At 60.3% G+C, this 44,257-nt stretch carries 42 protein-coding genes; 12 read left to right on the top strand and 30 right to left on the bottom strand.

Translation table 11 applies throughout. The features are described 5' to 3' along the window. Nucleotides 1-109: 109 nt before the first annotated feature. From V7773_RS26760 to V7773_RS26745, 4 genes are all read right to left on the bottom strand, one after another. Nucleotides 110-1,027, bottom strand: coding sequence for an SdiA-regulated domain-containing protein (locus V7773_RS26760; RefSeq protein WP_336076125.1), 918 nt, complete (start codon nt 1,025-1,027; stop codon nt 110-112). Nucleotides 1,028-1,148: 121 nt separating this feature from the next. After that, on the bottom strand, nt 1,149-2,081 hold the full coding sequence (locus tag V7773_RS26755; protein ID WP_336076124.1) for an SdiA-regulated domain-containing protein: 933 nt from the start codon (nt 2,079-2,081) through the stop codon (nt 1,149-1,151). Nucleotides 2,082-2,310: 229 nt separating this feature from the next. Beyond that, a complete protein-coding gene (locus V7773_RS26750; RefSeq protein ID WP_063323441.1) occupies nt 2,311-2,976 on the bottom strand; it encodes a fumarylacetoacetate hydrolase family protein in 666 nt (221 codons plus the stop codon). Between the two features lie 42 nt (nt 2,977-3,018). Next, nucleotides 3,019-4,413: an FAD-binding oxidoreductase gene (locus tag V7773_RS26745; RefSeq protein WP_063323440.1), complete on the bottom strand. Its 1,395-nt coding sequence runs from the start codon at nt 4,411-4,413 to the stop codon at nt 3,019-3,021. A gap of 205 nt (nt 4,414-4,618) precedes the next feature. Between V7773_RS26745 and serA the strand changes: the two genes are divergently transcribed. After that, nucleotides 4,619-5,848, top strand: a complete 1,230-nt coding sequence (gene serA / locus V7773_RS26740) for a phosphoglycerate dehydrogenase (protein ID WP_003186856.1) — start codon at nt 4,619-4,621, stop codon at nt 5,846-5,848. An 80-nt stretch (nt 5,849-5,928) separates the two neighbouring features. On the opposite strand, the gene V7773_RS26735 is transcribed toward serA, so the two are convergent. Next, a complete protein-coding gene (locus V7773_RS26735) occupies nt 5,929-6,354 on the bottom strand; it encodes a DUF4399 domain-containing protein (protein WP_336076123.1) in 426 nt (141 codons plus the stop codon). Nucleotides 6,355-6,487: 133 nt separating this feature from the next. Between V7773_RS26735 and V7773_RS26730 the strand changes: the two genes are divergently transcribed. Further along, a complete protein-coding gene (locus V7773_RS26730) occupies nt 6,488-7,066 on the top strand; it encodes a transporter substrate-binding domain-containing protein (protein WP_092146591.1) in 579 nt (192 codons plus the stop codon). A gap of 214 nt (nt 7,067-7,280) precedes the next feature. On the opposite strand, the gene V7773_RS26725 is transcribed toward V7773_RS26730, so the two are convergent. From V7773_RS26725 to V7773_RS26670, 12 genes are all read right to left on the bottom strand, one after another. Then, nucleotides 7,281-7,907 carry a class I SAM-dependent methyltransferase gene (locus V7773_RS26725; protein WP_336076122.1) on the bottom strand — a complete coding sequence of 209 codons (627 nt, stop codon included), beginning with the start codon at nt 7,905-7,907 and terminating at the stop codon, nt 7,281-7,283. A 63-nt stretch (nt 7,908-7,970) separates the two neighbouring features. Further along, complete coding sequence (locus tag V7773_RS26720) at nt 7,971-8,615, bottom strand: methionine ABC transporter permease (protein WP_336076121.1); 645 nt, start codon at nt 8,613-8,615, stop codon at nt 7,971-7,973. Next, complete coding sequence (locus tag V7773_RS26715) at nt 8,605-9,729, bottom strand: methionine ABC transporter ATP-binding protein (RefSeq protein ID WP_336076120.1); 1,125 nt, start codon at nt 9,727-9,729, stop codon at nt 8,605-8,607. Before V7773_RS26715 ends, V7773_RS26720 begins: the two co-directional genes overlap by 11 nt. A gap of 1 nt (nt 9,730) precedes the next feature. Further along, nucleotides 9,731-10,540, bottom strand: coding sequence for a MetQ/NlpA family ABC transporter substrate-binding protein (locus V7773_RS26710; RefSeq protein WP_063323436.1), 810 nt, complete (start codon nt 10,538-10,540; stop codon nt 9,731-9,733). A 173-nt stretch (nt 10,541-10,713) separates the two neighbouring features. Beyond that, on the bottom strand, nt 10,714-12,072 hold the full coding sequence (locus V7773_RS26705) for an LLM class flavin-dependent oxidoreductase (RefSeq protein WP_336076119.1): 1,359 nt from the start codon (nt 12,070-12,072) through the stop codon (nt 10,714-10,716). Next, nucleotides 12,072-13,265, bottom strand: coding sequence for an SfnB family sulfur acquisition oxidoreductase (locus tag V7773_RS26700; RefSeq protein ID WP_336076118.1), 1,194 nt, complete (start codon nt 13,263-13,265; stop codon nt 12,072-12,074). Before V7773_RS26700 ends, V7773_RS26705 begins: the two co-directional genes overlap by 1 nt. 23 nt (nt 13,266-13,288) lie before the next feature. Continuing rightward, entirely contained in the window at nt 13,289-14,530 is a 1,242-nt protein-coding gene (locus tag V7773_RS26695) for an SfnB family sulfur acquisition oxidoreductase (RefSeq protein ID WP_336076117.1), read from the bottom strand. A 337-nt stretch (nt 14,531-14,867) separates the two neighbouring features. Then, a complete protein-coding gene (locus tag V7773_RS26690; protein ID WP_092146578.1) occupies nt 14,868-15,638 on the bottom strand; it encodes a hypothetical protein in 771 nt (256 codons plus the stop codon). Between the two features lie 515 nt (nt 15,639-16,153). Then, nucleotides 16,154-16,915, bottom strand: a complete 762-nt coding sequence (gene tcyN / locus V7773_RS26685) for an L-cystine ABC transporter ATP-binding protein TcyN (RefSeq protein ID WP_063323431.1) — start codon at nt 16,913-16,915, stop codon at nt 16,154-16,156. 3 nt (nt 16,916-16,918) lie between these two features. Further along, a complete protein-coding gene (gene tcyL, locus V7773_RS26680) occupies nt 16,919-17,584 on the bottom strand; it encodes a cystine ABC transporter permease (protein WP_063323430.1) in 666 nt (221 codons plus the stop codon). Then, complete coding sequence (gene tcyJ / locus V7773_RS26675) at nt 17,584-18,384, bottom strand: cystine ABC transporter substrate-binding protein (protein WP_336076116.1); 801 nt, start codon at nt 18,382-18,384, stop codon at nt 17,584-17,586. Before tcyJ ends, tcyL begins: the two co-directional genes overlap by 1 nt. 307 nt (nt 18,385-18,691) lie before the next feature. Next, on the bottom strand, nt 18,692-19,684 hold the full coding sequence (locus tag V7773_RS26670) for a D-cysteine desulfhydrase (protein ID WP_092345397.1): 993 nt from the start codon (nt 19,682-19,684) through the stop codon (nt 18,692-18,694). A 444-nt stretch (nt 19,685-20,128) separates the two neighbouring features. On the opposite strand from V7773_RS26670, the gene betT reads away from it, so the two are divergent. Beyond that, the gene (gene betT, locus V7773_RS26665; RefSeq protein ID WP_336076126.1) at nt 20,129-22,090 is read left to right on the top strand and encodes a choline transporter BetT; all 1,962 of its coding nucleotides are present in this window, start codon (nt 20,129-20,131) and stop codon (nt 22,088-22,090) included. Nucleotides 22,091-22,102: 12 nt separating this feature from the next. On the opposite strand, the gene V7773_RS26660 is transcribed toward betT, so the two are convergent. Then, nucleotides 22,103-22,843, bottom strand: a complete 741-nt coding sequence (locus V7773_RS26660) for an SDR family oxidoreductase (protein ID WP_072342672.1) — start codon at nt 22,841-22,843, stop codon at nt 22,103-22,105. 132 nt (nt 22,844-22,975) lie between these two features. On the opposite strand from V7773_RS26660, the gene V7773_RS26655 reads away from it, so the two are divergent. The 4 genes from V7773_RS26655 (at nt 22,976) to mgrA (ending at nt 25,768) form a co-directional block, all read left to right on the top strand. Continuing rightward, nucleotides 22,976-23,866 (top strand): LysR family transcriptional regulator, encoded by an 891-nt coding sequence (locus tag V7773_RS26655; protein ID WP_336076115.1) that lies wholly within the window; start codon nt 22,976-22,978, stop codon nt 23,864-23,866. 127 nt (nt 23,867-23,993) lie between these two features. Beyond that, entirely contained in the window at nt 23,994-24,176 is a 183-nt protein-coding gene (locus V7773_RS26650; protein WP_063323425.1) for a type II toxin-antitoxin system HicA family toxin, read from the top strand. A 92-nt stretch (nt 24,177-24,268) separates the two neighbouring features. Next, nucleotides 24,269-24,670, top strand: a complete 402-nt coding sequence (locus V7773_RS26645) for a type II toxin-antitoxin system HicB family antitoxin (protein ID WP_063325186.1) — start codon at nt 24,269-24,271, stop codon at nt 24,668-24,670. Nucleotides 24,671-24,730: 60 nt separating this feature from the next. Further along, nucleotides 24,731-25,768, top strand: a complete 1,038-nt coding sequence (mgrA, locus tag V7773_RS26640) for an L-glyceraldehyde 3-phosphate reductase (RefSeq protein ID WP_336076114.1) — start codon at nt 24,731-24,733, stop codon at nt 25,766-25,768. A 71-nt stretch (nt 25,769-25,839) separates the two neighbouring features. Here mgrA and V7773_RS26635 read toward each other — a convergent pair whose 3' ends face one another. The 9 genes from V7773_RS26635 to V7773_RS26595 form a co-directional block, all read right to left on the bottom strand. Further along, nucleotides 25,840-27,048, bottom strand: a complete 1,209-nt coding sequence (locus tag V7773_RS26635; RefSeq protein WP_072342682.1) for a helix-turn-helix domain-containing protein — start codon at nt 27,046-27,048, stop codon at nt 25,840-25,842. A gap of 3 nt (nt 27,049-27,051) precedes the next feature. Beyond that, nucleotides 27,052-27,729 (bottom strand): hypothetical protein, encoded by a 678-nt coding sequence (locus V7773_RS26630; protein ID WP_072342685.1) that lies wholly within the window; start codon nt 27,727-27,729, stop codon nt 27,052-27,054. Between the two features lie 131 nt (nt 27,730-27,860). Next, nucleotides 27,861-28,703 carry a taurine dioxygenase gene (tauD, locus tag V7773_RS26625; RefSeq protein WP_336076113.1) on the bottom strand — a complete coding sequence of 281 codons (843 nt, stop codon included), beginning with the start codon at nt 28,701-28,703 and terminating at the stop codon, nt 27,861-27,863. A gap of 49 nt (nt 28,704-28,752) precedes the next feature. Next, on the bottom strand, nt 28,753-29,592 hold the full coding sequence (tauC, locus tag V7773_RS26620; RefSeq protein WP_336076112.1) for a taurine ABC transporter permease TauC: 840 nt from the start codon (nt 29,590-29,592) through the stop codon (nt 28,753-28,755). Next, entirely contained in the window at nt 29,589-30,383 is a 795-nt protein-coding gene (gene tauB / locus V7773_RS26615; RefSeq protein WP_336076111.1) for a taurine ABC transporter ATP-binding subunit, read from the bottom strand. The genes tauC and tauB overlap by 4 nt, the downstream gene beginning before the upstream one ends. Before the next feature lie 21 nt (nt 30,384-30,404). Next, complete coding sequence (gene tauA, locus V7773_RS26610) at nt 30,405-31,382, bottom strand: taurine ABC transporter substrate-binding protein (RefSeq protein ID WP_336076110.1); 978 nt, start codon at nt 31,380-31,382, stop codon at nt 30,405-30,407. Between the two features lie 250 nt (nt 31,383-31,632). Beyond that, entirely contained in the window at nt 31,633-33,216 is a 1,584-nt protein-coding gene (gene gshA, locus V7773_RS26605; protein WP_336076109.1) for a glutamate--cysteine ligase, read from the bottom strand. A gap of 270 nt (nt 33,217-33,486) precedes the next feature. Next, nucleotides 33,487-33,870 (bottom strand): PaaI family thioesterase, encoded by a 384-nt coding sequence (locus V7773_RS26600; protein ID WP_014336033.1) that lies wholly within the window; start codon nt 33,868-33,870, stop codon nt 33,487-33,489. Continuing rightward, nucleotides 33,870-36,194: a Tex family protein gene (locus V7773_RS26595; protein ID WP_336076108.1), complete on the bottom strand. Its 2,325-nt coding sequence runs from the start codon at nt 36,192-36,194 to the stop codon at nt 33,870-33,872. The genes V7773_RS26600 and V7773_RS26595 overlap by 1 nt, the downstream gene beginning before the upstream one ends. A 355-nt stretch (nt 36,195-36,549) precedes the next feature. Between V7773_RS26595 and ompR the strand changes: the two genes are divergently transcribed. Both ompR and V7773_RS26585 read left to right on the top strand, forming a co-directional pair. Then, entirely contained in the window at nt 36,550-37,290 is a 741-nt protein-coding gene (ompR, locus tag V7773_RS26590; RefSeq protein WP_003196691.1) for an osmolarity response regulator transcription factor OmpR, read from the top strand. 114 nt (nt 37,291-37,404) lie between these two features. After that, nucleotides 37,405-38,718 carry an ATP-binding protein gene (locus V7773_RS26585; protein WP_063323417.1) on the top strand — a complete coding sequence of 438 codons (1,314 nt, stop codon included), beginning with the start codon at nt 37,405-37,407 and terminating at the stop codon, nt 38,716-38,718. A gap of 70 nt (nt 38,719-38,788) precedes the next feature. Here the strand turns inward: V7773_RS26585 and rimK are convergent, their stop codons facing one another. Both rimK and rimB read right to left on the bottom strand, forming a co-directional pair. Continuing rightward, nucleotides 38,789-39,694, bottom strand: a complete 906-nt coding sequence (gene rimK / locus V7773_RS26580) for a 30S ribosomal protein S6--L-glutamate ligase (RefSeq protein ID WP_003196697.1) — start codon at nt 39,692-39,694, stop codon at nt 38,789-38,791. Beyond that, a complete protein-coding gene (rimB, locus tag V7773_RS26575; protein ID WP_003196699.1) occupies nt 39,691-40,173 on the bottom strand; it encodes a retropepsin-like aspartic endopeptidase RimB in 483 nt (160 codons plus the stop codon). The genes rimK and rimB overlap by 4 nt, the downstream gene beginning before the upstream one ends. Before the next feature lie 236 nt (nt 40,174-40,409). Between rimB and V7773_RS26570 the strand changes: the two genes are divergently transcribed. The 3 genes from V7773_RS26570 (at nt 40,410) to V7773_RS26560 (ending at nt 43,676) form a co-directional block, all read left to right on the top strand. Next, on the top strand, nt 40,410-40,814 hold the full coding sequence (locus V7773_RS26570) for an RNA-binding S4 domain-containing protein (protein WP_072342873.1): 405 nt from the start codon (nt 40,410-40,412) through the stop codon (nt 40,812-40,814). Between the two features lie 236 nt (nt 40,815-41,050). Continuing rightward, entirely contained in the window at nt 41,051-41,953 is a 903-nt protein-coding gene (gene hslO / locus V7773_RS26565) for an Hsp33 family molecular chaperone HslO (RefSeq protein WP_336076107.1), read from the top strand. Nucleotides 41,954-42,131: 178 nt separating this feature from the next. Beyond that, on the top strand, nt 42,132-43,676 hold the full coding sequence (locus V7773_RS26560) for a phosphoenolpyruvate carboxykinase (protein WP_092463061.1): 1,545 nt from the start codon (nt 42,132-42,134) through the stop codon (nt 43,674-43,676). Nucleotides 43,677-43,743: 67 nt separating this feature from the next. Here the strand turns inward: V7773_RS26560 and V7773_RS26555 are convergent, their stop codons facing one another. Further along, nucleotides 43,744-44,097 carry a DUF1493 family protein gene (locus V7773_RS26555; protein ID WP_336076106.1) on the bottom strand — a complete coding sequence of 118 codons (354 nt, stop codon included), beginning with the start codon at nt 44,095-44,097 and terminating at the stop codon, nt 43,744-43,746. Nucleotides 44,098-44,257: the final 160 nt, after the last annotated feature.

Below are 44,257 nucleotides of genomic sequence, written 5' to 3'. Positions count from 1 at the left end.
AAAGCGGTGAGCGCTTCGCACTCAAGCGGGAGCAAGCTCCCTCGCCACAATGATTCAGGTCGGTCTTGAGTGATCGGGTGGGCTTGCCGCGGGATCTTTTCCTATCTGTTCAATCAGGCTGCGGCTTCTTGAATACGTAGAACAGATTCGGCTCGCTCACCAGGTACAGGTTGCCATCGTCGTCCATGGCGAGGCCTTCGGCCTGGGGCACGGTTTTTTGCAAGCCGTGGCGGCCCTTGCTCAACGACAGCGTGCTCAGCGGCCGGCCGTCAATATCCAATTCGATAATCAGCCGCGACTCCTCGGACAGCGCCAGTAAGTGGCCGCTGCGTTCGTCGTATTGCAGGCTTGAGAGGTCGCGTACGAACAGCCCGGCATCGCGTTTGGGGTTGTTGATCACATGGACGGCATAGGACTTTTCCGGATTGTGATGGGGAAACCCATGCACTTCATAAATCAGCATCGGGTCGCGTTCCTTCGCCACGAACAGGCGTTTGCCTACCGAATCGTAGGCCAGCCCTTCGAACCCCTTGTTGCCGCTCATGTGTACGCCCAGGGTTATCTGTTCGGCTTCGGCGGCGTCGATGAATTGGGTGTCCTCTTCCAGGTGAATCTTGATCAGGCGCTGCTGACGCTCGTCGGTGATGACGTAGATGTCTTCGCTGATGAACTCCACCGCCTCCGGATCGCCAAAGCCGATCAGGGCGATGCGCCGCAAAATCTTGCCGTCCAGCGATAACTCGACCAGCTCGGCATTTTTATTGGTGACGGTGAACAGGCTCTTGCGGATCGGATCGAACGTCAGCGCTGAAACGTCATCGTCCAAGCCGTCGATCGCCTGCGCCTCGAGCGTGACTCGGTATTGGTCCAGGGCGATGGCCTGTTCGCTGGGGGTTCGCCAGAGGGTGTTGAGGTTGAACCAGGCTCGTTCGAACAGGCGCAGATGCTGGCCGGCGGTGATCAGGAAGATCAGCACCAGCGTCAGCAGTATCAGGATCAAAGGTTTGGGGCGGGCGAGTCGACGCATGTTGGGGTGGGCTCGGATAAGAACAGGTGCCTGGAAATACCACGGTTGCCTGAACTGAAGCTTAATGGCTGTGTGCCACACCCTACAACAATGGAGGATTTATCCTACAGAGTTAGTGCTGTCAGCGCTGTTTTTCGAAACGATAGAACAGATTCGGTTCGCTGACCATGTACAGATTGCCGGCCTCATCGACGGTGATGCCTTCGGCACGAGGGATTGTGTCTTTCAGGCCGTTGAAGCCGCCCAGCAAGGCCATGAAGCTGACCTGCTCGCCTGTTTCGTCCAGTTCCAGCAGCAGATGGGAGTCGGCCGAAAGCACCAGCATGTGACCGGTGCGCGGATCGATCGCCAGTGCCGAGAGGTTGCGCAGGTCCAGTTCATTGCTGACATGGATTTGCTTGTTGCCCTTGAGCAATTGGCTACCATCGCTTTTCCAGGTGAACAGCGCCGGTGGGCGTTCCTCCCCGAGTACCAGTTGCTGGTTGCGCGGGGCCCAGGCGATCGCTTCGAACCCTTTGTTCTTGTTCTTGGATGGGCCTAGATCGTAGTGGGGGAAATCGGCCTTGTTCAATTCGCGGGTGTCGGGACCAACGTGGACGATGGTCAACGTGTGACGTCGTTCGTCGGCGATAGCCAGCAGGCCGTTTTCCATATAAGTCACGCCCTCGGGGTTGCTCCAGCCCACCAACGGCATCTTGCGCAGCACATCGCCTTGCAGGGTCAGCTCCACCAGGAACGGGTTCTTGCCCATGACGGCGAACAGTGTCTTGGTCTGCGGGTTGTAGGTCACATCGGACGCCTCGTCCTTCTCCATGCCGGGTAGCGGCTTGGCGTCGATCACGGCGTGGTAGTCCGGCAACCAGATACTCGCCTGGCGCTCGGCTGGGCTCTGGAAGTGTTCCGATAGCCAAAGCAGGCCGCGGTCGTCCCAGTGCATCGCAAACGCCAGGCCATAGGCTGCGGCCGCTGCCAGCAGCGACCAGGCATACCAGGGCAGGGCGAAGCGGGAGCGGCGGGCGGGTTTGGCGGCAAACAGTGCTTGGGTTTTGGCCATCGGGGAATGCGTTCCAGAAAATTCGGCTAGGGGAGTGGCTGGCTCAGATGCCGCATTCCCCGGAATTATCCGGATGGCATGTGAAAAAAACGGTAAATGATCGCAAATGCGTCATGTCTACCCTGTGGGAGCGAGCTTGCTCGCGATAGCGGTGTGTCAGCCGACATCGATGTTGGATGATGGCCTCATCGCGAGCAAGCTCGCTCACAGGGGAGCACGGGTTTAGCCGTTAGCGAACGCTGCTTTCGAAGCGGCTCGCTCCCGGCAACTCCAGTACCAGTTCATCGCCTGCATTCAGCGGCCCGACGCCTGCCGGGGTGCCGGTGAGGATCACGTCGCCGGCCTGCAACGAGAAGCAGCCGGCCATGTATTGGATCATCGGCACAATGGGATTGAGCATCAGGCTGCTATTACCGTCCTGGCGCACTTCACCGTTGATGGTCAGGCGAACGGGGATGTCGGTCAGGTCGGCAAAGGTGCCGTTCGACACGAACGGTGCGAGCACCGCCGCGCCGTCGAAGGACTTGGCCACTTCCCATGGCAGGCCCTTGGCCTTGAGCTCGGCCTGCTTGTCCCGCAGAGTCAGGTCCAGGGCCGGGGCGAAGCCGGAGATCGCGTCCAGTACTTCTTCAGCGCTGGGCTTGGTGGACAGCGGCTTGCCGATCAGCACGGCGATTTCCGCCTCGTAGTGCACCGAGCCACGGTCGGCAGGAATGCTGAAACCACCTTCCAGCGGCACTACGCAACTGCCCGGCTTGATGAACAGCAAGGGTTCGGTGGGTACCGGGTTATCCAGTTCCTTTGCATGTTCGGCGTAGTTGCGGCCAATGCACACCACTTTCCCTACCGGAAAATGAATACGTGTACCGTCGACATACTGGTGCTGATAGCTCATTACCGGCTCCTGCTTCTGGGATTCATCAGGTGTTTTTAGGCGTCAAATCGCGAAAATCTTGCCCGGGTTCATGATGCCGTTCGGGTCGAATACCGCCTTCACCGCTTTCATGTACTCGATTTCCACAGGTGAACGACTATAGGTCAGGTAGTCGCGCTTGGTCATGCCCACGCCGTGTTCGGCGGAAATCGAGCCGTTGTACTTCTCGACGGTCTCAAAGACCCATTTGTTCACGGTCGCGCACTTGGCGAAGAACTCATCCTTGCTCAGGTTTTCCGGCTTGAGGATGTTCAGGTGCAGGTTGCCGTCGCCGATGTGGCCAAACCAGACGATTTCGAAGTCCGGGTAGTGTTCGCCGACGATCGCGTCGATTTCCCGCAAGAAACCCGGAACCTTGGAGACGGTCACCGAGATGTCGTTCTTGTACGGCGTCCAGTGGGAGATGGTTTCGGAAATGTATTCGCGCAGCTTCCACAGGTTCTGCAGTTGGGTTTCGCTCTGGCTCATCACGCCGTCCAGCACCCAGCCTTGCTCCACGCAATGCTCGAAGGTTTCCAGGGCGTGATTGGCGACTTCTTCAGTGGTGGCTTCGAATTCCAGCAGGGCGTAGAACGGGCACTCGGTTTCGAACGGTGCTGGCACGTCGCCGCGAGCGAGGACCTTGGCCAGGGCCTTGTCGGAGAAAAATTCGAAGGCGGTCAGGTCCAGCTTGCCCTGGAAGGCGTGCAGCACCGGCATGATCGAATCGAAGTCCGGCGTGCCGAGCACCATGGCGGTGAGGTTTTTCGGCGCACGGTCCAGGCGCATGGTGGCCTCGACCACGAAGCCCAGGGTGCCTTCGGCGCCGATGAACAGCTGCCGCAAGTCATAGCCGGTGGCGTTCTTGATCAGGTCCTTGTTCAGCTCCAGCAGGTCACCCTTGCCGGTGACGACCTTCATGCCCGCCACCCAGTTGCGGGTCATGCCGTAGCGAATGACCTTGATCCCGCCGGCATTGGTGCCGATGTTGCCGCCAATCTGGCTGGAACCGGCCGAAGCGAAGTCTACCGGATAGTACAGGCCATGTTCTTCGGCCTTGTTCTGCAGTTGTTCGGTGACCACGCCAGGCTGGCAGACCGCGGTGCGGTCGGTGAGGTTCACGTCGAGCACCTGGTTCATGTAGTCGAATGACACGACCACTTCGCCGTTGGCCGCCACGGCGGCGGCGGAAAGCCCGGTACGCCCGCCCGACGGCACCAGCGCGACCTTGTGTTCATTGGCCCAGCGCACAATGGCCTGGACCTGCTCGGTGGTCTTGGGAAAGACGATGGCCGTGGGCGCCGGGGCGAAATGCTTGGTCCAATCCTTGCCGTAAGCGTTCAGGGAGTCGGCATCGGTCAGGACCTTGCCAGGCTCAACCAGGGTCTTCAGCTCATCTATCAGGGCAGGATTGGTCATCGACAGAACTCTCGAACAATTCATGGTCATCCTGAGAACGCTTCACGTCGCAGGAATGAGTGTTTAGCGGGGTGCATATGCTAGCATACCGACCCCGCAGCGTAGTGCCCAACGGCTGTTCTGCGGCGACGGCTGTCACGCCGGTCGGGCCAGCATGCGCTGTCCGATTCCCTGCCATTTTTCTCCGGGACACAGGTTTACGCAGATGAGCAAGACTTCTCTCGATAAGAGCAAGATCAAGTTCCTTCTTCTCGAAGGCGTCCACCAATCGGCTGTCGACGTCCTCAAGTCGGCGGGCTACACCAGCATCGAGTACATCACCAGTTCTCTGCCGGAAGCCCAGCTCAAGGAAAAGATCGCCGATGCTCACTTCATCGGCATTCGCTCCCGTACTCAATTGACCGAAGAGATCTTCGACCACGCCAAGAAACTGGTGGCGGTCGGCTGCTTCTGCATCGGCACCAACCAGGTTGACCTCAATGCGGCGCGCGAGCGCGGCATCGCGGTGTTCAACGCGCCGTACTCCAACACCCGTTCCGTTGCCGAACTGGTGTTGGCCGAAGCGATCCTGCTGCTGCGCGGCATCCCTGAGAAGAACGCTTCCTGCCACCGTGGCGGCTGGATCAAGAGCGCGGCCAACTCCTTCGAAATCCGCGGCAAGAAGCTGGGTATCGTCGGTTACGGCTCGATTGGCACCCAGTTGTCGGTACTGGCTGAAGGCCTTGGCATGCAGGTGTTCTTCTACGACACCGTGACCAAACTGCCCCTGGGCAACGCTACCCAGGTCAACAACCTGCACGAGTTGCTGGGCATGTCCGACATCGTGACCCTGCACGTGCCGGAAACCGCTGCCACCCAGTGGATGATCGGCGAGAAGGAAATCCGTGCCATCAAGAAGGGCGGGATCCTGATCAACGCCGCTCGCGGCACCGTGGTCAAGCTCGACGCCCTGGCCGACGCGATCAAGGACAAGCACCTGATCGGCGCCGCCATCGACGTGTTCCCGGTGGAGCCGCGCTCCAACGACGACATCTTCGAAAGCCCGCTGCGTGGCCTGGACAACGTGATCCTGACCCCACACATCGGCGGTTCCACCGCTGAAGCCCAGGCCAACATCGGTCTGGAAGTGGCGGAAAAGCTGGTCAAGTACAGCGACAACGGTACGTCGGTATCGTCCGTGAACTTCCCGGAAGTGGCTCTGCCGGCACACCCTGGCAAGCATCGCCTGTTGCACATCCACGAGAACATCCCGGGTGTGATGAGCGAGATCAACAAGGTCTTCGCCGAAAACGGCATCAACATTTCCGGTCAGTTCCTGCAGACCAACGAGAAAGTCGGCTACGTCGTGATCGACGTCGACGCCGAATACTCGGACCTGGCGCAAGAGAAGCTGCAGCACATCAACGGCACCATTCGTTGCCGGGTGTTGTTCTAAGAAGGTTGGACGGCAAGTTGAGGTTTGGCTTGCAATAAAAAACGGGAGCTTCGTAAGGGGCTCCCGTTTTTTTGCCTGCGTTACTTCACGGTGACGGTGATCTTCTTGGACACGATCGTCGGATGGAACGGCATATGGCCGCTGTCACCCAATATCAGCTGCAAGGTATGTTTGCCCGGGGCCAGTTTGATGGTGGCCTCGGTTTGTGCCTTGCCGAAGTGCATGTGGTTGGCGTCGGTCGGAATCGGTGCGCCTTCAGCGGGCAGTTTGTCGACATCGATCAGCAGATGATGATGCCCGGTGTTTTTGGTCACATCACCCGCCGGAGCCAGGGCGATGTCCTTGACGCCGAACTTGACCTTGAATTCCTGGGCAACGGTGGCGCCGTCTTCCGGGGAAACGATGAATACCTCTGCGCCTTTGGGAGCGGGGGTTGCGGCAGTCGCCAGCATCGAAGTACTCAGCAACAGGCCGGCCAACGCGGCACGAGACATAAAGCTTTTCATTTTTTTCTCCAATTTTTCCATGAAATCCGCCTGGCCATGACAACTTCATGACCAATCGTTGTCGAAGCCTGCAACAACCATAGCAAAGCGAGCCTGAAACGAGCGTCGCTTGTATAAATACAAAGGAGTGACCATGCGCTTTCTGCCTGGCCTGATCTGCCTGCTACCCCTTTTGAGTCCCCTGGCTCATGCCGAACTGATCGATGACATCAATGACCGTGGCGAACTGCGCATTGCCCTTGAGGCCAACGCCGCGCCCTTCAACTTCAAGGAAGACGGCAAACTCACTGGTTTCGAAGTGGAGCTGGGCGAAATGCTTGCCAGTGAGCTCGATGTACGCCCCGACTTCGTGGTCACTGATGCCGGGGACCTGATGAGCGGGGTGGAGAGCGGCAAGTACGACGTCGCCATCAACCACATAGCAATGACCCCGGAACTGGTGGAACGTTTCGACACCAGCGCTGTTTACAGTCAGCCGGATGCACAATTGCTGGCGAGCAAGGAGCAGACGCCACGCCCGCTGGTCATGGCGCAGTCGTTCCAGCCCGAAAAAAAGAGCGACCCGGCGCCGAGCCTGGTGATTCCGTTCCAGAAGGGCAACCCGGCGTTCAAGGCCAGCCTGGACAACGCCCTGACACGTATCAAGGAGGATGGAAGGCTGGAGCGGTTGTCGCAGAAGTGGTTGGAAAAACAGCCAGCGGAAAACAATTGAGGCTTGGATTCAACGCGACACTTTGTGGCGAGGGAGCTTGCTCCCGCTGGGCTGCGAAGCAGCCCCAATCGGGATAACGCAAGACTCCAGGCAGACCGTGTCATCCGGTTTTACGACGGCTGCGCCGCCGAGCGGGAGCAAGCTCCCTCGCCACAGGGTTCTGTTTGGACCGGGGGACATGGTTACCGCTCACCCTGGCCAAACAGGCCTGTCCTCAAGACTTGCGCCAGACACTCGCCAACCAAGGCTGTTGCTCGCGCGGCAGCCCAGCCGGTCGGTAGTAATGCTCCAGTTCCACGAAGCCTGCGTCGCCAAGCAGCGTGCGCCAGGCCGCGAGGTCGTGATAAGCGCCGAAGCGCTGGCCGTTCCAGCCCTCCTGGTTTTCGCCCCGTGGGTTGGAGCTGAACAGCACGCCGCTGGGCTTGAGCGTCGCATGCAGTTGTTTCAGCACCCGAGGCAGTTCCTGGACCGGGATATGAAACAGCACGGCGTTGGCAAAGATCCCGTCGAAGCGTTCAGCCGGCAGGTCGAGTTTCAAAAAGTCCTGTTGCCACACTTCGCACCCGCTGTCCTGGCGCGCCATCCGGGCAAATTCCGCTGAGCCATCGAGGCCCACCGCCACATGGCCCATGGCGGTGAACGTGCGCAGGTCTCGTCCGGGGCCGCAGCCGAAGTCCAGGATGTGCAACGGTGCCTGGGCCTGAATGTGTCGCAGCAACGCGTCGATGTTCTGGCTGACGTCGTGATCGCGAGTGCCTTCGCGGAAGCTGTCGGCGACCGCGTTGTAATGGCCCAGGGTCGTGGCGGTGATGGTTTGCAGGTCGTCGGGGGTGTGTTTCATGGTCGCTGGCTTGGAATGGGGGAGCGTGAGCCGACTATACCGCAAGATCATTGATCGCTCAGGTCAGCGCTTGTTCAAGCCCCGCGCCAACCGATCCCCACCGAGTTGAATCAACGCCACCAATGCCACCAGCAACACGATCACCGTGAGCATGATCTGGCTGTCGAAACGCTGGTAACCATAGCGGTAGGCGATGTCCCCCAGGCCGCCAGCGCCGATTGCCCCGGCCATCGCCGAGGAGTTGATCATGGTCACCAGTGTGATGGTAAAACCGCCGACGATGCCCGGCCGTGCTTCGGGCAGCAGCACATGCCAGACAATGTGCCAGCGTCGGCACCCCATGGCCTGGGCCGCTTCGATCAGGCCATGGTCGACCTCCCGCAAACTGACTTCAGCGATGCGGGCGAAGAACGGGGTGGCGGCGATGGTCAGGGGAACCACCGCGGCCCAAACGCCGTACGTGGTGCCGACAACCAGTCGCGTGAACGGAATCAGCGCCACCATCAGGATCAGGAACGGTATCGAGCGGAACAGGTTCACGAACGCGCCCAGGACGCGGTTCAGGGCGGGCGCTTCATAGATCCCACCCTTGTCACTGGTGACCAGAATCACCGCCAACGGAATGCCCGCCAGCAACGCGATCAACGACGACACGCCGACCATCAGGAAGGTGTCGATGAAACCCTGCAATAACCGATCAAACCACATAACCCAGCACCTCCACCCGTTGCGCCCAATTGCCCGCACGTTGGCGCAGTTCCTCGGCGCCCCATGACGAACCGCTCACGGCCAGCAGTAATTGCCCCAGCCCGTGACCCTGAATCCGTTCGATGCCGCCGTGCAGCAAGCGCACCCGACCACCGAGGGCGCTGAACAAGGCGGCAAGATCCGGTTCCTCGCGATCTGTACCGGTGAATTGCAGGCGCAGCACGGTAGCGGCATCCGCCGATGCTGGCAGGGCCTGCAAGCGGCTTTGCAGTTCTTCAGGTATGGCGTGTTGCAGGGGGGCCAGCAGTGTTCGACTGACGTCGTGTTGCGGGTTACCGAACACTTCCCAGATCGGACCCTGCTCGACGATCCGACCTTGCTCGAGGACCACCACGCGGTCACACACCTCGCGAATCACCGCCATTTCATGGGTGATCAACACGATGGTCAGGCCCAGTCGCTGATTGATCTCTCGCAGCAAACCGAGGATCGATTGAGTGGTTTCCGGGTCCAGGGCCGAGGTAGCCTCGTCGCAGAGCAGGATCTGCGGATCATGGACCAGCGCCCGGGCGATCCCGACGCGCTGCTTCTGTCCGCCCGAGAGTTGCGCCGGGTAGGCCTTGTGCTTGCCCTGCAAACCCACCAGCTCCAACAGCTCACGAACTTTCTGCTGGCGCTCCTCCTTGGGCACGCCGGCGACTTTCAGCGGCAGCTCGACGTTCTGCCACACGGTCTTGGCCGACATCAGGTTGAAGTGCTGGAAGATCATGCCGATGCGCCGACGCAGGTCCACCAGGCGGTCTTCATCGAACTCGCCGATGTCTATCTGATCGATCAGCACCCGGCCACTGGTGGGTTGTTCGAGGCGGTTGATGGTGCGGATCAGTGACGATTTGCCAGCGCCGCTGCGGCCGATGATGCCGAACACTTCGCCGCGCTGGATCGCCAGGTCGATGCCTTGCAGCGCGGCCACCGGCCCCTGGGCGCCGTTGTAGGTCTTGCCCAGGCCGATAAAGCGCACGTGGGCACGGTTGAGCTCTGGATGCAGTTCGGTGTGTTTGGCGCTTCTGGGCGGGGGGGCTTCTTGTCGAAGTCGAGCATTGACGGCGTTCATGTCAGCTTTCCCAGCCGGGTTGGTAGAGCTTGCCGTGGGCCTTGTCCAGGGCCGCTCGCACGGCAGGCGAGTGCTGATAGATGTCGACGAACTTGATCAGCCGTGGATCGTTCTTGCTCTTGGGCTGGATCACGAACTGAATCACGTATTCCTTGTGATCGAGGCCGTCGAACAGCAAGGCAGAGCTGGCATCGAAAGTCTTGGCCAGGCGGATGTAGGCGGGATAACCCTGCACCAGGTCGGCGTCTTCATAAGCACGCACCAGTTGCACGGCTTCGACCTGCAGGATCTTGAGTTTCTTCGGGTTGGCGACGATATCGTCTTCGGTGGCCTTGTAGCCGACGCCCGGCTTGAGGCTGATCAGCCCGGCCTTGGCCAACAGTTGCAGGCCGCGACCGCTGTTGATCGGGTCGTTGGCAATGGCGACGCTGGCGCCTTCCGGGAGCTCGTCGAAGCTTTTGTATTTTTTCGAATAGAGGCCGACGTTGTTGATGATCCCCGGTGCAAAGGGCACCAGATCGAACCCGGCGGCGGCCTTGGCGTTTTCCAGGAACGGGATGTGCTGGAAGTAATTCACGTCGATGTCGCCGGAGGCCAGGCTGACGTTGGGCGCTATCCAGTCGCTGAACTCCACCAGTTCGACCTTCAGGCCTTGCTTGCTGGCCTCTTCCACGGCGGCCTCCAGGGGAATGGCGAACGCGGCGGTGGTGCCGATTTTCAACGGTGCGTCGGCGGCAAACAGTGCCGAGCTGAACAGGCCGAGGGCCAGGGCCAGTGCTTTGACTGGCAGGGTCAGGAGTTGCTGGGTCATGTCGGATATTCCAGTCATTGATTAATTGAGCCATGTGCTTGTGTGGCGAGGGAGCTTGCTCCCGCTGGGCCGCGAAGCGGCCCCAAACCAGTCCGCTCGGTCTGTCGGTTGAAACCTCGCCGGCAGGGCGCCTGCTTCGCAGTCGGGCGGGAGCAAGCTCCCTCGCCACAGGGTCAGTGTCGGTAGGTTGAGCCGGTGTGTTGTTCAGGTAGATGAGCCCCCGCGCGAAACAGCTTTTCCCGCAAGGTCCCGTTGTCGTATTCGGTCTTGTACGCGCCGCGCCGCTGCAGTTCGGGAATCACCAGGTCGATGAAGTCCACGTAGCTTTGCGGCGTGACGATGCGGGTCAGGTTGAAACCATCGAGGCCGGTTTCAGCGATCCAGGATTCCAGTTCGTCGGCCACCTGTTCGGGCGAGCCGACCACCGTGATGTAGCGACCGCCCAAGGCGTGTTGTTCGAGCAATTTGCGCCGGGTCCAGTCGTTGTTCTGCAAGGTCTTGGTGGCTGACTGGATGGCGTTGCTCTTGACGTACTGGATCGGTTCGTCCAGTTCGTACTGGGAAAAATCGATGCCCGTCGACGCGGAAAAATGCGCCACGCCGGCCTCGGCGCTGGCATAGCTCAGGTACTCGGCATGCTTGGCCCAGGCAGCCGCTTCGGTCTCGCCGACGATCACGTTCAGGCCCATGAACACCTTGATGTCCCCGGGGTTGCGCCCGGCCTCGACAGCGCTGGCGCGGACCTTGTCCACCTGGGTCTTGGTCGCCGGTTTGTTCTGGCCGCTGATGAACACGCACTCGGCATGCCGTCCGGCGAACAGCAGGCCGCGCTCGGAACTGCCGGCTTGGAACAGCACCGGCGTGCGCTGGGGCGAGGGTTCGCACAGGTGATAACCCTCGACCTGATAGAACTCGCCCTGATGCCGGACCTTGTGCACTTTCTCCGGCTGCGCATAGATCCGCCGCTGGCGATCGTTGAGTACCGCGTCGTTTTCCCAGCTGCCTTCCCAGAGTTTGTAGAGCACTTGCAGGTACTCGTCGGCCTGGTCGTAGCGGCGGTCATGCTCGACCTGCGCGGTCAGGCCCATGGCCTTGGCGGCGCTGTCCAGGTAGCCGGTGACGATGTTCCAGCCGACCCGGCCGCGGCTCAGGTGGTCGAGGGTGCTCATGCGTCGGGCAAACAGGTACGGCGGTTCGTAGGTGAGGTTGGCGGTGAGGCCGAAGCCGAGGTTCTTCGTGACGGCGGCCATTGCCGAGACCAGCAGCAACGGGTCGTTGACCGGCAGCTGGATCGACTCCTTGAGCGTGACGTCCACCGACTGTTGGTACACGTCATAGACCCCGACGATGTCGGCGATGAACAGCCCGTCGAACAATCCGCGTTCGAGCAATTGCGCCAGGGCGGTCCAGTATTCGATCGTGTTGAACTGGGTCGACGTGTCCTGGGGATGAGTCCACAGGCCGTGATTGATGTGCCCGATGCAGTTCATGTTGAACGCGTTGAGCAGGATCTTTTTCTTGCCGGGAGCCATCAGATAGTCCCCCGCAGCGGCGGTTTTTCATCGTTGAGGTAGAAGTTGCCCACCGCATGGTATTTCCAGCGCACCGGGTCATGCAGGGTGTGCACCCGGGCGTTGCGCCAGTGGCGGTCGAGGCCATGTTCGGCCAGGGTCGCCTGGCTGCCGGCCAATTCGAACAGCGTGCTGCTGGCGGCCAGGGATATTTCGGTGCTGATGGCACGGGCCTCGGCCACGGCAATCGAGGCGGCGGCGACCGTGTCGGCCCGGGTGTCGGCCTGGGCCCGGTCGAGGAATTCACCGGCGCGTTCCAACAGGGCTTCGGCGGCATGCAGGCGGATGCTCAGTTGGCCGAAACTCTTGAGGGTGTGCGGGTCTTCGGTGGCGACGTCGCTGGTGGCGTCGATCCAGGGGCGGGTTTTATTGCGGACAAAATGCAGGGCGTCTTCGTAGGCGGCGCGGGCGATGCCGGTGTCGATAGCGGCGTGAAGAATCTGCGCCAGCGGCCCTACCGGTGTGGGACGTTCGAAGGCGCTCTGGAAGGGTACGATGTCGGCGGCGGCGACATAAACGTCTTCGAACACCACCGAACCACTGCCCGTGGTGCGCTGGCCAAAACCGCTCCAGTCGTCGATCACCGTCAGGCCTTGGCTGCTGCGAGGGACGAACGCCAGTTGTTGCACACCGTTTTCGTCCACCACTGACGTGGGGATGCGCTGGGCGTAGATCGCGCCCGTAGCGTAGAACTTGCGACCGTTGATGCGATAGCCCTCGCCGTCGCGGCGCAGTTGGGTGATGCGATCATGGGCAGTCTTGGTGCCAAGTTCGGCCAGGGCGTTACCAAAGCGCTGGCCGGCGAGCACTTCGGCGTAGAGGCGTTGTTTTTGCGCTTCAGTGCCGTTTACCCGTAGCACTTCCAGGGCATAGAAATGATTTTGCGGAATCTGCCCCAGCGAGCTGTCGGCCTGGGAAATCAGCGCAATGACTTTGGCCAGGGTGACGTTGGACACACCGGCACCGCCATAGGCCGTGGGCACGCTGATACCCCACAGGCCCGAGCGGGAGAAGGCCTCCAGTTCCGGGTACGGCAAACGGCGCTCGCGGTCGCGCAGGGCGCTGTCGCGCTTGAGGTCATCGGCCAGGTCGCTGGCCACGATCAGGGCTTGTTCATCGCTGGTGATCACCGCGACGTGTTGAGAAAGCGTCATGTGCTGCTCCAGAGGTCGGGTCGTCAGATCCAGGAATGGCGGGCCGGCAAGGTGCCGTTCAGGTGGTAGGCGCCTACCGCGTGATACTTCCAGCGCACCGGGTCGTGCAGGGTGTGGACCCGTGCGTTGCGCCAGTGGCGATCGAGGTTGAATTCGGCGAGGGTGGCGCGGCTGCCGGCCAGTTCGAAGAGTTTTTCGCTGGCGTGCAGGGCGATTTCGGTGGTGAGCACTTTGGCCTCGGCCACGGCAATCGAGGCGCGGGCGGCAGATTGCGCCGTGATGGGGGCGGCACTGACCTGGTCCAGCACCTGTCCGGCCTTGCGCAGCAAGGCTTCGGCGGCGTGCAGTTCGATTTTCAGTTTGCCAATGTCGGCGATCACGTAGAGATCGTCACTGGCTCGGTCGACCTTGGCGTCGATCCAGGGACGAGCCCGTTCACGCACAAAAGCGATGGCATCATCGATGGCGCCACGGGCGATACCCGCATCGATGGCGGCCTGGATCAGTTGGGAAATCGCACCTTGCACGCCGGGTGTTTCGTTGATGCGCCAGTTATCCAGGACCAACTCGGCATCCACCCGCACATTGTTCAGCAGCACGGTGCCGCTGGCGGTGGTGCGCTGGCCGAATCCTGACCAGTCGTCGACGATCCGCAGGCCCGGGGTGCCGCGCCGTACGAATGCCAGCACCTGGCGGCCCTCGTCATTCAACGCCTTGACCGCGACCCAATGGGCAAACAGCGCGCCGGTGGAATAGAACTTCTGACCATTGATGACAAACCCGTCACCGTCAGTGGTGATCCGAGCCTTGAGCTCAAGGGTATTGCGAGTACCGCGTTCCGGCCCGGCGTTGCCGATGCGCCAGCCTTCGAGCACGCTCTGCAAGAGGATTTTTTTCTGCCGTTCGGTGCCGGTGCCGAGAATCAGCTGGAGCACGCCGAACTGGTTCTGCGGGATCTGCCCAAGGGCCGGGTCAGCGGCGGAAATGATCGCGAACACGTCGGCCAGGGTGACGAACGAAACCTGCGGACCGCCGTATGCCCGGGGAATGGCAATGCTGCCCAGTCCGCTGCGGGTGAATTGCTCGATTTCTGCCCAGGGCAGCTTGCGTTGCTGGTCACGACGCGCGGCCTGCTGACGGGCGACCTGCGCCAGTTCATGGGCGGCTTTGATGGCCTCGGCATCGTTGCGCAACACCTGTGCGGGCAACAACAGTGGTGCGATGTCCAGGTCGCTCTGGACTTTTGCTTGCGCCAGATCCGACATTACAGCCACTCCGTGGCTGCAGGCAGTGCCTTGGCGTATTGCACTGGGGTGATTGTGTTCCGTTCCATACCCACCTCACATCTTTTCGGAAAACGCCGCGATAAATGCGGCGAGTCAAAATCAAGAATGTCCGGTGGTCCGGTGTATATACCCTAAGCGTGTATAAATTATTTTTGAACTAACTTTTAGGAATATGTATAGGTTGGATTCAATTGGAAGGAGTCCTCTGTGGCGAGGGAGCTTGCTCCCGCTGGGTTGCGCAGCAACCCTTCTTTTACCGATGGGCGCTGCGCCCCCAAGCGGGAGCACGCTCCCTCGCCACCAAAAGCGCTCTGTATCAAGGCGCTCGATGTCGCGGTTCGGCGGCCATGAGGGCCTCTTTCGAGGGCTTCTTCAGATAGGGATTGGCGCAACCGATCTTCAGCGTTCGCGGCGGTGCCCAGAGGGAATTGTTGCCTACGCGATCGATGATGCAGTAGGTCACTTCCAGGCGCAGGTCTTCGCCTGCCTCCAGGATGATCTGCGGCGGAACCCAGATATTGATTGGCTGGCCGACCTCGCTGGCGGTGACGGCAGGCAGGTCCATGCGCACATCGCCCCAGCGCAGGGTCACGGCATCGCCGGCGGCCATGTTCAGGTAGGGTTCGATGGTCAGCGGTACGCCGCGCTTGATCTGGTTGGGGTTCACCCCTTGGCGTCGGATAGTACCGGGAATGCGCACGGGCGCCAGGCCCTGGTTTTCATCGCCGCTCAGGGCCGACGGCTGCCCGCCGGGGCAATCGAGCTTCACGTGTACCCGTTGTCTGGCGGATAGCGCCGGCCCACGCCCGACCTGCATCACCCGATAGTGAATGCGCGAGGTGCCATCGACGATGAAACTCTCCGGGACTCGCAGGGTGACGCTGTCTTGCACATCGGCCTGCGACAGCAAGCGCGAGCCGACGTAGCAGTTGTCCCAGAACAGTTCGATCAGGTCACCTGCGTCCATACCAGGGTAGGGCGCAATGGCAACCTCCAGGTGAGCGGCGTTGGCGATGTTGATGCCGGTAGGGTGGGCGTTGGCCAGGGTGGGGGCGGCCAGTTCAGGACTCTTCGACTTACATGTCATGGTGTTCTCCTTGATGCTTGAAAACTAAGTCCGTTTCGGGAAGATCAACGGCGATGACTAATCGCGACATATTTTATGTGTGCAGCCATATAGGCTAGGCTGCGCCTAGTCACTGTGCAGAAAATAAATAATGTGCATCGCTTGTTGGTCACTAGATAAAGGCTCAATAGTTTCAGTGTCAATAGAGGCACTTGCTTAATAATTCATTGTGAAGGGCTTCAGAAATGTCCTACGCACCCATGTTAATAATGCGCGGCATCACAAGCCCTTTTCCCAGGCTCGCAGGTTTCTGGAAAATGCTTGAAAGAGCGTCTTGAGACTAGAAAGGAGGAGTGCTTGGGCTGAGGGGAAGTGTTACGAGAGGTAGATCCATGCCGCACATAAAACGGTCGAGGATGTTGAGTAGGGCGCAAGTTGCAAGTTGTTTCTTTATGGCAAAGTTATGGCGCTAGTATCTTGAAGAGTGTTGCAAGTGCCTCACTTCCATCCCTGGAAGTGATGACGCTGCCGATAACTTACTGAGCGCCGTGACCGGCGGAGAGGAACTTGCTGAGGAACTGTCGCGTGCGTTCTTCCTTGGGAGCTGCAAACAAGGCCTTGGCTTCGCCTTGTTCGACGATCACGCCTTTGTCGAAAAACACCACGCGGTTGGCCACGTCCCGGGCGAAGCCCATTTCGTGGGTCACGATGACCATGGTGCGTTTTTCTTCGGCCAAGTCGCGAATGGTTGCCAGCACCTCGCCCACCAGTTCCGGATCCAGGGCCGAGGTCGGCTCGTCGAACAGGATCACCGCCGGCTCCATCGCCAACGCCCGGGCAATCGCCACGCGCTGTTGCTGGCCGCCGGAAAGGCGCCGTGGGTAGGCGTCCTCCTTGCCGGCCAGCCCGACCTTGGCCAACAGCTTGCGCCCCAGGGCTTCGGCTTCGGTGCGAGGAATCTTCTTCACCACCTGCGGGCCTTCAGTGACATTTTCCAATGCGGTGCGATGGGGAAACAGGTTGAAGTTCTGGAACACGAAGCCCACCTGCTGGCGCAACCGGCGCACCAGGCCCTGTTGCTGGTTCAGCGGGCGACTGCCATCGATTTCGATGTCGCCGACCTTGATCCGGCCACTGCTGGGTTCTTCGAGGAAGTTCAGGCAGCGCAGGAAGGTGGTCTTGCCCGAGCCGCTGGGGCCGATGATCGCAACCACTTCGCCTTCTTCGATCTTCAAGTCGATGCCGTTGAGCACCACCTGACCCTTGAACTGCTTTGTCAGTTTTTCCACGACAATCATGGGTCAGGACTCCTGGTCATGCCGATTGACCCGTGCTTCCAGGACGTTCTGCAGGTGCGAGAGCACGGTAGCAAGAACCCAATAGATCAGCGCGGCGGCAAGGTACATGGTGAAGATTTCGAAGGTTCGCGCGGTGATCAACTGCGCCTGGCGGAACAGCTCAGGCACCTGGATGGTCGCCGCCAGCGCGGTGTCCTTGACCAGGGAAATGAAGCTGTTGCCCAACGGTGGCAGGGCCGTGCGTGCCGCTTGCGGCAGGATGGCCCGGCGCAGGGTCTGGGCGCGGGTCATGCCGATACTCGCCGCCGCTTCCCACTGGCCGCGCTCGATGGAACTGATGGCGGCCCGCAGGATTTCACACGCATAGGCAGCCATGTTCAGCGAGAAACCGATCAGGGCCGCGGGCAGCGGATCCAGCTCGATGCCCAGTTGCGGCAACCCGTAATAGATCACGAACAACTGCACCAGCAACGGCGTACCGCGAAAGAACGACACGTAGATGCGGGCGATCCAGTTCACCAGCTTGAAGCGCGACAGGCGCATCAGCGCCAGGCCGAACCCCAGCAGCAAGCCGAAAAACATACCGCCCAGGCTGAGGAAGACCGTGTAATACGCGCCCTTGAGCAGGAAGGGCGCGGAGTCCAGTGCGAGTTGAAGAGCTGCTTCCATTATTGGGTAACGTCAGCGCTGAAGTATTTCTCCGAAAGTTTTTTCAACGTACCTTCGGCGCGAAGTTTTTCGATGGCCTTGTTCACGGCTGCCAACAGCTCAGGCTCGCCTTTGCGCAGGGCAATACCGGACTCCTGGCGAGAAAAGGCTTCGCTGGTGACGGTGGTGTCCTTGGCTTTCTTGGCGTATTCCAATGCGGCCAGGCGGTCGATCAGGATGGTGTCGATACGACCGACGCGCAGGTCCTGGAACTTGGTGGGGTCGTCATCGTAGGTTTTGACTTGGGCGCCCGGTACTTCTGCCTTGACCCACTGTTCGTAGTTGGTGCCCAGGCCCACGCCGACTTTTTTACCGTCCAGGTCGGCGGCCTTCTTGATGTTCAGCTCGTCGGCTTTCTTGGTCAGTACCAGCGCTTGAATCCCGGAAACGGTGTACGGCTCGGAGAAATCGTACTTTTTCTTACGTTCCTCGGAGATGGTCACCTGGTTGACCACTGCGTCCAGGCGCTTGGATTCCAGGGCCGCGAGAATGCCGGCCCATGGAGTCGTCTGCAGCTTGACCTTCACACCCAGTTCCTTGGCCAGGGCTTCGGAGAACTCCACTTCGAAGCCGGTCAGTTTGCCGCTGTCATCAACGAAACTGAACGGTGGATAAGTGCCTTCCAGGCCGATCTTGATTTCGCCGGCATCCTTGATTTTCTGCAGCTGCTCACCGGCAACCGCTTGCCCCAGCAGCCCGGCGCTCAATGCCAGGCCCAGCGAACCTACCAACAGGTTGCGACGTAATGCGGAAAAATTCATGACAAGCCCCTGTGTTTTCTTATGAAGAGGTTATTTGGCTGAGATAAGGCGTAGCCGCGATCCGAAAAGATTGCCACATCCTGCCTTAAAGCGGTTTGGGCGTCTCGCGGCAAATGCGCCTGCGGCGAGACTATAGGATGGCTTTTATAGATTGGAAAATAATATTAAATCAACTCTATATGCCTGTTTTGAATTTTTCCCTGTGGGAGCGAGCTTGCTCGCGATAGCAGTGGATCAGCCCAATTCCAATCAACTGACACACCCTCATCGCGAGCAAGCTCGCTCCCACATTAAGGCTTTTCTATCTTCAGAAGACTGCGTTATAGGCAAACAACGCCGGTGCGCCACCAGTGTGGAGGAAGATGATCGGGCCTTCGTCGAAACGGTCGCGACCCATGCCGTCGAGCAGGCCGGCCATGGCCTTGCCGGTGTAGACCGGATCGAGCAGCAGCCCTTCCTGGCTGGCCAGCAGCTTGACCGCCGCCAGTGTCCCGGCGTTGGGTTCGCCGTAGCGGGGGGCGAAATATTCGTCCCACAGGATCACTTTGAACGCTTCCGGAAGGTCGACCTCGAGCAACGCTGCCGTACGTTCGGCCAGGCCCTGGACCTTCGGAAACTGATCCTCCTCGCTGCGGGAAACGGTGACGCCAATGACCGGTAGTGCCGGCAGGCTTTCGCTCAACGCCAGTGCCAGGCCGCTGTGGGTGCCGGCACTGCCCGAGGCCAGTACCACGGCGGCGAATTCAATCCCGGTGTCCTTGATCTGCTCGGCCAGTTCCAGGCCGGCGCGCACATACCCCAGCGCGCCCAAGGCGTTCGAACCGCCAATCGGCACCAGATAGGGCTTTTTTCCGTTGCTGCGCAGGCGCCCGGCGAGGGCCTGTAGCTGCTCATCGGCGTTGTCCAGGTTGTCCACCAGCTCGACCTTGGCGTCGAACAATTCCAGCAGCAGTCGGTTGCCGTTGCCCAGGTAATTGCTGTCTTCGGTGCCGATGGGGTTTTCCAGCAAGGCCACGCAGCCCAGGCCCAGTTTCGCGGCCAGGGCGGCGGTCTGGCGTACATGGTTGGACTGGATCGCCCCGGCGGTGATGAGGGTATCGGCGCCTTGGGCGATGGCATCGGCGGCCAGGTATTCGAGCTTGCGCAGTTTGTTGCCGCCCATGGCCAGGGGCGTCAGGTCGTCACGCTTGATATAGATGTCCCGCCCGAGCCAGGTGGAGAGGCGGTCGAGTTTTTCCAGCGGTGTCGGATGGCCGAGCAGGTCGAGACGGTTAAAGCGAGACAGCTGTTCTTTGATCATGGGTCCGTACTGGTTGTAGGAGATGTCTGGACTATAGGCACGCGGATATTCAGGGGCAACCGGCAATCATTTGTTTGGAAGTAAACCGGCGACGGACAGGGAGTGACACATGATTTATGAACACCCCAAACCCTGTGGGAGCGAGCCTGCTCGCTCCCACAGGGTTTGTGTGTGGTCTGTTGAACACTGAACGAATACACACCAAGCAGCGTCTATCCTCCCACTGGCCTGCGTAGGAAACGCGCCGTTGAGCCCTGCGATTAGTCCTTAGCTGCCTATTCATGTTTAACTTGAACGTTCATTCAAGTTAAACCGTCGGTTTGCTGCCCGCTCACAATAAGGAGGCTTGCTTTTGCCGAGTCCGTTTTCGACCCTCGCTGTTTCTCTGCCCGGGGGCCCTCGCCCATGAGTGCTTCGTCCCTGCCACCCAGCGGCCTGGTCCGCATGAACCCGCCGGTCTTTTACTTCGCCGCGACCTTCATCCTGCTGTTCGGCCTGGTGGTGATTACCATGCCCGCACAGGCCGGCGCCTGGCTGCTGGCCGCGCAGAACTGGGCGGCCAATACGGTCGGCTGGTACTACATGCTCGCGATGACGCTGTATCTGGTCTTCGTGGTGGTCACCGCCTTGTCCGGCTACGGCAAGATCAAGCTCGGTGCCGATCACGACGAGCCCGAATTCAGTTATCTGTCCTGGGCCGGCATGCTGTTCGCCGCCGGCATCAGCATCACGCTGTTTTTCTTCTGCGTGTCCGAGCCGCTGACCCACATGGTGCAGCCGCCCCAGGGCGAGGCTGGTACCACCGAGGCGGCGCGCCAGGCCATGCAGATCCTGTTCTTGCACTGGGGCCTGCACGGCTGGGGCGTTTTCGCGTTCGTCGGCATGGCCCTGGCGTATTTCGCCTACCGGCACAATTTGCCGCTGGCCCTGCGCTCGGCGTTGTATCCGCTGATTGGCAAGCGCATCAACGGCCCCATCGGCTATGCGGTGGACGGCTTTGGCATCATCGCGACCGTGTTCGGCCTCGGTGCGGACATGGGTTTTGGTGTGTTGCACCTCAACTCCGGGCTCGATTACCTGTTCGGCGTTGCCCATACCCAATGGATCCAGGTCGGCCTGATCGTGCTGATGATGGGCGCAGCGATCATCGTCGCCGTGGCCGGTGTCGACAAAGGCGTGCGAGTCATGTCCGACATCAACATGCTGCTGGCCTGTGCCTTGTTGCTGTTCGTTCTGTTCGCCGGGCCCACCCAGCATTTGCTCAACACGCTGATCCAGAACATCGGCGATTACCTCGGCGCCTTGCCGATGAAAAGTTTCGACCTGTACGCCTATGACAAACCCAGCGACTGGCTGGGCGGCTGGACGGTGTTCTACTGGGCCTGGTGGATCGCGTGGTCGCCGTTCGTGGGGCTGTTCATCGCACGGATTTCCCGTGGCCGCACCATCCGCGAATTCGTGTTTGGCGTGCTGCTGATTCCCCTGGGTTTCACCCTGGCGTGGATGTCGATCTTCGGCAACAGCGCCATCGACCAGGTGCTGAACCATGGCATGAGTGCCCTGGGCATGTCCGCCCTGGAAAACCCATCGATGAGCCTTTACCTGCTGCTGGAAACCTATCCCTGGAGCAAGACCGTCATCGCGGTCACGGTGTTCATCAGCTTCGTGTTCTTCGTCACGTCCGCCGACTCGGGCACCGTGGTGCTGTCGACGTTGTCGGCCAAGGGCGGCAACCCCGACGAGGACGGGCCGAAGTGGTTGCGGGTGTTCTGGGGCGCGATGACTGCCCTGGTGACCAGTGCGTTGTTGTTCTCCGGCAGCATCGACGCCTTGAAGTCGGCGGTGGTGCTGACGTCCTTGCCGTTCTCGTTGATTCTGCTGCTGATGATGTGGGGCCTGCACAAGGCGTTCTACCTGGAGTCCCAGAAGCAGATCGCGCAATTGCATTCCCTGGCGCCGGTGTCGGGCTCGCGCCGGGGTACGGGCGGCTGGCGCCAGCGCTTGAGCCAGGCGGTGCATTTTCCGTCCCGTGATGAGGTGTACCGTTTCCTCGACACCACGGTGCGCCCGGCCATTGAAGAAGTGACCGCAGTGTTCGTCGAAAAGGGCCTGACGGTGGTGACCCAGCCCGATCCGGTCAATGACAACGTCAGCCTGGAGATCGGCCACGGCGAGCAGCATCCGTTCATCTACCAGGTGCAGATGCGCGGCTACTTCACGCCGTCCTTCGCCCGCGGCGGCATGGGGTCGAAGGAGCTCAACAACCGTCGTTACTACCGTGCCGAAGTGCACTTGAGCGAAGGCAGCCAGGATTACGACCTGGTGGGCTACACCAAGGAGCAAGTCATCAACGACATCCTCGACCAGTACGAGCGGCACCTGCAGTTCCTGCATTTGGTGCGCTGATCGGCCTGAGCCTCAGACGAGCCCGCCGTTGGCCCGCAGGATCTGCCCGTTCACCCACCCGGCGTCCGGGCCCACCAGGAAGGTGATGATGCGGGCGATGTCGTGCGGCTGGCCGAGGCGTTCCAAGGGCGGCATCTTGGCGTAGTGCTGCACCTGTTCCTCACTCTTGCCGTGCATGAACAGCTCGGTGGCGACCGGGCCGGGAGCCACGGCATTGACCGTGATTTGCCGACCGCGCAATTCCTTGGCGAACACCTGGGTCAGGGATTCCACTGCGGCCTTGCTGGCAATGTACACCGAGTAGCCGGGCAGGTTCAGGCCCACGGTGCTGCTGGAAAAATTCACGATCCGGCCACCGTCATTCAAACGGGTCGCGGCCTCGCGCAGGGTATTGAAGGTGCCACGGGTGTTGATGGCGAACGTCTGCTCGAACAGCTCGTCGCTGTGCTGCGCCAGGGGCATGACCTGGAGGATGCCGGCGTTGTTGATCAACACATCGACCTTGCCCAGCTGCGCTTCGGTTTCATCGAACATCCGCCGGACATCGGCGGCAGACGACACGTCCGCCTTGATCGCTATGGCCTGATGGCCAGCCTGACGCAATTGCACCACCAGTTTCGAGGCTTCGGTGGCGCTGTTGGCGTAGTTGATGGCGACGGCGAAACCTTCGCTGGCCAGTTGCTTGGCAATCTCTGCGCCGATGCCGCGAGAGGCGCCGGTCACGATGGCCACTTTCGAATTTTGAACAGTCATGTGAAGGGTTCCTTTGCTGTTGAGGCGTTGTGATTCGTTGGAGCCAGATTCACATGTTTACTCTTGGCGATAAATACACGAGAGTTGCCTTGACTATTCAATATCTTCCAACAATCGGCGGGCAGGATTCAGATGGACCAGGTCAAGGCGATGAGAGTGTTTGTCCGCATATACGAGCGCAGCAGCTTTACCCTGGCCGCTGAAGACTTGAATATGCCCCGGGCCACGCTGACCCATACGCTCAATCAATTCGAAGCCTGGCTGGGTGTTCGTTTGTTGGAGCGCAGCACCCGCAAGGTGCGCCCGACCCTCGACGGCGAAGCCTACTACCCGCGCTGCGTGCAATTGCTGGCTGAACTTGAAGAGGCCGAACTGGCGTTTCGCGGTGTGGCGCCCAAAGGCAAGCTGAGGGTGGACTTGCATGGCACCCAGGCCCGGTACTTCGTGATTCCGGCGTTACCACAGTTCATGGCTCGCTACCCTGAAATAGAACTGTTCATCAGCGAGGCGGATCGTTTCGTCGACCTGATTGCCGAGGGCGTCGATTGCGTGCTGCGCTCCGGTACGCTGGCGGATTCGTCATTGATCGGCCGACGTGTCGCCAATCTCCGGCAGATCACCTGTGCCAGCCCCGGTTACCTGCGCCAGTACGGCGAGCCGAAGAGTCTCGATGACTTGAAGCATCACCGGGCGGTGAATTACGTCTCGCGGACAACCGCCAAACTCTATCCGTTCGAATTCATGGTAGATGGTGAACTGAAGGAGGTCCCGATCGGGGGCACGTTGTCGGTGTCCGGTGCCGAAATCTACGCCGCCTCGGCCATCGCCGGCATGGGCTTGATCCAATGTCCGCATTACCGAATGGAAGAGCCGATTCGGCAGGGCCTGATCCAGGAAGTCCTCACCGCCAACCCACCACCGTCCATGCCGGTGTCGGTGCTCTATCCCCACAACCGACACATGTCGCCACGGGTCCGCGTGTTCGTGGATTGGGTGGCGGAGGTGTTTGCGCAGGCGCGATGACCGAGTGGTGAGGGCGGTGCATGGGTTGGAGAGTTGAACTAATATTTTTCTGGGTGTGTATTGTGTGTATCTGGGGTCTTTTTCGCAGCTAGAGTTTTCCGGCAGAGTTGTGAATAAGGCAAAGGTGATGCGAAGTCGGGAAATGATCAGGAAGATCGAAGAGGACGGTTGGTATCGGGTGGCAGTCAAGGGTAGCCATCATCCGTACAAGCATTCCATCAAGGCTGGAAGGGTGACGATCAAGCCCCCTGACGCCGATCTGCCCAGAGGCACGATCAATAGCATATTGAAACAGGCGGGCCTGAAATGAAGCCCATGACCGATTACGAAATCCCCGATGGGGATGCATTGTTATCAGACCGGTTGCTGCGGTTGCCGGATCTGAAGGAAGGATTCGTCCACATGAAATTTCCGGTCGTTCTGCACAAGGATGCCGATTCCGACTACGGAGTGACGGTCCCGGATGTACCGGGTTGTTTCTCCGCAGGAAGTACTGTGAGCCAGGCATTCGAAAATGTGAAAGAAGCGCTCTCGTTGCACTATGAAGGCTTGATAGCCGACGGCGAACCGCTGCCGCAGATCCATGAAATCGACGATCATCTCGACGATCCGCAATACGCCGGGGGGATATGGGGGGTGGTTGAGTTTGATGTCACGCCCTATTTCGGAAAGTCAGTGCGGTTCAACGCCACGCTGCCCGAGCAATTGCTTGAGCGCATCGACCAAACCGTGCGACGGGACCAGCGTTATAGCTCGCGTTCGGGTTTTCTGGCGGCGGCGGCCTTGCGCGAACTTTCAGCCTGACCGAGGCGTCTGTGAAATGTTAGCGTCTGTCACCCGCCGTCCGAACAGAGAGCCTTTTCGATGACCTACACCGCTGCGCAAAACCGCTACGAGTCCATTCCTTACCGCCGCGTCGGTCGCAGCGGGCTGGTGCTGCCGGCGTTGTCGCTGGGGTTGTGGCACAACTTTGGCGACAGCACGCCCATCGATACCCAGCGCGCCTTGTTGCGTACGGCGTTCGACCTGGGCATCAACCACTTCGACCTGGCCAACAACTACGGTCCGCCCTACGGCAGCGCCGAGATCAATTTCGGCCGGTTGCTGCGCGAAGATTTCCAGCAGTACCGCGATGAGTTGATCATCTCCAGCAAGGCCGGTTGGGACATGTGGCCGGGCCCATACGGCCAGGGCGGTGGCTCGCGCAAATACGTGCTCGCCAGCCTCGACCAGAGCCTGCAACGCCTGGGGCTGGACTATGTGGACATCTTCTATTCCCACCGTTTCGACCCCGACACCCCACTGGAAGAAACCGCCAGCGCATTGGCCACTGCCGTACAGCAGGGCAAGGCGTTGTACATTGGCATTTCCTCGTATTCCGGGGTGAAGACCCGGGAAATGGCGGCGTTGCTCAAGGAATGGAAAGTCCCGCTGCTGATCCACCAGCCGGCCTACAACCTGCTCAACCGCTGGGTGGAAAAAGACCTGCTGGACGCCACGGAGGAACTGGGCACCGGTGTGATCGCCTTCACTCCGCTGGCCCAAGGGCTGCTGACTGACAAATACCTGAAGGGCATTCCAGCGGACGCACGGGTCAATCGTCCGGGTGGTGGCTCGTTGCAGGCTGCGCATTTATCGGAGGAGAACATCGCCCACGTGCGCGCCCTCAATGAAATCGCCCAGCGACGCGGCCAAAGCCTGGCGCAAATGGCCCTGGCCTGGACCTTGCGCGATCCCCGGGTCACTTCCGCCCTGATTGGCGCCAGCCGGCCGGAGCAGATCGTCGAGAACGTCGGGGCGTTGAAGAACCTGACCTTTAGCGCTGAAGAGCTGGCGCAAATCGACCGGTTTGCCCAGGAAGGTGGCATCAATCTTTGGGAGAAACCTTCGTCGGCTGAGTGAGTTTTCTCGTAAGGTCTAGACTGAATCACGGATAAGTTGTCTTCCTGGCGGAGGTGTTTATCCGTGATGATTTAAGGTGTTTTTTTGCTGGGAAAGCCAAGTATTTCTGCCGTTTCGCTGAAAAACGTATCCCGTCCAGATCTTTTCCTAAGATGCATCTCAATGACTTGCGATTGATCAGGTAGGGTGAAATATCCTTTGTCCAAGCTACAAAGACTTTCAAGAGTCGGCAGGGGCAGTCCTAATAGCTGTCTGACTTGGGATCGGGAAAGAACCTTGTTTTCTACGAGAATTTTCACTCCCCGCGCAATTAACTGAGGTCTTTCAAAATCGAAATCAGCATCCATGGGCTCACCTTTGACCCATCCTCTAGCTGACCTTGCTTTCCACAATCTTGTGGTGGTGGTGTCATTGATAATCTCTAGATCTAGGCATCTACGAATCATCGCTGCCACGGAGACCTTCCAACGTGGCTTTAGAGCTAGCAAGGTATCCAATGTAGGCCAGCGAATCTCCCTAACGAAGCTTTCTGCAGGCATCAGGAATGAGCTGGCAAATCGGTGTGCCTGTGACTCAAGCAACGTGTAGTTCGACTCGTACTGCTCCTTGGAAATATACCGATGGAGAACGATATGCCCAAGTTCATGAGCCGCGTCGAATCGATTTCGTATACCGTTCGCTTTGTCCGCAACAAGAAGTATGTAAGGCCGCTGATCCAGCTCGTACCAATTTGACACGCCGTCCATTTTCAGGTGGCCCAATGTGGTTCGAGCGCAGATGATGCCGGCGTTTTCGAGCACTTGAACGACATTGGGTATGGGGGCAACTCCCAATCCCCATGCTTGACGACATTCGCTAGCCATCCGCTCGATTTCCTGATCGGAAATCAACAGGCAATTGCTTTCTTCCAAATGTGGAACGTTAACGGCGACAAACTCAAGGCTTTCCTGAAGCTTATAGGAGATGTCTTGAAGCCACTCCAGACGTACTTCTGCTATCTCTCTTGCGTTAGCGGTGGCGCTTACCTGCGATCGGAAGAAAAACGGAGTGCTTTCACTCGTTACGATTTGCTTTTCGAGTAACCAGTTCTCACTGACGCCAAAGACTTCGCATAACCGTTGGAATGCATCGGCCTCAGGAACCTGTAGCCCATTCTCCCATTTAGAAATATTTCCAGGTGCGCGTCCCACCATTTCGGCCAAGGCGGTCTGGGTGATGCCGAACGTGAGCCGTAACTGCTTGAGACGTTCGGACTGGAAGCCCGCGACTCCAGTTCTCATGGTTCACTCCTTGGAATTTTGCTCATGGTTAGCTCGGTCTTCGATTTCTTCAGCGCGGCGCATCTTATCTCGCAATTTCACCAGTTCAATCGGTTTTCGAGCTATTGCTTGATTATCAGAATAGCCTTGAAGTAGCTCTTCGAACGTGCAATCCATATGGAAGCCTTTGCCGTTAAAATAAGGTACAGCCATCATGATGGCTCGAGGCTCTGATTGATCCGTTGAGCGTGGAGGTGGTGCATGGACTACGACAAGCGCATGGATCAATTGTTCGGAAACGGTGTGCTTCAGCCCGTCAATCCAATCCATCTGAGTAGAAGCTAACGATTCGTTCAAGGTTTTCAATTCGTTACGGTGTTTCGCGGTGCGAATCTCCTTTTGCCAAGGTAGGACGACAGACGTGATGCGTAAGTTTCCCAGCTCCAAAAGGACATAATTATGTCCTTTAGGATCGGTTGTTTTGATTATCGGGTTCCACCGCTTCATCCCCGCCAAAGCTTCCTGAACGAGTGAATGACGCAGGTGACCTCGCAGGTCTTCAGGAGGAGTATGGATTAGTAGATCCTGCACCTCCTTTGAAGCTTTTTGAAAGGTCTGAGGAATCAAAATCCCAAGCTCATCAAAAAACTCTCTATCGACTTGCGCACGGATGAAGCCTTGGATTTCCTCTTTTGTGACCATGCTTTTCACCACTCACTGTTCGGTAAGCGGATTTTTACTTTATTTTTATTCGTTATGGAAGTGGGTACTGGTTTTTCGTACAGCTAAAGGATGAGCTGTGCCCAAAGGCTTGGATAGCGTTCCGGGGATAGTTATTGAAAAAACGGCACATCCCCCAACACCGTCGCCCGGTGCATCACTCGGCGGGCGGGGCGGTAGTCATCCACGGCGAAGTGTTGGGTGACGCGGTTGTCCCAGAACGCCACGTCGTTGACCTGCCAGCGCCAGCGCAGGGTGAACGCCGGGCGGGTGGCGTGGGCGAAGAGCAGTTTCAGGATCACCTCGCTTTCGGTTTCCGACAGCTCGTTGATCCGTGTTGTGAAGCCTTCATTGACGAACAGCGACCGTCGCCCGCTCACCGGATGAGTGCGGATCACCGGATGGGACAGCGGTGGGTTTTTTCGCCGTCCCTCTTCCCAGCGCGCCAGGTCTTCGGTGGTGCTGCCAAACCGTTCCAATGGAAAGGACCGGGTGAAATCGTGGGTCGCTGTCAGGCCTTCCAGCAAGCGCCTCAACGGCGCCGACAAGGCTTCGTAAGCCGCGATGCCACTGGCCCACAATGTATCGCCGCCAAATGCCGGCAGCAGTTTGGCGCTGAGCACCGCGCCCATGGCCGGCGTCGGGAGAAAGGTCACGTCGGTGTGCCACACGGCGTTGTCGCGCACATCGGTGACGGCGGTGTCGAGCACCAATACTTCGGGCTGCTCCGGTACGTTGGGGTAGATCGGGTGAATGTGCAGGTCGCCAAAATACGCGGCGAAACGCGCTTGTTGCGTTGGGTCGATCGGCTGGTCGCGAAAGAACAACACCTGATGCGTGAGCAGGGCCTGCTCAATGGTCGTGCGATGTTCCTGGCTCAGCGGCTGGCTGATATCGATCCCACTGATCTGAGCGCCGAGGGCAGTGCTCAATGGCGTAATGGTTGGGCGGTTCATCGCAATGTTCTCGGTCTGGGCGCCGAAGGGTCGGCGTGGTCATTGGGTGTCAATGGGTCTGGCCGTGCCACGGCACCAGTTTGCGTTGCAGGGCGCGCAGGCCCATTTCCATGGCGAAGGCAATCAGCGCGATCACCAGGATCCCCAGCACCACCACATCGGTGACCAGGAATTGCGCCGCTGACTGCACCATGAACCCCAGGCCGCTGGTGGCGGCGATCAGTTCGGCGGCCACCAGCGTCGACCAACCCACGCCCAGGCCAATGCGAATGCCGGTGAGGATGTCCGGCAAGGCACTGGGCACGATCACGTGGCGAATCAACTGGGCCCGCGTGGCGCCCAACGATTGCGCAGCGCGTAGCTTGGCCCGGTCGACAGTGCGCACACCGGTGGCGGTGGCGATGGCAATCGGGGCGAAGATCGCCAGGTAGATCAGCAGGACCTTCGACAACTCGCCGATGCCGCACCAGATCACGATCAACGGCAAATACGCCAAGGGCGGAATTGGCCGGTAGAACTCGATCAACGGGTCGAGCACGCCGCGAGCGATGCGGTTGGCGCCAATGGCAATGCCCACCGGCACTGCCGTCAGCACCGCGAACAACAGGCCCAGGCCGATGCGTTCAAGGCTGGCGGCCAGGTGCTGCCAGAGGGTCGAGTCCATGTAGCCGCTGGTCGCCAGCAGCCAACCTTTTTGCAGCACGGCAGACGGCGAGGGCAGGAACAGCGGTTCGATCAGGCCGCTGGCGGTGACGGCCCACCAGACCGCCAGCAGTGCGATCAGGGTCAAGCCGCTGATCCAGCGCGTACTCAGGTGGGGTCTCAAACCGCTGGCCTTGGGCTGGGTCGTCGTTTCACGGACCGTGGCTGGAATTTCGTAGCTGCTCATGCGCGCTCCTGGGGTCGAGTGGCGCTGCGTTGGGAGAACACCTTGGCAAGCACATGCTCGCGGGTTTCGATAAAGCGCGGGTCGGACTTGATCGACCGCGCCGATTCCCCGGCGCCGTAGCGCTGGCCGAAATCCAGGCTCAGACGCTCGACGATCTGCCCCGGGTTCGGTGCCAACAGAATCAAGTCAGTGGCGAGGAACACGGCTTCTTCAATGTCATGGGTGATCAAGAACACCGGCTTGGCGGTGCGCTGCCAGACCTGCAGCAACAGTTCCTGCATCTGCTCGCGGGTGAAGGCGTCCAGCGCGCCGAACGGTTCGTCCATTAGCAGCACGCGAGGGTCAGCCGCCAATGCCCGGGCCAGGCCGACGCGTTGCTTCTGGCCGCCGGAGAGCTGCCAGACACGGCGGTGCTCGAAACCGGCCAGGTCCACCAGGGCAAGCATTTCCCGGGCGCGAGCCTCGCGTTCTTCCTTGGGGATGCCGGCCAGTTCCAGGCCGAACCCAACGTTTGCCAGCACGTCCTGCCACGGCAGCAGCGCATCGTCCTGGAACACCACGCCGCGTTCGGCGCTCGGGCCCTTGACCGGCCTGCCATCGAGGGTGATCTGCCCGGCGCTGGGCTCGACGAACCCGGCAATCAGGTTCAACAGCGATGTCTTGCCACTGCCGGACGGGCCGAGGGCAACCAGCAATTGCTGGGGCCCCAGGGTCAGTGAAATATCCGCCAGCACAGGTTCCGCCGCGCCGGGGTACTGTGCGCTGATGCGCTCCAGCTGTAGCAAGGCCATTGCGTGTCTCCCTTTTTTCGCTCAACGAGCAATGTATTTGGCGCTGACGTAAGGCGCGTAGTCCGGCAGCACGGCGTCGACCTTGCCTTGCTCCTTGAGGAACGCTGCGGTGTCGGTGATGGCTTGGGTGGTCGGTGCGCCGAGGCTCACGACCTGATCGGCCGCCAGGGGAAAGACGTTGCCTTGCAGCAACAGCGGGATATCGCTGGCCTTGGCGCCGGAGAGCTTCACCAGTTTGTCGACATTGGATGCATCGGCCAGCCAGGCTTGTGGGTCCTTGCGGTATTGGGCGTAGGCATCCAGGGTCACTTTGGCGAAGGCTGTGACAATTTCAGGGTGCTTCTGGGCGAAGTCCTTGCGCACAATCCAGGCGTCGAAGGTCGGGGCGCCGAACTTGGCCAGTTCCGCCGAGGTGATCAGGACCTTGCCATTTTCCTTGGCTACGCCCAGGGCCGGGTCCCAGACGTAGGTGGCGTCGATGTCACCGCGCTTCCAGGCGGCGATGATGGCCGGTGGCGCCAGGTTGAGTACGGTGACTTTCGACGGGTCGATGTTCCAGTGCTTCAACGCGGCGAGCAGGCTGTAGTGCCCGGTGGACACGAATGGCACGGCGATTTTCTTGCCGATCAGGTCTTGTGGGGAATTGATGCCCGAACCGTCACGAACCACCAAGGCTTCGGCGGCACCGATCTGGGTGGCGATGAGGAAGGTTTCCACCGGGACCTTGCGGGTGATGGCCGCCGTCAACGGGCTGGAACCGAGGTAGCCGATCTGCACGTCGCCCGAGGCGATGGCGGTGATGACATCGGCGCCGTTATCGAACTTGCGCCAGTCGATCCTGGCTTGGGTGGCTTTTTCATAGGCGCCATCGGCCTGGGCGACCTTGGCCGGGTCGACGGTGGTCTGGTAGGCGACGGTCAGGTCGGCTGCCTGGACAAAAAAGCTGGTGACGGCCAGGGAGGCGGCCGCGAGAAGGCGAAGGGGGAAACGCAAAGACATGGGAAAGCTCCTCAACAGGCCGCCGGATGTTCGGCGTTGAAGGAGACTAAATGATCTAAGAATTGGAAAATAAATAACTTTTTCGAATGAGCTTATTTTCGAAAAAATCTATTGAAGATGGCTAAGCCCCCCGTGGCGAGGGAGCTTGCTCCCGCTGGGCTGCGCAGCAGGCCCCATTTTTACGACTGCTGCGCAGCCGAGCGGGAGCAAGCTCCCTCGCCACAAGAGCATCCCCGTCAAAGAAGGATGATCAGTTACTGATCGCCAAAATGCTCGCCTGATACGAACCCACGAACACATCGAAATCGCCGACCTCGTTCTGTTCCAGCTCAGCTTGCTGGACCAGCGACTCGCGCGCGGCGTCTTCGAAGGCCGCCTGCTCCTGGGCGGGCAACGGCTCGGCGCGGAAGAACTCGGCGTGGGCCTTGCTTTGGCGCAGGGAGAACTGGGCAAAGCTTTCCTGATGTTCGGCCATGGCGGCCAGCACCTGGGCGGAGGGCGTCAGGGACGGGTCGCGGACTTTCGCCAGTTGTGCGTCCAGCGCCTGGCGGTGGGCATCGCCACCTTGGCTCTGGTCGAGCAGCGAGGCCAACGGTGCGATTTTTTCCAGCAATTCGACGGCCCAGGCCTGCATGTCCACCGCTTGACCCTGGCGCTGCAATTGCAGGCCAGGCTTGCGGCCTTCCTTGACCACGGTCAGGAAGTTGCTCGTGGCGTTGCCGCATTCGTTGTTTTCCAGCTGCGGGCTGTCATTGAGGCCGCAATACAGCAGGAACGCATCGAGGAATCGCGACTCGGTGAGGTCGATGCCCATCGGCAGGAACGGGTTGATGTCCAGGCAACGCACTTCGACGTACTGGATACCCCGGGCCATCAAGGCCTGGATCGGCCGCTCGCCGGTGTAGGTCACGCGTTTGGGGCGGATGTTGGAGTAGTACTCGTTTTCGATCTGCAGGATGTTGGTATTGAGCTGCACCCACTCGCCGTTCTGGTGAGTGCCGACTTCGACGTACGGCGCATAAGGCGTCGCCACCGCTTTGCGCAGGCTGTCGGTGTAGCTGGGCAGGTCGTTGTAGCAAGGCGTGAGGCCGGCCTGGGCGTTGCTCTGGTAACCCAGGTCGCTCATGCGCAGGCTGGTGGCGTAGGGCAGGTACAGGGTGTCCGGGTCCAGTTGCTCCAACTGGTGCGGGCGACCCCGCAGGAAACCGGCGTCCAGGGCCGGCGAGGCACCGAACAGGTACATCAGCAACCAGCTGTAGCGGCGGAAATTGCGGATCAGCGCGATGTAGGCCGACGACTGGAAATCACGGTCGCTGGCCTCGACGCCTTCGGCCTGCCGGAGCAGGGGCCAGAGCTTTTCAGGCAGAGAAAAGTTGTAGTGGATCCCGGCAATGCATTGCATGGTCTTGCCGTAGCGCAGGGCCAGGCCCTTGCGATAGACGTACTTGAGACGACCGATGTTCGAGGTGCCGTAATACGCGATCGGGATGTCCTCTTCCGCCGGCAGTGGGCACGGCATCGAAGGGCTCCACAGGTACTCGTCGCCGAGCTTGCTGTAGGCAAACCGATGGATCTTGTCGAGGCTGCGCAGGGTATCGGCGGGTTTGGTCAGGGCTGGCGTGATGAACTCCAGCAGCGACTCGGAATAGTCGGTAGTGATCTGTTCGTTGGTCAACGCCGAGCCCAGGGCCTTGGGGTGCGGGGTCTGCGCCAAATGCCCATCGCCAGTGACGCGCAGGCATTCGCGCTCGATGCCGTGCAGGCACTGTTCGAGCAGGGAGAGGTTGGCGCGCTCGCCGAGCAGGGCCAGGCGGCGGTTTAAAAGGTCGCTCAAGTTGAATTCCTTCACGCGTCAGTCGCCCCAATATGGGGGTGGGCAAGACGGTCTACAAGGGTGAAGTTGAAACTGGCGTTTTCGCCTGGTTTTCGTGCCAAAAGCTAGCCACCGCAACCCCACTGTGGGAGCGAGCTTGCTCGCGATGGCGGTGGATCAGCAACGTTGATCTTGCCTGACCCTGCGCTATCGCGAGCAAGCCCGCTCCCACAGGAAAGCCCGACACCGCATTTCGTGGCGTCGAAATTAACTCAAATCGATGACCGGGAGCTATAGGACAGCGAACGTGCCTTGCGCTTTTGCGACCAGTTTGTCGCCTTGCATCACCTCGGCTTCGACCACCAGCGTGCGCCGGCCGGGGTGGATGACCCGGGCGGTGCACAACACGTCGCCGTCGGACACGGCGCGGATGTAGTTGATCTTGCATTCGATGGTCGCGCTCTGCTGGTCAAAGCCGTGGACACTGGAACAGGCCAGCCCCATGGCGATGTCCACCAGGCTGAACAGCGCGCCGCCGTGCAGCTTGCCGCCGCGATTGCGCAGCGGCGGCTCAAGGCTCAGGGCGACTTGCGCCACCCCGTCCCCAAGGCTGTGCAGACGGCAGCCGAGCAGCTTGAAAAAAGCGCTCTCCACCAACCCGGCTGGCACGTCCATCAGCGTTTCTTCAACTGCTTGGCGTTGGCGAACAACGAAGCCATGGCGTTGTTCGTCGGTGCTGCGGTGGCGCTTTCCTTGCGCGGCGCGGTGTTTTGCGTCTGGCGTGGCGTCGAGCCAGGACGCGCACCACGGGCACCGTCGACTTTCTCGCCCGGCGTGTCGCTCATGCGCATCGACAGGCCAACGCGTTTGCGCGGGATGTCGACTTCCATCACCTTCACTTTCACCACATCACCGGCCTTCACCGCTTCGCGCGGGTCCTTGATGAACTTCTCCGACAGCGCCGAGATGTGTACCAGGCCGTCCTGGTGCACGCCGATGTCGACGAAGGCACCGAAGTTGGTGACGTTGGTCACCACGCCTTCGAGGATCATGCCCGGTTGCAGATCCTTGAGGTCTTCGACGCCGTCCTGGAACTCGGCGGTCTTGAACTCGGGGCGCGGGTCGCGGCCCGGTTTTTCCAGTTCCTGGAGGATGTCGGTGACGGTGGGCAGGCCGAAGGTTTCGTCGGTGAATTTCTTCGGGTCCAGGCGCTTGAGGAACGCGGCGTCGCCGATCAGCGAACGGATGTCGCGGTCGGTCTGGGCGGCGATGCGTTGCACCAGCGGGTAGGCTTCAGGGTGGACAGCGGAGGAGTCCAGCGGGTTATCGCCGTTCATCACCCGCAGGAAGCCGGCGGCCTGTTCGAAGGTCTTTTCACCCAGGCGCGGCACTTTCTTCAACGCGGCGCGGGTCTTGAACGCGCCGTGTTCGTCACGGTGGGTGACGATGTTCTGCGCCAGCGTGGCGTTCAGGCCGGAGATCCGCGCCAGCAGCGCCACCGAAGCGGTGTTCACGTCCACGCCCACGGCGTTCACGCAATCTTCCACCACCGCATCCAGGCCGCGCGCCAGTTTCAGTTGAGAAACGTCGTGCTGGTACTGGCCGACACCGATGGATTTGGGGTCGATCTTTACCAACTCCGCCAATGGGTCTTGCAGGCGACGGGCGATGGACACCGCGCCACGGATCGACACGTCCAGGTCCGGGAACTCCTTGGAGGCCAGTTCCGACGCCGAATAAACCGAAGCGCCGGCTTCGGAAACCATCACCTTGGTCATTTTCATGGCCGGGTATTTCTTGATCAGCTCGGCGGCCAGCTTGTCGGTCTCGCGGCTGGCGGTGCCGTTGCCGATGGCGATCAGGTCCACCGAATGCTTGGCACACAGGGCGGCGAGCACGGCGAGGGTCTGATCCCATTTGTTGTGCGGCACGTGCGGGTAGACTGTGGCGTGGTCCAGCAGCTTGCCGGTGGAGTCCACCACCGCGACCTTGCAGCCGGTGCGCAGGCCCGGGTCCAGGCCCAGGGTGGCGCGGGGACCGGCCGGTGCGGCCAGCAGCAGGTCATGCAGGTTGTGGGCGAACACGTTGATCGCCTCGGTCTCGGCGTTATCGCGCAACTCGCCCAGCAGGTCGGTTTCCAGGTGGGTGTAGAGCTTGACCTTCCAGGTCCAGCGCACCACCTCGGCCAGCCATTTGTCAGCGGGGCGGTTCTGGTTCTGGATGCCGAACTGCTGGCCGATCATGCCTTCGCACGGGTGCATGGTGCCTGGCAATTCTTCACCGACCTTCAGCGCGGAGCTGAGGATGCCTTCGTTGCGACCACGGAAAATCGCCAGGGCGCGGTGGGACGGCATGCTCTTGAGCGGTTCGTCGTGTTCGAAGTAGTCGCGGAACTTCGCGCCTTCCTCTTCCTTGCCGGCGATCACCCGGGCGCTGAGGGTGGCTTCCTGCTTGAGGTAGTTACGCAGTTTTTCCAGCAGGTTGGCGTCTTCGGCGAAACGTTCCATGAGGATGTACTTGGCGCCTTCCAGCGCCGCTTTCACGTCCGCCACGCCTTTTTCGGCATCGACGAAGCGCGCGGCTTCGGTTTCCGGGGCCAGGGTCGGGTCGTTGAACAGGCCGTCGGCCAGCTCGCCGAGGCCGGCTTCCAGGGCGATCTGGCCCTTGGTGCGGCGCTTTTGCTTGTAGGGCAGGTACAAGTCTTCGAGGCGGGTCTTGGTGTCGGCCAGCTTGATGTCGCGCTCGAGTTGCGGGGTCAGCTTGCCCTGCTCCTGGATGCTGGCCAGGATGCTGATGCGCCGTTCGTCGAGTTCTCGCAGGTAGCGCAGGCGTTCTTCCAGATGCCGCAATTGGGTGTCATCGAGGCTGCCGGTCACTTCTTTCCGGTAACGGGCGATGAAAGGCACCGTGGAGCCTTCATCGAGTAGCGCGACGGCCGCTTCGACCTGTTGTGGGCGTACACCGAGTTCCTCGGCGATGCGGCTGTTGATGCTGTCCATATAACCACCTGACAAATTGTGAAATCAGGCTCGCCACCGCAGAAGCAGGGCTCGGCGAGACTGGTTGAGCGGCCTGGCATGCGCCGCTGCCTGGGTCAAAAGGCTGCCTGTTGACCCGCGAAATTCAAAAAGTTGCCTTGCCAAGGCTGAAAAAATGGCACGCCGGGTCACGATCCGACATTCCCTGGCACAAAAGGCCGCGCATTATAACCAGCGTTCTGTCCTGAGGGGGGGACATGGTCTGTAGGCTTGATACCCGGATTTGTGGTGATAGAGGAAAAATCTGCTAACAATGCACACGGTGCGTATAACGGCAGCTAGGCCATAATGCGCGCCGAGATCAAAGGAGCTTCCTATGAGCAGCACTGCACAAACTGCTGAAGGCGAAAAAATTCTTATTGTTGACGACGATCCGGGGCTGAGCAGCTTGCTGGAACGCTTTTTCGTCAGCAAGGGCTACCGCGCCCGCACCGTACCGAATACCGAGCAAATGGATCGGTTGCTGGCCCGTGAAGTGTTCAACCTGGTCGTACTCGACCTGATGCTGCCCGGTGAAGACGGCCTGACCGCCTGCCGCCGCTTGCGCGGCGCCAACAACCAGATCCCGATCATCATGCTCACCGCCAAGGGCGACGAGCTTAGCCGTATCAAGGGCCTTGAACTGGGCGCCGACGATTACCTGGCCAAGCCGTTCAACCCCGACGAGCTGATGGCCCGCGTCAAGGCGGTGCTGCGTCGCCAGTCGGCGCCGGTGCCTGGCGCGCCGGGCAGCGAAGACGAAAGCGTGACTTTCGGCGACTACGAACTGTCCCTGGCCACCCGTGAGCTCAAGCGCGGCGATGAGGTCCACATGCTCACCACCGGCGAGTTCGCCGTGCTCAAGGCCCTGGTGATGAACGCCCGCCAGCCGCTGACCCGCGACAAACTGATGAACCTGGCCCGTGGTCGTGAATGGGATGCGCTGGAGCGCTCCATTGACGTGCAGATTTCCCGTCTGCGCCGGATGATCGAACCCGATCCTTCCAAGCCGCGGTACATCCAGACCGTCTGGGGCGTGGGTTACGTGTTCGTACCGGATGGCGCCGCCAGCAAGTGATCGGCGATTTGTAGGAGCGGGTGGCCTGGCCGGTTGAAATGTCTTCTTCCAGGCGACTCGCGGTCTGTCATTGTGCGAGCATCGCTCGCTCCTGCAAGTGTGTAGCGGTTATTCATGAAAACCCCCGTTTGGTTCCCCCAGAGTTTCTTCTCCCGCACCCTCTGGCTGGTGCTGATCGTCGTGCTCTTCTCCAAGGCACTGACGCTGGTGTACCTGCTGATGAACGAAGACGTGCTCGTGGACCGGCAGTACAGCCACGGCGTTGCCTTGACCTTGCGGGCCTATTGGGCTGCCGACGAAACCAATCGAGCGAAAATCGCCGAAGCCGCGACCCTGATCCGCGTCGTCGGTGCCGGCGTGCCGGAGGGCGAGCAGCATTGGCCCTACAGCGAGATCTATCAACGCCAGATGCAGGCCGAACTGGGCGCCGATACCGAGGTGCGCTTGCGTATGCATTCGCCGCCAGCGCTGTGGGTGCGGGCCCCGAGCCTGGGGGATGGCTGGCTGAAAGTGCCGTTGTACCCGCATCCGCTGCGCGGCCAGAAAATCTGGAACGTGCTCGGCTGGTTCCTGGCCATCGGCCTGCTGTCGACGGCATCGGCGTGGATCTTCGTCAGCCAGCTCAACCAACCCTTGAAACGCCTGGTCTACGCCGCCCGCCAACTAGGCCAGGGGCGTAGCGTGCGGCTGCCCATCAGCGATACGCCCAGCGAGATGACCGAGGTCTACCGTGCCTTCAACCAGATGGCCGAGGATGTCGAACAGGCCGGGCGCGAGCGTGAGTTGATGCTCGCGGGTGTCTCCCATGACTTGCGTACGCCGCTGACCCGGCTGCGGTTGTCGCTGGAGTTGATGGGCGAGCACACCGACTTGACTGACGAGATGGTCCGCGACATCGAGGACATGGACGCGATTCTCGACCAGTTCCTGGCGTTCATTCGCGACGGTCGTGACGAGTCTGTGGAAGAAGTGGACCTCAGTGAATTGGTGCGGGAGGTGGCTGCGCCCTATAACCAGAATGACGAAAAAGTGCACCTGCGCCTGGAGCCGATCCAGCCTTTCCCCCTGCGCCGGGTGTCGATGAAGCGCTTGTTGAACAACCTGATTGGCAATGCGCTGAACCACGCTGGCACCGGCGTCGAGGTCGCGGCCTATGTCTCCGGTGACACCAGCGCGCCTTACGTGGTGCTGAGCGTCATGGACCGAGGCGCCGGCATCGATCCCTCTGAGCTGGAAGCCATTTTCAACCCGTTCACTCGCGGCGATCGCGCCCGGGGCGGGAAGGGTACTGGGCTGGGCCTGGCCATCGTCAAGCGCATCGCCTCGATGCACGGCGGCAACGTCGAACTGCGCAATCGCGCGGGCGGTGGGCTGGAAGCGCGGGTGCGGTTACCGTTGGGGCTGATGCTGCCAAGGGATGCGGTATAGGGGCAGCTGCAAGCCGCGAGCTTCAAGCTGCAAGTTGAACCGGCTTGGCTTGAAGCTTGAAGCTGCTCTTCTAGCCCTTTCCTTTGGTCCGGGTCATGTTCGGCCCGCCATTCTTTTCCAGGTGTTCGATGATGATCCCTGCCACGTTCTTGCTTGTAGTGGTCTCGATTCCTTCCAGGCCTGGCGAGGAGTTGACCTCCATCACCAGCGGCCCGTGATTGGAGCGCAGGATGTCCACGCCGGCCACGGCTAGGCCCATGACTTTCGCGGCTCGCAGGGCGGTCATGCGTTCTTCCGGGGTAATCTTGATCAGGCTGGCACTGCCGCCGCGATGCAGGTTGGAGCGGAACTCTCCGGGTTTGGCCTGGCGTTTCATCGAGGCAATCACTTTATCGCCGACGACGAAGCAGCGAATGTCTGCGCCACCGGCTTCCTTGATGTACTCCTGGACCATGATGTTCTGCTTCAGGCCCATGAACGCCTCGATCACCGACTCCGCCGCCGTCGCGGTTTCACACAAGACCACGCCGATGCCCTGGGTGCCTTCCAGCACCTTGATCACCAGCGGTGCGCCGTTGACCATGGCAATCAGGTCGGGAATGTCGTCGGGGGAGTGGGCAAAACCGGTGACCGGCAGGCCTATCCCGCGCCGTGACAGCAGTTGCAGCGAGCGCAGCTTGTCCCGGGAGCGGGCGATGGCCACCGACTCGTTGAGGGGAAACACCCCCATCATTTCGAACTGGCGCAACACGGCGCAGCCATAGAACGTCACCGATGCGCCGATGCGCGGGATCACCGCGTCGAACCCTTCCAGCGGCTTGCCACGGTAGTGGATCTGAGGCTTGTGGCTGGCGATGTTCATGTAGGCGCGCAGGGTGTCGATCACCACCATTTCATGGCCTCGTTCGGTCCCGGCTTCAACCAGGCGACGAGTGGAATACAGACGCGGATTACGCGACAGCACAGCGATCTTCATGCAACACCTGTGGCAGAGGTAGTGGACACCGGGAATGCCGGCTTGTCTTGAACGTATTTGATACCCGGATTGACCACCAGTTGGCCGTCGATCAAGGCTTTGGAACCCAGTAACAGGCGGTATCGCATGGACTTGCGGCAGGCAAGGGTGAACTCGACCCGCCAGATCCGATCACCCAGTGCCAACGTGGTGCTGATCACGTAGCGGACCTGAGCGTGGCCGTTGGAGCTTTTTATTGTCTTGCGGGCCACCAGCGGGGCTTCGCAGCGGCGATGGCGCAATTGCACGACCGTACCGAGGTGGGCAGTGAAGCGCACCCACTTTTCGCCATCGCGCTCGAATGGCTCGATGTCTGTGGCATGCAGGCTGGAGGTGCTGGCGCCGGTGTCGATTTTTGCCCGCAGGCCCACGACTCCCAGATCCGGGAGCGCCACCCACTCGCGCAGACCGACAACGGTCAAATGGTCAAAAGTCTTCAATAAAAAAACCTGCGATCAGTACATCGGATCGTGGACTCCGCGAATCGCGGTATTCACGCAGAATAATCACAAAATGGCGACAGTTATCTACGCGCTTGTTTGTGCTTGTAACCGATTTCTAGCCAAGCCATGCATGTGGAGGCGATTTGGCGGGCATTCTATCCGTCGGCCCGGATTCGTGCGCTCGACAAAAACGGTAGTACAGTTCCGGCAATTGGCAGAAAAGAGGAATGGCAGTGGCACAAAAAAAGGAAGAGGACGACAAGGTCCGTCTCGATAAATGGTTGTGGGCGGCGCGATTCTACAAGACGCGGGCCCTGGCCAAGACCGCCATCGAGAGCGGCAAGGTTCATCACCGCGGAGAACGTTGCAAGCCGGGCAAGGAGCCACGCGTTGGCGATGAATTTGTCATTCGCACCGGCTTCGATGAAAAGACCGTGGTGGTCGAAGCTTTGTCGATCGTGCGTCGCGGCGCACCTGAAGCGCAGGCGCTGTATCGTGAGACCGAAGCCAGCATCGCCAAGCGCGAAGCCGCCGCCGCGCAACGCAAGGCCGGCGCCCTGGGGGTCAGCACCGATGGCAAGCCGAGCAAGAAGCAGCGCCGGGACCTGTTCAAATTTCATGGCAGCAATAACGAATAAAAAGGCTGGCGCAAGGCCCGTGGCGAGGGAGCTTGCTCCCGCTGGGCTGCGTAGCGGCCCCAAAATCTGACGGTCGCTGCGCAACCGAGCGGGAGCAAGCTCCCTCGCCACAATGACAATTCGGATTGAGTCATCGGTCTCTTCCCGTCAGGCAAACCCAAGCCTTGCTTGGAACCCACCGGCAATGCCCATAAAATGCCCGCCATCATTTGTCATCACCTCAGATACCAGACCCTATGACTGATTTACCGGATACCGACTACACCCAACGTTTCATCTTCGATGACAGCGACGCCCGTGGCGAGCTGGTGGCGTTGGAGCGTAGCTACGCCGAAGTCCTCGCCAAGCACCCCTATCCGGAGCCGGTCGCACAACTGCTCGGCGAGCTGATGGCGGCTGCGGCGTTGCTGGTGGGCACCTTGAAGTTCGATGGCTTGCTGATTCTCCAGGCGCGTTCCGAAGGTCCGGTCCCGCTGCTGATGATCGAGTGCTCCAGCGAGCGCGAGATCCGCGGCCTGGCCCGTTATCACGCCGAGCAGATCGCGCCCGACGCGACCCTGGCCGACATGATGCCCAACGGCGTGCTGGCCCTGACGGTGGACCCTACCCATGGCAAGCGCTACCAGGGCATCGTCGATCTCGATGGCGTGACCCTGGCTGAATGCTTCACCAACTACTTCGTCATGTCCCAGCAGACCAATACCCGCTTCTGGCTCTACGCCGACGGGCGGAGTGCCCGCGGTTTGCTGTTGCAACAACTGCCTGCCGATCGCCTGCGCGACCCGGAAGAACGCGACGCCAGTTGGCAGCACGTCACCGCTCTGGCCAGCACCCTGAGCGCCGATGAGCTGTTGAGCCTGGACAACGAAACCGTGCTGCATCGCCTCTATCACGAGGAGCAGGTACGCTTGTTCGACGGACAACCGTTGCGCTTCCAATGCAGTTGCTCTCGTGAACGTTCTGCCAATGCGCTGGTCAGTCTGGGTCTGGAAGATGCGCAGCAACTGGTGATCGAGCATGGCGGTGCCATCGAGATCGATTGCCAGTTTTGCAACGAGCGCTACCTGTTCGACGCGGCGGACATTGCGCAATTGTTCGCCGGTGCGGGTGTCGACACACCGTCAGATACTCGTCACTAAAACGGTTCAGCGCAGGTAAATCTCCTGGTAAACGCCGGATTTACGCCGTACTGACGGGAGGGCCCTACTCTTTTTGGGGTTTTCTGGCATAATCCGGCCCACTTTTTTCGGGTAGTAGTGCGCGACTTCCTACTACAAAACGTTTGGAGCACTCGGCCATGGGCCGACGGGGAATCTCATGACGCAAGCCAATAACGCCGTGTACACCGATCTGAGTGTCGATGATCTGGTCAAAGAAGCCCTGAATCGCGGTGAAGGCGAGCTTGCCGATACTGGCGCGCTGGTTGTTCGTACCGGTCATCGTACCGGTCGCTCGCCAGTCGACCGTTTCATCGTGGAAGAGCCAACCACCCAGGACGCCATTGCCTGGGGCCCGATCAACCGCAAGTTCCCGGCCGACAAGTTCGATGCCTTGTGGAACCGCGTTGAAGCCTACCTGGGCGAGCGCGAGCGTTTTGTCTCCCATGTGCATGTAGGTTCCGATCCTGCGCACTACCTGCCGGTCAAGATGACCACCGAGACAGCCTGGCACAACCTGTTCGGTCGCTGCCTGTTCATCAACCCCGAGCAGTACAACGCCGGCGGCAAGGATGAGTGGCAGATCCTCAACGCGCCGAACTTCGTCTGCGAGCCTGAGCGCGACGGCACCAACTCCGACGGTACCGTGATCATCAATTTCGCGGCCAAGAAAGTGCTGATCGCCGGCATGCGTTACGCCGGTGAGATGAAAAAAGCCCTGTTCTCCGTGCAGAACTTCCTGCTGCCAGCGGTCGATGTGCTGCCGATGCACTGCGCTGCCAACATGGGCGAAGAGGGCGACGTGACCCTGTTCTTCGGTCTGTCGGGCACTGGCAAGACCACCCTGTCTGCCGATGAAAGCCGTTACCTGATCGGCGACGACGAGCACGGCTGGGGCGTGGGCGTGGTCTTCAACATCGAAGGCGGTTGCTACGCCAAGTGCATCGACCTGTCCGAGAAGAACGAGCCGGTTATCTGGAAAGCCATCCAGCACGGCGCCGTGCTGGAAAACGTCGTCCTGGACCCAATCACCAAGAAAGCCGACTACGCCGACGACAGCCTGACCCAGAACAGCCGCGCCGCCTACCCGCGTGAGCTGATCGAAAAACGCGCACCGAAAAACCTCGGTGGCGAGCCCAACGCCGTGATCTTCCTGACCTGCGACCTGACCGGCGTACTGCCGCCTGTGTCGATTCTCAGCGAAGAGCAAGCCGCCTACCACTTCCTGTCCGGCTACACCGCACTGGTGGGCTCGACCGAAATGGGTTCGGGTAGCGGCATCAAGTCGACCTTCTCCACTTGCTTCGGCGCTCCGTTCTTCCCGCGTCCGGCCGGTGAGTACGCTGAGCTGCTGATCAAGCGTATCCGCGGCTTCGGCTCCAAGGTCTACCTGGTCAACACGGGCTGGACTGGCGGCGGCTATGGCGTCGGCAAGCGCTTCAACATCCCGACCACCCGTGCGGTGATCGCGGCGATCCAGAGCGGCGCGCTGATCGGTGCTGAAACCGAACACCTGGACATCATCAACCTGGACGTGCCGCTGGCTGTTCCGGGCGTCGAGACTGGCCTGTTGAACCCACGCAACACCTGGGCCGACAAAGCTGCCTACGACGAAGCCGCCAAGGCCTTGGCCGGGTTGTTCACCGAGAACTTCAAGAAGTTCGACGTGAGCGACGCGATCAAGGCTGCTGGTCCGCAGCTGTAAGGCTCGGTTAGCAGATGAAAAAGCCGCCCTCATCAGGGCGGCTTTTTTGTGGGTGCTGTCTTACCAGCTAGGCGTTTTCCACTTCCTGCGTATCCCATTGTTGTGCCTTGATGGCCTTGTAGAGCATGCCGATGGTCAACGGCATCTTATTGCCACGGCCCTTGGCCCTTCGCTTTTGAAACACGTCAAAGCCTTCCGGCTGGAAGTAGCGGTAAGCGTCATAGTCGACGAGATCGATGGCGAACCGCTCCTCCAATGCCTCCATCAGATGCCGAGCATCCGCGCCATCGCAGCCCAGATCGAAATTGATTGCCGTGCCCAGGCGAATGGTCTTGCGCTCGGGCAGGCCGATTTCTTCGTGGAGCAGTTCCATGAGTTGGCGCATGGCTGGGTCGTCGGGGAAGTCTGGCGCGAGATGCATGACGAAGTGTCCGGGCTGAAAGGGTGTGTCTATCTGGGTGAAAGTTTAGGGCGAAATCGTTGCCCATTGGAAAAAGAAGAAAAGTCTCACAACAGTCTTGGAACCGTCTGGTAAGGGGGCTTTTGGTTGCTCGGTATGGTTGGCCGCGCCCTTCAATGGG

This window comes from Pseudomonas sp. 3JA, from assembly GCF_036961705.1.
In the GTDB taxonomy this organism is placed as follows: Bacteria; Pseudomonadota; Gammaproteobacteria; order Pseudomonadales; family Pseudomonadaceae; genus Aquipseudomonas; species Aquipseudomonas fluorescens_Q.
The sequence above is the reverse complement of the archived record's forward strand: the minus strand, read 5'-3'. Positions and strand labels throughout refer to the sequence as shown.

Coding starts and splice junctions, on each gene's coding strand:
- V7773_RS26760 (WP_336076125.1), bottom strand. CDS start 1,027: ATGCGTCGACTCGCCCGCCCCAAACCTTTGATCCTGATACTGCTGACG.
- V7773_RS26755 (WP_336076124.1), bottom strand. CDS start 2,081: ATGGCCAAAACCCAAGCACTGTTTGCCGCCAAACCCGCCCGCCGCTCC.
- V7773_RS26750 (WP_063323441.1), bottom strand. CDS start 2,976: ATGAGCTATCAGCACCAGTATGTCGACGGTACACGTATTCATTTTCCG.
- V7773_RS26745 (WP_063323440.1), bottom strand. CDS start 4,413: ATGACCAATCCTGCCCTGATAGATGAGCTGAAGACCCTGGTTGAGCCT.
- serA (WP_003186856.1), top strand. CDS start 4,619: ATGAGCAAGACTTCTCTCGATAAGAGCAAGATCAAGTTCCTTCTTCTC.
- V7773_RS26735 (WP_336076123.1), bottom strand. CDS start 6,354: ATGAAAAGCTTTATGTCTCGTGCCGCGTTGGCCGGCCTGTTGCTGAGT.
- V7773_RS26730 (WP_092146591.1), top strand. CDS start 6,488: ATGCGCTTTCTGCCTGGCCTGATCTGCCTGCTACCCCTTTTGAGTCCC.
- V7773_RS26725 (WP_336076122.1), bottom strand. CDS start 7,907: ATGAAACACACCCCCGACGACCTGCAAACCATCACCGCCACGACCCTG.
- V7773_RS26720 (WP_336076121.1), bottom strand. CDS start 8,615: ATGTGGTTTGATCGGTTATTGCAGGGTTTCATCGACACCTTCCTGATG.
- V7773_RS26715 (WP_336076120.1), bottom strand. CDS start 9,729: ATGAACGCCGTCAATGCTCGACTTCGACAAGAAGCCCCCCCGCCCAGA.
- V7773_RS26710 (WP_063323436.1), bottom strand. CDS start 10,540: ATGACCCAGCAACTCCTGACCCTGCCAGTCAAAGCACTGGCCCTGGCC.
- V7773_RS26705 (WP_336076119.1), bottom strand. CDS start 12,072: ATGGCTCCCGGCAAGAAAAAGATCCTGCTCAACGCGTTCAACATGAAC.
- V7773_RS26700 (WP_336076118.1), bottom strand. CDS start 13,265: ATGACGCTTTCTCAACACGTCGCGGTGATCACCAGCGATGAACAAGCC.
- V7773_RS26695 (WP_336076117.1), bottom strand. CDS start 14,530: ATGTCGGATCTGGCGCAAGCAAAAGTCCAGAGCGACCTGGACATCGCA.
- V7773_RS26690 (WP_092146578.1), bottom strand. CDS start 15,638: ATGACATGTAAGTCGAAGAGTCCTGAACTGGCCGCCCCCACCCTGGCC.
- tcyN (WP_063323431.1), bottom strand. CDS start 16,915: ATGATTGTCGTGGAAAAACTGACAAAGCAGTTCAAGGGTCAGGTGGTG.
- tcyL (WP_063323430.1), bottom strand. CDS start 17,584: ATGGAAGCAGCTCTTCAACTCGCACTGGACTCCGCGCCCTTCCTGCTC.
- tcyJ (WP_336076116.1), bottom strand. CDS start 18,384: ATGAATTTTTCCGCATTACGTCGCAACCTGTTGGTAGGTTCGCTGGGC.
- V7773_RS26670 (WP_092345397.1), bottom strand. CDS start 19,684: ATGATCAAAGAACAGCTGTCTCGCTTTAACCGTCTCGACCTGCTCGGC.
- betT (WP_336076126.1), top strand. CDS start 20,129: ATGAACCCGCCGGTCTTTTACTTCGCCGCGACCTTCATCCTGCTGTTC.
- V7773_RS26660 (WP_072342672.1), bottom strand. CDS start 22,843: ATGACTGTTCAAAATTCGAAAGTGGCCATCGTGACCGGCGCCTCTCGC.
- V7773_RS26655 (WP_336076115.1), top strand. CDS start 22,976: ATGGACCAGGTCAAGGCGATGAGAGTGTTTGTCCGCATATACGAGCGC.
- V7773_RS26650 (WP_063323425.1), top strand. CDS start 23,994: ATGCGAAGTCGGGAAATGATCAGGAAGATCGAAGAGGACGGTTGGTAT.
- V7773_RS26645 (WP_063325186.1), top strand. CDS start 24,269: ATGAAATTTCCGGTCGTTCTGCACAAGGATGCCGATTCCGACTACGGA.
- mgrA (WP_336076114.1), top strand. CDS start 24,731: ATGACCTACACCGCTGCGCAAAACCGCTACGAGTCCATTCCTTACCGC.
- V7773_RS26635 (WP_072342682.1), bottom strand. CDS start 27,048: ATGAGAACTGGAGTCGCGGGCTTCCAGTCCGAACGTCTCAAGCAGTTA.
- V7773_RS26630 (WP_072342685.1), bottom strand. CDS start 27,729: ATGGTCACAAAAGAGGAAATCCAAGGCTTCATCCGTGCGCAAGTCGAT.
- tauD (WP_336076113.1), bottom strand. CDS start 28,703: ATGAACCGCCCAACCATTACGCCATTGAGCACTGCCCTCGGCGCTCAG.
- tauC (WP_336076112.1), bottom strand. CDS start 29,592: ATGAGCAGCTACGAAATTCCAGCCACGGTCCGTGAAACGACGACCCAG.
- tauB (WP_336076111.1), bottom strand. CDS start 30,383: ATGGCCTTGCTACAGCTGGAGCGCATCAGCGCACAGTACCCCGGCGCG.
- tauA (WP_336076110.1), bottom strand. CDS start 31,382: ATGTCTTTGCGTTTCCCCCTTCGCCTTCTCGCGGCCGCCTCCCTGGCC.
- V7773_RS26600 (WP_014336033.1), bottom strand. CDS start 33,870: ATGGACGTGCCAGCCGGGTTGGTGGAGAGCGCTTTTTTCAAGCTGCTC.
- V7773_RS26595 (WP_336076108.1), bottom strand. CDS start 36,194: ATGGACAGCATCAACAGCCGCATCGCCGAGGAACTCGGTGTACGCCCA.
- ompR (WP_003196691.1), top strand. CDS start 36,550: ATGAGCAGCACTGCACAAACTGCTGAAGGCGAAAAAATTCTTATTGTT.
- V7773_RS26585 (WP_063323417.1), top strand. CDS start 37,405: ATGAAAACCCCCGTTTGGTTCCCCCAGAGTTTCTTCTCCCGCACCCTC.
- rimK (WP_003196697.1), bottom strand. CDS start 39,694: ATGAAGATCGCTGTGCTGTCGCGTAATCCGCGTCTGTATTCCACTCGT.
- hslO (WP_336076107.1), top strand. CDS start 41,051: ATGACTGATTTACCGGATACCGACTACACCCAACGTTTCATCTTCGAT.
- V7773_RS26560 (WP_092463061.1), top strand. CDS start 42,132: ATGACGCAAGCCAATAACGCCGTGTACACCGATCTGAGTGTCGATGAT.
- V7773_RS26555 (WP_336076106.1), bottom strand. CDS start 44,097: ATGCATCTCGCGCCAGACTTCCCCGACGACCCAGCCATGCGCCAACTC.